Source organism: Curvibacter fontanus (genome assembly GCF_054780335.1).
This window is the reverse complement of the sequence record NZ_BAAGWN010000041.1, coordinates 1-48,240: the sequence shown is the minus strand read 5'-3', so window position 1 is coordinate 48,240 and position 48,240 is coordinate 1. Positions and strand designations below refer to the sequence as shown.

Annotated in this window: 44 protein-coding genes and 3 pseudogenes; 30 read left to right on the top strand and 17 right to left on the bottom strand. The window is 67.0% G+C overall.

Annotated features, from left to right (window positions below; all coding sequences use genetic code 11):
- Positions 1-448: 448 nt before the first annotated feature.
- The 9 genes from ACYVH8_RS14345 (at position 449) to ACYVH8_RS14305 (ending at position 10,392) form a co-directional block, all read left to right on the top strand.
- A complete protein-coding gene (locus tag ACYVH8_RS14345) occupies positions 449-973 on the top strand; it encodes a phage integrase N-terminal SAM-like domain-containing protein (RefSeq protein WP_460489490.1) in 525 nt (174 codons plus the stop codon).
- Between the two features lie 27 nt (positions 974-1,000).
- On the top strand, positions 1,001-3,898 hold the full coding sequence (locus tag ACYVH8_RS14340) for an adenosylcobalamin-dependent ribonucleoside-diphosphate reductase (RefSeq protein ID WP_460489489.1): 2,898 nt from the start codon (positions 1,001-1,003) through the stop codon (positions 3,896-3,898).
- A 71-nt stretch (positions 3,899-3,969) separates the two neighbouring features.
- A complete protein-coding gene (locus tag ACYVH8_RS14335; protein ID WP_460489488.1) occupies positions 3,970-4,659 on the top strand; it encodes a TetR/AcrR family transcriptional regulator in 690 nt (229 codons plus the stop codon).
- A gap of 91 nt (positions 4,660-4,750) precedes the next feature.
- Positions 4,751-5,299 carry a TRAP transporter small permease gene (locus tag ACYVH8_RS14330; protein WP_460489487.1) on the top strand — a complete coding sequence of 183 codons (549 nt, stop codon included), beginning with the start codon at positions 4,751-4,753 and terminating at the stop codon, positions 5,297-5,299.
- Positions 5,296-6,573: a TRAP transporter large permease gene (locus tag ACYVH8_RS14325; RefSeq protein ID WP_460489486.1), complete on the top strand. Its 1,278-nt coding sequence runs from the start codon at positions 5,296-5,298 to the stop codon at positions 6,571-6,573. Before ACYVH8_RS14330 ends, ACYVH8_RS14325 begins: the two co-directional genes overlap by 4 nt.
- An 85-nt stretch (positions 6,574-6,658) precedes the next feature.
- On the top strand, positions 6,659-7,657 hold the full coding sequence (locus ACYVH8_RS14320) for a TRAP transporter substrate-binding protein (RefSeq protein ID WP_460489485.1): 999 nt from the start codon (positions 6,659-6,661) through the stop codon (positions 7,655-7,657).
- A 45-nt stretch (positions 7,658-7,702) separates the two neighbouring features.
- A complete protein-coding gene (locus ACYVH8_RS14315; RefSeq protein WP_460489491.1) occupies positions 7,703-8,536 on the top strand; it encodes a shikimate dehydrogenase family protein in 834 nt (277 codons plus the stop codon).
- 33 nt (positions 8,537-8,569) lie between these two features.
- Positions 8,570-9,490, top strand: coding sequence for a VOC family protein (locus ACYVH8_RS14310; RefSeq protein ID WP_460489484.1), 921 nt, complete (start codon positions 8,570-8,572; stop codon positions 9,488-9,490).
- On the top strand, positions 9,487-10,392 hold the full coding sequence (locus tag ACYVH8_RS14305) for a sugar phosphate isomerase/epimerase family protein (protein ID WP_460489483.1): 906 nt from the start codon (positions 9,487-9,489) through the stop codon (positions 10,390-10,392). Before ACYVH8_RS14310 ends, ACYVH8_RS14305 begins: the two co-directional genes overlap by 4 nt.
- 21 nt (positions 10,393-10,413) lie before the next feature.
- Here the strand turns inward: ACYVH8_RS14305 and ACYVH8_RS14300 are convergent, their stop codons facing one another.
- The 3 genes from ACYVH8_RS14300 to ACYVH8_RS14290 all read right to left on the bottom strand — a co-directional run bounded on the left by ACYVH8_RS14300 (position 10,414) and on the right by ACYVH8_RS14290 (position 14,532).
- Positions 10,414-12,291 carry a potassium transporter Kup gene (locus ACYVH8_RS14300; protein ID WP_460489482.1) on the bottom strand — a complete coding sequence of 626 codons (1,878 nt, stop codon included), beginning with the start codon at positions 12,289-12,291 and terminating at the stop codon, positions 10,414-10,416.
- 67 nt (positions 12,292-12,358) lie between these two features.
- On the bottom strand, positions 12,359-13,045 hold the full coding sequence (locus tag ACYVH8_RS14295) for a response regulator (RefSeq protein ID WP_460489481.1): 687 nt from the start codon (positions 13,043-13,045) through the stop codon (positions 12,359-12,361).
- Positions 13,042-14,532 carry a DUF4118 domain-containing protein gene (locus tag ACYVH8_RS14290; RefSeq protein ID WP_460489480.1) on the bottom strand — a complete coding sequence of 497 codons (1,491 nt, stop codon included), beginning with the start codon at positions 14,530-14,532 and terminating at the stop codon, positions 13,042-13,044. Before ACYVH8_RS14290 ends, ACYVH8_RS14295 begins: the two co-directional genes overlap by 4 nt.
- 173 nt (positions 14,533-14,705) lie before the next feature.
- Here ACYVH8_RS14290 and ACYVH8_RS14285 point away from each other — a divergent pair, with 173 nt between their 5' ends.
- Positions 14,706-15,149, top strand: a complete 444-nt coding sequence (locus ACYVH8_RS14285) for a PAS domain-containing protein (protein WP_460489479.1) — start codon at positions 14,706-14,708, stop codon at positions 15,147-15,149.
- A gap of 4 nt (positions 15,150-15,153) precedes the next feature.
- Positions 15,154-15,693: a hemerythrin domain-containing protein gene (locus ACYVH8_RS14280; RefSeq protein ID WP_460489478.1), complete on the top strand. Its 540-nt coding sequence runs from the start codon at positions 15,154-15,156 to the stop codon at positions 15,691-15,693.
- Positions 15,694-15,809: 116 nt separating this feature from the next.
- On the opposite strand, the gene ACYVH8_RS14275 is transcribed toward ACYVH8_RS14280, so the two are convergent.
- The 3 genes from ACYVH8_RS14275 to ACYVH8_RS14265 are packed head-to-tail and all read right to left on the bottom strand — an operon-like array spanning position 15,810 to position 17,542.
- Complete coding sequence (locus tag ACYVH8_RS14275) at positions 15,810-16,247, bottom strand: universal stress protein (protein WP_460489477.1); 438 nt, start codon at positions 16,245-16,247, stop codon at positions 15,810-15,812.
- Between the two features lie 17 nt (positions 16,248-16,264).
- Positions 16,265-17,014, bottom strand: coding sequence for a 2OG-Fe dioxygenase family protein (locus ACYVH8_RS14270; protein ID WP_460489476.1), 750 nt, complete (start codon positions 17,012-17,014; stop codon positions 16,265-16,267).
- Positions 17,015-17,068: 54 nt separating this feature from the next.
- Positions 17,069-17,542, bottom strand: coding sequence for a prepilin-type N-terminal cleavage/methylation domain-containing protein (locus ACYVH8_RS14265; RefSeq protein WP_460489475.1), 474 nt, complete (start codon positions 17,540-17,542; stop codon positions 17,069-17,071).
- A 682-nt stretch (positions 17,543-18,224) separates the two neighbouring features.
- Here ACYVH8_RS14265 and ACYVH8_RS14260 point away from each other — a divergent pair.
- The 12 genes and pseudogenes from ACYVH8_RS14260 (at position 18,225) to ACYVH8_RS14205 (ending at position 28,432) form a co-directional block, all read left to right on the top strand.
- The gene (locus ACYVH8_RS14260) at positions 18,225-18,995 is read left to right on the top strand and encodes an EAL domain-containing protein (RefSeq protein WP_460489474.1); all 771 of its coding nucleotides are present in this window, start codon (positions 18,225-18,227) and stop codon (positions 18,993-18,995) included.
- A gap of 32 nt (positions 18,996-19,027) precedes the next feature.
- Positions 19,028-19,300, top strand: coding sequence for a hypothetical protein (locus tag ACYVH8_RS14255; protein ID WP_460489473.1), 273 nt, complete (start codon positions 19,028-19,030; stop codon positions 19,298-19,300).
- Positions 19,301-19,446: 146 nt separating this feature from the next.
- Positions 19,447-19,950: a (2Fe-2S)-binding protein gene (locus tag ACYVH8_RS14250; protein WP_460489472.1), complete on the top strand. Its 504-nt coding sequence runs from the start codon at positions 19,447-19,449 to the stop codon at positions 19,948-19,950.
- Entirely contained in the window at positions 19,947-22,136 is a 2,190-nt protein-coding gene (locus ACYVH8_RS14245; RefSeq protein WP_460489471.1) for a xanthine dehydrogenase family protein molybdopterin-binding subunit, read from the top strand. The genes ACYVH8_RS14250 and ACYVH8_RS14245 overlap by 4 nt, the downstream gene beginning before the upstream one ends.
- Positions 22,133-22,561 (top strand): sulfur oxidation c-type cytochrome SoxX, encoded by a 429-nt coding sequence (gene soxX / locus ACYVH8_RS14240; RefSeq protein ID WP_460489470.1) that lies wholly within the window; start codon positions 22,133-22,135, stop codon positions 22,559-22,561. The genes ACYVH8_RS14245 and soxX overlap by 4 nt, the downstream gene beginning before the upstream one ends.
- 3 nt (positions 22,562-22,564) lie before the next feature.
- Positions 22,565-23,050 carry a SoxY-related AACIE arm protein gene (locus tag ACYVH8_RS14235; RefSeq protein ID WP_460489469.1) on the top strand — a complete coding sequence of 162 codons (486 nt, stop codon included), beginning with the start codon at positions 22,565-22,567 and terminating at the stop codon, positions 23,048-23,050.
- Entirely contained in the window at positions 23,047-23,370 is a 324-nt protein-coding gene (locus tag ACYVH8_RS14230; RefSeq protein ID WP_460489468.1) for a thiosulfate oxidation carrier complex protein SoxZ, read from the top strand. The genes ACYVH8_RS14235 and ACYVH8_RS14230 overlap by 4 nt, the downstream gene beginning before the upstream one ends.
- Entirely contained in the window at positions 23,367-24,197 is an 831-nt protein-coding gene (soxA, locus tag ACYVH8_RS14225; protein WP_460489467.1) for a sulfur oxidation c-type cytochrome SoxA, read from the top strand. Before ACYVH8_RS14230 ends, soxA begins: the two co-directional genes overlap by 4 nt.
- A gap of 81 nt (positions 24,198-24,278) precedes the next feature.
- Positions 24,279-27,014 (top strand): bifunctional diguanylate cyclase/phosphodiesterase, encoded by a 2,736-nt coding sequence (locus ACYVH8_RS14220; protein ID WP_460489466.1) that lies wholly within the window; start codon positions 24,279-24,281, stop codon positions 27,012-27,014.
- Between the two features lie 183 nt (positions 27,015-27,197).
- Positions 27,198-27,550 (top strand): annotated as a pseudogene (locus ACYVH8_RS14215) (multicopper oxidase domain-containing protein); the annotation flags it as partial.
- 33 nt (positions 27,551-27,583) lie between these two features.
- Positions 27,584-28,057, top strand: a complete 474-nt coding sequence (locus tag ACYVH8_RS14210) for a DUF411 domain-containing protein (RefSeq protein WP_460489465.1) — start codon at positions 27,584-27,586, stop codon at positions 28,055-28,057.
- Between the two features lie 30 nt (positions 28,058-28,087).
- Positions 28,088-28,432, top strand: a complete 345-nt coding sequence (locus tag ACYVH8_RS14205; protein WP_460489464.1) for a copper-binding protein — start codon at positions 28,088-28,090, stop codon at positions 28,430-28,432.
- A gap of 46 nt (positions 28,433-28,478) precedes the next feature.
- On the opposite strand, the gene ACYVH8_RS14200 is transcribed toward ACYVH8_RS14205, so the two are convergent.
- Positions 28,479-29,567: a PA0069 family radical SAM protein gene (locus ACYVH8_RS14200; protein ID WP_460489463.1), complete on the bottom strand. Its 1,089-nt coding sequence runs from the start codon at positions 29,565-29,567 to the stop codon at positions 28,479-28,481.
- A 203-nt stretch (positions 29,568-29,770) separates the two neighbouring features.
- Between ACYVH8_RS14200 and ACYVH8_RS14195 the strand changes: the two genes are divergently transcribed.
- Entirely contained in the window at positions 29,771-30,199 is a 429-nt protein-coding gene (locus ACYVH8_RS14195) for a septal ring lytic transglycosylase RlpA family protein (protein WP_460489462.1), read from the top strand.
- Between the two features lie 39 nt (positions 30,200-30,238).
- Entirely contained in the window at positions 30,239-31,243 is a 1,005-nt protein-coding gene (locus tag ACYVH8_RS14190) for a P1 family peptidase (RefSeq protein ID WP_460489461.1), read from the top strand.
- A gap of 185 nt (positions 31,244-31,428) precedes the next feature.
- Here the strand turns inward: ACYVH8_RS14190 and ACYVH8_RS14185 are convergent, their stop codons facing one another.
- From ACYVH8_RS14185 to ACYVH8_RS14175, 3 genes are all read right to left on the bottom strand, one after another.
- Positions 31,429-33,543, bottom strand: a complete 2,115-nt coding sequence (locus tag ACYVH8_RS14185) for a DUF1631 family protein (protein ID WP_460489460.1) — start codon at positions 33,541-33,543, stop codon at positions 31,429-31,431.
- 49 nt (positions 33,544-33,592) lie between these two features.
- Entirely contained in the window at positions 33,593-35,254 is a 1,662-nt protein-coding gene (ettA, locus tag ACYVH8_RS14180; protein ID WP_460489459.1) for an energy-dependent translational throttle protein EttA, read from the bottom strand.
- 64 nt (positions 35,255-35,318) lie between these two features.
- Positions 35,319-37,598 carry a DUF1631 family protein gene (locus ACYVH8_RS14175; RefSeq protein WP_460489458.1) on the bottom strand — a complete coding sequence of 760 codons (2,280 nt, stop codon included), beginning with the start codon at positions 37,596-37,598 and terminating at the stop codon, positions 35,319-35,321.
- Between the two features lie 352 nt (positions 37,599-37,950).
- Between ACYVH8_RS14175 and ACYVH8_RS14170 the strand changes: the two genes are divergently transcribed.
- Positions 37,951-39,606, top strand: coding sequence for a DEAD/DEAH box helicase (locus ACYVH8_RS14170; RefSeq protein ID WP_460489457.1), 1,656 nt, complete (start codon positions 37,951-37,953; stop codon positions 39,604-39,606).
- A 64-nt stretch (positions 39,607-39,670) separates the two neighbouring features.
- On the opposite strand, the gene ACYVH8_RS14165 is transcribed toward ACYVH8_RS14170, so the two are convergent.
- On the bottom strand, positions 39,671-40,054 hold the full coding sequence (locus ACYVH8_RS14165; RefSeq protein WP_460489456.1) for a cupin domain-containing protein: 384 nt from the start codon (positions 40,052-40,054) through the stop codon (positions 39,671-39,673).
- A 113-nt stretch (positions 40,055-40,167) separates the two neighbouring features.
- Between ACYVH8_RS14165 and ACYVH8_RS14160 the strand changes: the two are divergent.
- The 3 genes and pseudogenes from ACYVH8_RS14160 to ACYVH8_RS14150 form a co-directional block, all read left to right on the top strand.
- Positions 40,168-40,322, top strand: a pseudogene (locus tag ACYVH8_RS14160) (aromatic compound catabolic protein); the annotation flags it as partial.
- Positions 40,319-40,705 (top strand): lactoylglutathione lyase, encoded by a 387-nt coding sequence (gene gloA, locus ACYVH8_RS14155; RefSeq protein WP_460489455.1) that lies wholly within the window; start codon positions 40,319-40,321, stop codon positions 40,703-40,705. The pseudogene ACYVH8_RS14160 and the gene gloA, both read left to right, overlap by 4 nt.
- 279 nt (positions 40,706-40,984) lie before the next feature.
- Positions 40,985-41,581, top strand: a complete 597-nt coding sequence (locus ACYVH8_RS14150) for a gamma-glutamylcyclotransferase (protein ID WP_460489454.1) — start codon at positions 40,985-40,987, stop codon at positions 41,579-41,581.
- Between the two features lie 16 nt (positions 41,582-41,597).
- Here the strand turns inward: ACYVH8_RS14150 and ACYVH8_RS14145 are convergent, their stop codons facing one another.
- The 4 genes from ACYVH8_RS14145 to ACYVH8_RS14130 are packed head-to-tail and all read right to left on the bottom strand — an operon-like array spanning position 41,598 to position 45,776.
- Positions 41,598-42,134 carry a nucleotidyltransferase family protein gene (locus ACYVH8_RS14145; protein ID WP_460489453.1) on the bottom strand — a complete coding sequence of 179 codons (537 nt, stop codon included), beginning with the start codon at positions 42,132-42,134 and terminating at the stop codon, positions 41,598-41,600.
- Positions 42,131-43,132, bottom strand: a complete 1,002-nt coding sequence (locus tag ACYVH8_RS14140; RefSeq protein ID WP_460489452.1) for an XdhC family protein — start codon at positions 43,130-43,132, stop codon at positions 42,131-42,133. Before ACYVH8_RS14140 ends, ACYVH8_RS14145 begins: the two co-directional genes overlap by 4 nt.
- A 26-nt stretch (positions 43,133-43,158) precedes the next feature.
- Positions 43,159-45,297, bottom strand: coding sequence for a xanthine dehydrogenase family protein molybdopterin-binding subunit (locus tag ACYVH8_RS14135; RefSeq protein WP_460489451.1), 2,139 nt, complete (start codon positions 45,295-45,297; stop codon positions 43,159-43,161).
- 11 nt (positions 45,298-45,308) lie between these two features.
- On the bottom strand, positions 45,309-45,776 hold the full coding sequence (locus tag ACYVH8_RS14130) for a (2Fe-2S)-binding protein (RefSeq protein ID WP_460489450.1): 468 nt from the start codon (positions 45,774-45,776) through the stop codon (positions 45,309-45,311).
- 232 nt (positions 45,777-46,008) lie between these two features.
- On the opposite strand from ACYVH8_RS14130, the gene pdxH reads away from it, so the two are divergent.
- A complete protein-coding gene (pdxH, locus tag ACYVH8_RS14125; protein ID WP_460489449.1) occupies positions 46,009-46,647 on the top strand; it encodes a pyridoxamine 5'-phosphate oxidase in 639 nt (212 codons plus the stop codon).
- A 3-nt stretch (positions 46,648-46,650) separates the two neighbouring features.
- Here pdxH and ACYVH8_RS14120 read toward each other — a convergent pair whose 3' ends face one another.
- Positions 46,651-47,589 (bottom strand): AEC family transporter, encoded by a 939-nt coding sequence (locus ACYVH8_RS14120; RefSeq protein ID WP_460489448.1) that lies wholly within the window; start codon positions 47,587-47,589, stop codon positions 46,651-46,653.
- A 534-nt stretch (positions 47,590-48,123) separates the two neighbouring features.
- Positions 48,124-48,240 (bottom strand): annotated as a pseudogene (locus ACYVH8_RS14115) (IS5-like element ISCARN85 family transposase); the annotation flags it as partial.

Sequence of the window (48,240 nt, the reverse complement as noted above, 5' to 3'; positions counted from 1 at the left end):
GCCGGGTCTTCTTCCTCTTGCCTGCGTATTCGGCATCGGCGAAACTGATCTGGTCCATCGGCACAACTCCTTTGCCACGATCAACGATTCAAGGGGCCGTTCGGTGGACTTGTTCAGACCTTCCCTAATTCACCAGCCATGCTGATACTCCTTTCCAGTGTGAGTCGATGTGCATCACATTTGAGGCGATGCCGTGGAGCTAAAGAGGCCCAACTTGATATAGGCCGCAAATCTGTCGGCATAACAAAGTTCATGGCACCTCCCGTTTTTGATTTAAGTACTTGAAATATATCGGGTTCTCAGCTTTTTGCCCGGCCGGAAAAACCATCAACAAAACCACGAAACCCGGCAAACCTGTCGTATGAACAGGGTCGACTGCAGACTAACAAGGCGTGGTTGATGCCCCGGAAGCCTTGATTTTATTGGCAATAATCATGATACTGTTTTTATGAACAGTATTAACACAGCCGCCAAACCCCGCACTTCGCTCGGCCGCCCGCCCCTGCAGTCCGGGCGCCTGCTGGACCAGGTGCGAGAGCGCATCCGCTATCTGCACTACAGCCTGAGCACGGAACAGACCTATCTGTACTGGACGCGCTGGTTCATCCGCTTTCACGGGCTGCGGCATCCGCGCGAGCTGGGCAAGCCCGAGGTCGAGGCCTTTCTGACCATGCTGGCGCACGAGCGCAAGGTGTCGGCGTCCACCCACCGCCAGGCCCTCAGCGCCCTGCTGTTTCTCTACAAGGAGGTGCCGGGGCAGCACCTGCCCTGGCTGGACGACATCGGCCGCCCCATCAGCCAACGCCGTATTCCGTCGGTGCTCAGCCCGCTGGGCGCGCTGGCCCGCGGGCTTGATCCGCGTCACGAAAGCGGGCTTGCATTTCCCCACACGGATGCCAAACTGCAATCCGCCGACCCGCTCCACGCGCAGGTGTTGCGGAAGATCAAGCCCACGCTGACGCCGGGTGCCTAGCATCCCCCCAGATCACAGGAGCCCTGCATGAGCAACGTCACCGAAACCCGCCCCGCCACAAGCGCCCTGGCCGCCCAGGAGATCAGCACCGAGGTGCTGCTGGAGAAATACGCCAAGGGCGATGAGCAGAGCATCCTGCAGGTGAACCAGCGCGTGGCGCGCGCGCTGGCACAGGCGGAGGACGCCGGGCAGCGCGCGCACTGGGAGGGCCGTTTCCTGCAGGCGCTGCAGCAGGGTTTCCTGCCGGCCGGGCGCATCCAGTCCGCGGCAGGCACCGAACTCACGGCCACGCTGATCAACTGCTTTGTGCAGCCCGTGGGCGACTCCATCGCGCACGACGATGAGGGCCACCCCGGCATCTACGTGGCGCTCAAGGAAGCGGCCGAGACCATGCGCCGCGGCGGCGGCGTGGGTTACGACTTCTCGCGCATCCGCCCGCGCGGCGCCTGGGTGGGCAGCACGCAGAGCAGCGCCTCGGGCCCGGTGAGTTACATGCGCGTGTTCGACCGTTCCTGCGAGACGGTGGAGTCCGCCGGCAGCCGGCGCGGCGCGCAGATGGGCGTGCTGCGCTGCGACCACCCGGACATCGAGGAGTTCATCCACGCCAAGGATAGCGGCGACCTGCGCAACTTCAACATCTCGGTGGGCGTGACCGATGCCTTCATGCAGGCCGTGGTGACCGATGGCGAAGTGGAGCTGGTGCACCACGCCGAGGCCGGCGCCGCGCAGAAGACCGAGGGCGCCTACCGCAGCAAGGACACAGGGCTGTGGGTCTACCGCAAGCTGCGCGCGCGCGATCTGTGGGAGCAGATCATGCGCTCCACCTACGACCACGCCGAGCCGGGCGTGCTTTTCATCGACACCATCAACCGCGACAACAACCTCTCGTATTGCGAGACCATCGCTGCGACCAATCCTTGCGCCGAGGAAGCGCTGCCTCCCTATGGCTGCTGCTGCCTGGGCTCCATCGACTTGACGCGCCTGGTGCGCGACCCCTTCGAGGAAAGCGCCCGTTTCGACTTCACCAGCTTCGCCGAACTAGCCCGCACTGCCGTGCGCATGCTCGACAACGTGCTGGACGTGACCGTCTGGCCGTTGCCGCAGCAGGCGCAGGAGATGCGCAGCAAGCGCCGCGTGGGCCTGGGCTACACGGGCCTGGGTGATGCGCTGGTGATGCTGGGCCTGCGCTACGACACGGCCGAAGCACGCGAGATGGCGCGGCGTATCAGCGAAGCGCTGCGCGACGCGGCCTACGAGGCCTCTTGCGAACTGGCGCGCGAGCGCGGCCCTTTCCCACTCTTCAACGCCGACATGTACCTGAGCAGCCCGCGTTTCGCCTCGCGCCTGCCGGCGGCGCTGAAGGACAGGATACGCCAGCATGGCGTGCGCAACTCGCACCTGCTGGCGATCGCGCCCACGGGCACCATCAGCCTGGCCTTTGCCGACAACGCGAGCAACGGCATCGAGCCGGCCTTCAGCTGGCACTACACCCGCAAGAAGCGCATGCCCGACGGCAGCTTCAAGGAATACGCGGTGGAAGACCACGCCTGGCGCCTGTACCGCCACCTCAAGGGCGAGGCCGCGCCGCTGCCACCGGCCTTCGTGACCGCGCTGGAGATGAGCGCGCAGGCCCATGCGGCCATGGTGGCGGCGGTGGCACCCTATATCGACACGGCGATTTCCAAGACCGTCAACGTGCCGGCCGACTACCCCTACGCCGATTTCCAGGACCTCTACCTGCAGGCCTGGCAAGCCGGCCTCAAGGGCCTGGCCACCTACCGGCCGAATTCGATCCTGGGGAGCGTGCTGAGCACAGGCGTGGCGCCCACGCCGGCCGCGCCGCTGCAGCTCGACGACGCCAACCGTCGCCTCGCTCTGGAGCGCCTGCCCGCGCCCGTGCTAGCCTCACTGCGTTGGCCGGGCCGCCCCGAGCTGCCCGGCGGCAACCTGGCCTGGAGCTTCATGGTGCACCATCCCTACGGCGAGTTCGCGCTCTTCGTGGGTGAACTGCCGGGCGAGGAAGGCGGGCCGGCCCAGCCCTTCGAGGTCTGGGTCAACGGCGCAGAACAACCGCGCGGCCTGGGCGCGCTGGCCAAGACCCTGTCCATGGATTTGCGCTCCAAGGACCCGGCCTGGCTCAAGCTCAAGCTCGACGCGCTGGCCACCGTGGCGGAAGAACGCGCTTTCGAGATGCCCTTCCCCCCGCACGGCGAACGCCGCCTCTTCCCCGGCGTGGTGGCGGCCACGGCGGCGGTGATCCGCTGGCGCTGCGAGCAGCTCGGTGTGTGGCGTGAGCGCGCGCAAGCTGCCGCCACCCCGGTGCTCGACGCCATGTTCGCCCGCGAGGAGCCGCTGACCGGCCCCTCGGGCACCCTGGCCTGGGCGGTGGACATCGACAACCCGGGCACGGGCGAGGCCTTCACGCTCACACTCAAGGAGATCAGCCTGCCCGGCCCCGACGGCACGCCGGTGAACCGGCCCTGCGCCATGGGCCTGTCGGGCAACTACCCGCGCGCGCTCGACGGCCTGGCGCGCCTGCTCTCGCTGGACATGCGTGTGGTGGACCCGGCCTGGATCGGCATGAAGCTGCGCAAGCTGCTCAACTACGCCGAACCCCTGGGCCACTTCATGGCCTTTGTGCCCGGCCTGCCGCACGGCGAACGCCGCCAGCAGACCTGGCCCTCCACCGTGGCCTACATGGCGCGCCTCATCATCCACCGCTACGCCATGCTGGGTGTGCTGGACGCGCAGGGTTACCCGCTGCGCGAGATGGGTGTGCTCGAAACGCCGGATGCACAGGCCGAGAGCGAGGAACCCGCCGCCATGGCCGGGCGCCCCTGCCCCGAGTGCGGCAACCCCACGGTCATCAAGAAAGACGGCTGCGACTTCTGCACCGCCTGCGGTTACGTGGGGCAGTGCGGCTGAGGCGCCACCGGAACCCGGGCCGGCAGGCGGCAGTGTTGCAGCGGCGCGCTTGACCGCCCTATACTTCACAAATGAACGAACCAGTACATCTGCGCCGTGCACGTGTGGCCAAATCTGCGGCCCCCGCCCGCAAGGCGCCCAGCCGCACCAACGACCCGGACCGCACCAAGGCCAACATCCTGCAGGTCGCCGAGGTCGAGTTCGGCGAGAAGGGCCTGGCGGGCGCGCGCATCGACGAGATCGCCGAGGCCACACGGACCAGCAAGCGCATGATCTATTACTACTTCGGCAGCAAGGAAGGCCTGTACCTGGCCGTGCTCGAAGAAGCCTACCGGCGTGTGCGCGACATCGAATCCGAACTCAAGCTGCAGGACCTGGAGCCCGAGGAAGGCTTGCGCCGCCTGGTGGCCTTCACCTTCGACCACCACCTGCACCACGAGAGCTATATCCGCCTGGTGATGTCCGAAAACATCCACCGCGGGCAGTACCTGGCGCAGAGCCAGCGCATCCAGGAACTCAACGTGCCGGCGATTGCCGCGATCCGCAAGCTCTACGAACGCGGTCTCAAGGCCGGCCTGTTCCGCAAGGGCCTGGACCCGGTCGATATCCATGCCTCGATCTCGGCCCTGAGCTTCTTCAATGTGTCCAACCGGCACACCTTCGGCATCATCTTCAAGCTCGACATGACCTCCCGCGCCTACATCGCCCAGCGGCGCGAGAACGTGGTGGAAATGATCGCGCGTTTCGTGCGCAAGACCTGAGCGCGGCACGCTTTGCGGCCAGCAATCTCAGGGTTTTCCCTTAATTAAAAACTAACCAGTTCGTACAAAATAAACGCATGGAGACCTTGCTGTGATTCAAAAACTGATCGACCGGATCTGTCAGGCCTTTAACCTCCTGATGGTTCTTTTCATGGCCCTCATGGTGTTCATGGTGTTCGGCAACGTGGTGCTGCGCTACGGTTTCAACTCCGGCATCACGGTGTCCGAAGAGCTGTCACGCTGGCTGTTCGTCTGGATGACCTTCCTCGGCGCGGTGGTGGCGCTCAACCGCCGCGCCCACCTGGGCACCGATGCCCTGATTGGGCGGCTGCCGCTGCTGGGCCGCAAGGTCTGCTTCGTGCTGGCCCAGCTGCTCATGCTGGCCATGTGCTGGCTGATGTTCAGGGGCACCTGGCAGCAGACCGTGATCAACCTGCAGACCACCAGCGCCGTCATGGAAGCCTCTATGGCCTGGCTCTACGCCAGCGGCATGGTGTTCGCAGCCCTCGCAGGCCTGATCATCTTCAACACCCTCCTGAAATTCTTCCGCGGGGATCTGCCGGCCTCCGAACTGATCGGTTTCTCCGAATCCGAAGAAATGCCGGCCGACAAGAACACACAGCAGGAGTCCCGTCCATGACCATCGCCGTTTTCCTCGCCGCCCTGCTGGGCGCCATGGCGCTGGGGGTGCCCATCGCCTTTTCGCTGCTCTTCACCGGCACCGCCCTGATGTGGCACCTGGGCATGTTCGACGCCCAGATCCTGGCCCAGAACGTCATCGAGGGCGCCAACAGCTTCCCCCTGCTGGCCGTGCCCTTCTTCATGCTGGCCGGCGAGGTCATGAACACCGGCGGCCTCTCGCGCCGCATCGTGAACCTGGCCATGACCCTGGTCGGGCATGTACGGGGCGGGCTGGGCTATGTGGCCATCCTGGCCGCCGCGCTGATGTCGGCCCTGTCGGGCTCGGCCGTGGCCGATGCGGCCGCGCTGGCCGCGCTGCTGCTGCCCATGATGATCAAGGCCGGTCACGACAAGTCCCGCTCCGCGGGCCTGCTGTCGGCCTCCGCCGTGATGGGCCCCATCATCCCGCCCTCGATCGGCTTCGTGGTCTTCGGGGTGGCCGCCAACGTGTCCATCTCCAAGCTCTTCATCGCGGGCATCGTGCCCGGCATCATGCTGGGCGCGGCCCTGTGGGTCACCTGGTGGTGGCTGGTGCGCAGGGAGCAGGTCGAGCCGCCGCCGCGCGCCACGCGCCAGCAGGTGCTGGTCGCGCTGAAGGACGCGACCTTTGCCATCGGCCTGCCCCTGATCGTGCTCGTGGGCCTGAAATTCGGCGTCTTCACGCCCACCGAAGCCGCCGTGGTGGCCGCGGTGTACGCCCTGTTCGTGTCCATGGTGATCTACCGCGAGCTGAAGTTCTCGCAGCTCTACGAGCTGTTCGCCTCTGCCGCGCAGACCACGGCCGTGGTCATGTTCCTGGTGGCCGCCGCCATGGTGTCCGCCTGGATGATCACCGTGGCCAACCTGCCGGCCGAACTGGTCGCCTTGCTCCAGCCCCTGCTGGACCGCCCCATCCTGCTGATGTTCGTGATGATGCTGATCACCATGCTCGTGGGCACGGCCATGGACATGACCCCGACCATCCTGATCCTCACGCCGGTCTTCATGCCCCTGGTCAAGGCCGCCGGCATCGACCCGGTGTACTTCGGCGTGCTCTTCATCATCAACAACTCGATCGGCCTGATCACCCCGCCGGTGGGCACCATCCTCAGCACCGTGGCCGGCGTGGGCAAGATGAGCATGGACGAGGTGACCAAGGGCGTCTGGCCCTTCATGATCGCCCAGTTCATCCTGATGTTCCTGCTGGTCTTCTTCCCCGCGCTGGTGATGGTGCCGGCGCGCTGGTTCTACTGATGTTTCTCTACGACTGCGGCCTCAGGGCACGCCACCGCAGTCGTTCTTTACAAGGGCGTCCCGAAAATATCCACGGAGACAAACCATGAAGCGACTCGTACTCAAAACCCTGGTGGCCGCACTGGCCGTCGCGGCCTTCGGCCTGGCCCAGGCCCAGACCAAGACCATCAAGTTCGTCAACCAGAACGCCAAGGGCCACCCCATCGTGCTGGGCATGGACAGGTTCGCCGAGATCGTCGAAGCCAGGTCCGGCGGCAAGCTCAAGGTCACCGTCTATCCCGGCGGCGCCCTGGGCAGCGACCAGGCCAATGTGTCGGCCCTGCAGGGCGGCACGCTAGAGATGGCCTCGATGAACTCCGGCATCTTCGCCAGCCTGGTGAAGGACTTCGCCATCTACGACTTCCCCTTCCTCTTTGCCAACCCGGCCGAGGCCGACGCCGTGGTCGACGGCCCCTTCGGCAAGAGCCTGCACGCCAAGCTGGAAGAGAAAGGCCTCGTGGGCCTGGGTTACTACGAGCTGGGCTTTCGCCACATCACCAACAGCAAGCGCCCCATCACCAAGGTGGAAGACATCGCCGGCCTCAAGCTGCGCGTGATCCCCAACCCGATCAACATCGACTGGGTCTCCGCCCTGGGCGCCAACCCCACGCCCCTGCCCTTCCCCGAGCTCTATGCAGCGCTGGAGCAGAAGGCCGTGGACGGCCAGGAAAACCCGGTGGCCACGATCAATGGCGCCAAGCTCTATGAAGTGCAGAAGCACCTGGCCCTGACCAGCCACCAGTACAACCCGCAGTCCATCGTGGTCAGCAAGAAGTTCTGGGACGGTCTGCCGGCCGACGAGAAGAAGATCGTTCAGGACGCCGTCAACGAGTCCATCAAGTACCAGCGCGAGCAGTCGCGCGCCCTGGCCAGCAGCCTGCTGGAGACCCTCAAGAAGAACGGCATGCAGGTCACCGAACTGCCGGCGGCCGAAGTGGCCAAGCTGCGCGAGAAGATGAAACCCGTGATCGCCAAGCATTCCGCCAGCGTGGGTGACGCCACGGTCAGCGCGATGATGGCCGAGCTCGCCCGCATCCGCAAGTAAAGAGAGCGCAGCACCTCGATGAACGCACGAGCTTTCCAGGGAGCCCTGATCAACGGCGATACGGAGATGATCGCCCATCTGGGTTTTCCCACGCACAGCTTCAAGGCCCCCCTGATCTACAACCCCTACTTCGAGTCGGTCGGGGTCAATGCGGTGGTGGTGCCCATGGGCTGCAGGCCCGATGCGTTCGCCGAGGTGTTGCGCAGCCTGTTCCGCCTGGAGAACATCCGGGGCGCGCTGATCACGATGCCGCACAAGGTGAGCACCGTGGGCCTGCTCGACGAAGTCACGCGCACCGCGCGCGTGGCCGGCGCCTGCAATGCCGTCAAGCGCACGGCCGACGACCGCCTGGTCGGTGACATGTTCGACGGCGAAGGTTTTGTGCGCGGGGTGCGCCGCAAGGGCATGGTGCTGACCGGCGCGCGGGCCCTGGTGGTGGGTTGCGGCGGCGTGGGCTCGGCCATTGCGGCCTCGCTGGCCGCTGCCGACCTGGCCGAACTCGCGCTCTTCGATGTGCAGGATGCTTCCGCGCAGGCCCTGGCCCAGCGCCTGCGCACCGAATACCCGCAACTCAAGGTCACGACCGGCAGCAGGGATCCCGCCGGCTTCGACCTGGTCGTCAACGGCACGCCGCTGGGCATGAACCCCGGCGATCCGCTGCCGGTCGATGTCGAGCGCCTGTCGCCCCAGACCTTTGTCGGCGAAGTCGTCATGCGCACCGAGATGACCGCCTTTCTGGCCGCCGCGCAGGCGCGCGGCTGCCGCATCCAGGTGGGTTCGGACATGCTGTTCGAGATGATCCCGGCCTATCTGGAGTTTTTCGGCTACCCGACCGCGACGGCCGACCAGCTGCGCGCCGTGGCCCGCTTGCACAACTGACATCAGCCGATACACCCCCTGCCGGAGAAGCCCATGAGCGACCTGTTGCTGCACCCCGAACATGCGCGCGAACCGCTGCAGGATTCCCTCAGCGATACGTCCAACCCGATCGGGCTGGACGGCATCGAATTCATCGAGTACGCCACGCTCAAACCCCAGGCCCTGGGCCAGGTGCTGGAGATGATGGGCTTTCGCCCGGTGGCGCGTCACCGCTCGCGCGAAGTCACGCTCTACCGCCAGGGCGCGCTGAACATCGTGGTCAACGCCCACCCGCCGGACGCGCTGGGCGCGAGCCACGGCGCCGACCACCCCAGCATCAGCGCCATCGCGCTGCGGGTGCGCAGTGCGCGCGCCGCGCGCGAGTACGTGCTGGAGCGCGGCGGCTGGGAAGTGCCCGGTCACCCCGATGCGATGGAACTCAACATCCCCGCCATCCACGGCGTGGGCGGCAGCCGCATCTACCTGATCGACCGTTACCAGGACTTCTCGATCTACGACGTCGACTTCATCACTATCCCCGGCGCAGCGGTGCAGCCGCCCGTGCTGGCCGGACTGAACTTCTTCGGCATCGTCCAGTACATCGGCATCGGTCGCAGTTATGACTGGATCGAGTTCTACCAGGCCTTGCTGGGCGCGACCCTGATCCCCGACGAGCAGCGCTTCGGCATCATGCCCTCGGGCAAGCTCATGCGCACGCCCGCGCTGCACGCCGGCCAGTCCTTCATGATCCAGCTGGTCGAACCGGCGGTGGACGCCCCCGATCCGCGCGAGCAGCTGCAGCGCATCGGCCTGGGTGTGCCGGACGTGCTGGCCGCGGTGCAGGCCCTGCGCGCCCAGGGCGTCGAGTTCATCGAAAGCCCCGCCACCCACAGCGGGCAGCGCGGCGCGATCAGCAAAACCTACCTGGGCAGCGTGGTGTTCGAGCTGGTGCATTCCGCAGCGGAGCCGGCATGAACGACCGCCGCAGCGTGGAAGAAGCCATCCGTGGCTTCGGCATGGACACCATCACCCTGGCCGGTCCGCTGCAGGCCAAGCTGCAGGCCATGAAGGACGCCGGTTTCAGCCAGGTCATGCTCAAGGCCAACGACCTGGTGGGCCACCCCGGCGGCTGGAAGGCCGCAGCGCGCGAGGTGCGTGAGAGCGGGCTGCGCGGCACAGGCTTCCAGGTGCTGCGCGACTTCGAGGGCCTGAGCGGCCACCTGCACGACTACAAGGTCGACATCGCCAAGACCATGCTGGAGATGTGCGCCGAACTCGGCTGCGACGTGCTGCTGGCCTGCTCCTCCACCTCGGCCCACGCCTCGCAGGACCTGGACCACATCGCGCGCGACCTGCGCAAGCTGGCCATGCTGGCGATTCCCCACGGCATCCGCATCGCCTACGAGGGCCTGTCCTGGGGCCGCACGGTCAACGAATACACCACGGCCTGGGACGTGGTCTGCCGCGCCGACGCGCCCAACCTGGGCGTCTGCATCGACTCGTACCACATCCTGGCCGCCAAGACCCCGCTGGACGCCATCCTGGATCTGGACCCGGCCAGGATCTTCCTGGTCCAGCTGTCCGACTTCATGTGGCGCGAAACGCCCACCTTCGAGGAGCGCATGGCCACGGCCCGCACCTACCGCGTTTTCCCCCGCGAAGGCGTGCACACCGAAGAACTCATAGCCCTCGTGCAGAAGCTCGACCGGCTCGGTTATGCCGGCGACTACAGCTTCGAGGTCTTCAACGACGACTTCGTGCAGATGCCCCTGCCCATGGTGGCCGAACGCGCGCGCAAATCGGCGCTCTGGCTGGCCGACGATATCCTGCGCCGCTCCCTGCCCCTGCCCAACCAGCTCAGGCTGCGCGCCCGCTGAGCGGGAGCGGCCCGGCCCGCTTCAGATCTGCACGCGCGTGCCCAGCTCGATCACGCAGTTGTTGGGCAGGCGGAAGAAGTCCGCCACATTGCCGGCGTTGCGCGACATCAGGGCAAACAGCGCCTCGCGCCAGCGCGCCATACCGGTACCGCGTGTGGGCACCACGATCTCGCGGCTCAGGAAGTAGGACGTCTCGAACAGGTTGATGGGCAGGCCCTGGGCCTGGCACAGCTCCAGCGCCTTCGGAATATCAGGCTGGTTCTGGAAACCGTAGTTGATCTGCACCCGCCAGAAACCGGGCGCCAGCGGGCTCACCTGCACGCGCTCGCCAAAGGGAATCCAGGGCACATCGTGGAAGACCACGGTGAGGATCACATTGCGCTCGTGCAGCACCTGGTTGTGCTTGAGGTTGTGCATCAGCGCCTGGGGCACGGTGTCCGGATTGGCCACGGCATACACGGCCGTGCGCGAGACTCGGTGCATGCGGTCGGCCGAGAGGGCGCCGATGAAGGGCAACAGCTCGGGATCGCCCTGGCGGATGTTGTCCAGCAGCAGCTCGCGCCCGCGCCGCCAGGTGGCCATGACGATGAAGATGAGACCGCCCGCGACCAGGGGGAACCAGCCACCGTCCACGAACTTCAGCATGCAGGAGGCCACCAGCATGGCGTCGAACAGCAGGAAGGCGCCCGTGGCGGCCAGCGCCAGGGGCAGGGGGTAGTTCCAGGCGTGGCGGATGACAAAGAAAGTGAGTGCCGTGGTGATGAGCATGGTGACCGTCACCGCGATACCGTAGGCGGAAGCCAAGGCGGAAGAGCTGCCGAAACCCACCACCGCCAGCAGCACCGCCGCCAGCAGCAGCCAGTTGACCTGGGGCATGTAGATCTGGCCAGCCTCGCGCGCCGAGGTGTAGTGCACCTGCAGGCGCGGCAGCAGGCCCAGCTGCACGGCCTGCTTGGTCATGGAATAGGCGCCCGAGATCACGGCCTGCGAGGCAATCACCGTGGCCAAGGTCGCCAGCAGCACGGCCGGGATCAGCCAGGCGGCGGGAAACAGGCGGTAGAAGGGGTTGTCCAGTGCCGTGGGATCGCGCATGAGCAGCGCGCCCTGCCCCATGTAGTTCAGGGCCAGCGCGGGCAGCACCAGACCGGTCCAGGCCAGCTGGATGGGCCGCTTGCCGAAATGCCCCATGTCGGCATACAGGGCCTCGGCGCCGGTGAAGGCCAGCACGATGGCGCCCAGCGCCACAAACATATGCCAACCCTGCGCGCGCAGGAAGGCCAGCGCCTCCAGCGGGTTGAGTGCGGCCAGGATGGCGGGCTCGCGCAGGATCTCCAGCACACCGGTCAGGGCCAGCACGCCGAACCACAGCAGGATGACGGGGCCGAAGAGCTTGCCGACCAGGCCGGTGCCGAAACGCTGGACAGCAAACAGGGCCACCAGCACGGCCACCGAGATCGGCAGCACATAGGGCTTGAGCAGGGGCGTGGCCACTTCCAGCCCCTCGACCGCGCTGAGCACCGAGATGGCGGGAGTGATCACGCTGTCACCATAGAACAGGGCGGCGCCCATGACACCGGTGAGCAACAGGGCCACACGCCGCCGCGCGGTCTTGCCCGCCGCCTGGGCGGCCAGGGCCGTGAGCGCCATGATGCCGCCCTCGCCGCGGTTGTCGGCGCGCAGGATCAGCAGCACGTATTTGAGCGTGACCACCAGCATCAGGCCCCAGAAGATGGTCGACACGGCCCCGACGAGATGGGCCGCATCGAGCGGGATGCCGGTGGCGGGGCCAAAAACCTCCTTCATGGTGTAGAGCGGGCTGGTGCCGATGTCGCCATAGACCACGCCCAGCGCGCCCAGGGTCAGGGCGGCCAGGCTTTCGCGTCCGGTATTCGAATTCATGGGTGCCTGTCGTCAGTGTAGAGGTCTCCACTGTCGCGCGGCGCGCATCAGGAACGCATAAGGACGCTCACTCGTCGGCCAGGCGGTAGCCCACGCCGGTTTCGGTCAGCAGATGGCGCGGCTCGGCCGGATCGCGCTCGATCTTGGCGCGCAGCTGGCCCATGTACAGGCGCAGGTAGTGCGTGTGCGCTGTGTATTCGGGGCCCCAGACCTCGGCCAGCAGCTGGCGGTGCGTCACCACGCGGCCGGCGCTGCGCACCAGGCGCGCCAGCAGTTCGTACTCGGTGGGCGTGAGGTGCACGGCCTGGCCCTCGCGTGTCACCGTGCGCGTGGCCAGGTCCACCTGCAGATCGTCCAGGGTATGCGTGGTCACGGCGGCGGCCAGCGCCGTGCCGCGGTGGCGCAGGGCCACACGCATGCGCGCCAGCAGCTCGGCCACGCTGAAGGGCTTGCTCAGGTAGTCGTCGGCCCCGGCGTCCAGCAGCGCGATCTTCTGCGCTTCCTGGTGACGCGCCGAAATCACGACGATGGGCAGGCTGGACTGGCGGCGCACCTGCTGCACCAGCTGCAGACCTTCGCCGTCGGGCAGGCCCAGGTCCAGCACGATGAGCTCGGGCGGGCTGTGCTGCAGCAAGGCGCCGGCCTCGCCCAGCGTCACGGCCGTCTGCACCTCGAAGCCCTCCAGCGCGAGTGCGGACTGCACCAGCGCGCGGATTTCGCGGTCGTCCTCGACCACCAGCACACGCAGGGTCATGGTGCAGGCTCCGGCGTCGCGGGTTGGGCCTCGACAGGCAGTTGCAGGCAGAAGTCGCTGCCGCCACCTGCACGCGGCCGCAGGATCAGCGGCGCGCCGTGCGCCTGGGCGATGGCGCGGCACACCGCCAGCCCCAGGCCGGTGCCGCGCCGGCCGGAACGGTCGCCCCGCACATAGGGCTGAAAGATGGTTTCGCGTTCGGCCTCGGGGATGCCCGGGCCCCGGTCCCTGACGCAGACCTCCAGCCTGGCCTCATGGGGCTCCACGCTCAGCTCGACCTCACCCTCGCTGTACTTCAGCGCGTTGTCCAGCAGATTGGCCAGCAGCTGCGAGAGCAGCACCGCATCGGCCCGCACCAGAGGCAGCCCTTCGGGCACACGCGAGCGGATGCGGCGCGCCGGATCATGCTTGCGCACGCGGCCCAGCACGGCGCCGACAATCTCTTCCAGCGATTCCCAGCCGAACTGCAAGGCCTGCCCGGGCTGGGCCAGGCGCAGCAGCTGCAGGGTGTTGTCGCTCATGCTGCTCAGGTAATTGGCCTCGTTGACGATGCCCTGCAGCAGGTGGGCCTGGGTGGGTGCATCGAGCCTCTCGCGCTGCGTCTGCAGGGAGGAGGCCGCCGCCACGATGGCCGCCAGCGGTGTACGCAGGTCGTGCGAGATGGCGGCGAGGAAGGTACTTTGCAACTGCTGGCGTTGCGCCTCGGTCTGCGCCGCCTGCATGGCCTGCCCCAGGCGCAGGCGTCCCAGGGCCTGGGCCAGCAGCGCACAAAGGGCCTGGGCATGCTCCCGCCCGCTTTCGTCGCTGGCCTGTGCAGGGCGCACGCAGGCCGCCCCGGACACCTGACCCTGCTCGCCCAGCGGCAGGTACCAGGCCAGCAAGCCCGGCCAGCGTCCGGTGCCCGGGCCCAGCACGGCCCCCTCCTTCATGCAGCTGCGCAGGCCGTCGCGCACCTGCGACTCCAGACCCTCGCCCGGTTCGGGCTCACCATGCGCGTGCGCCAGCACCAGCTGGTTGGGGCCGGCAAAAGCCTCGGCCAGGGCCGCCTGTCCCAGGCCCAGCACGTCCTGCGTCTGCGTGGCAGACGCCAAGCCGCTGGCCAGGGCCTGCAGCTGGCGCGCCCGCTGCTCGTTGCGTCGTGCAATTTCAGTTTCGCGCCGCAAGCCGCTGGCCAGCCGGCTGATGACCAGGGCGACCACCAGCATGACCGCCAGCGCAATCAGGTGCTCCTGGCTCTCGACCTCGAAAGTCCAGCGCGGGGGCACGAAAAAGAAATTCAGCGCGATGACGGCCCCCACGGCACAGCTCACCGACTCCAGCCAGGGCAGCCAGTAGGCCGCGATCACCACGGCCAGTACGTAGAGCATGGCCTGGCTGGTCAGAGACACATGGGGCTCCCATACCCAGCACAAGCCCGTGGCCAGGGCCAGCAGGCCGGTCACCGTGGCCCAGCGTCGCAGCGTTGCGGAGGCTGTCAGCGTTTTCATGAGCCACCAGCGTAACACCCGGGGCATCAGGAAAGCATCAGGATCGCCAACGCACCGGACTGGCGCGCCCGCTGCAATAGCCTTGACGCCGACCCTAGTTCTGTCGAACTATTGGATAGCGCACGGCTTTCGGCTACGCTAGCCCGGTCCGAGCAACTGATCGAAAGCTTTTCATGTCGGGACCCCACACCCTTGAATCCACGGCCGCCCACATCCTGCGCCATATGCCGGAGGCCATGATCTTCTGCGACCTCGAAGGCATCATCCGCCTCTGGAACGGCGGTGCCGAGAAGGTCTTCGGTTGGACCGCGGCCGAGGCCGTGGGCCAGAGCCTGGACCTCATCATCCCCGAGCGCATGCGCAAGGCGCACTGGGACGGTTTCAACCAGGCGCTCGAGCGCGGCGGCGTCAAGCCCGGCCGCACTTCCATGATCACGCGCTCGCTGCACAAGAGCGTCGAGTTCATCTACGTGGACATGAGTTTCGAGATGGTGCGCGACGAGGCCGGCAAGATGCTGGGCTCGATGGCCGTGGCGCGTGACGCCACCAAGCGCTTCAACGACGAGAAGGCACTGCGCAAGCAGCTGGCCGACCTGACGGCCAAGCCGGCGGGCTGAAGCCATGGGCACGGCTCTGCCCGGCTTCGATGCCCCGGCCGTGGGCTTCGAGCAGCCTTACGAGATGCTGGCCGCCTGCCACGAGCGTGTGCAGCGCAGCCTGGCCCTGCTGGGCCGTCTGGTGGATCACCTCGACGACAAGGGCCACGACGCGCAGACGCGCTCGGCTGCGGCCGACGTGCTGCGCTACTTCGATATCGCCGCGCCCCTGCACCACCAGGACGAGGAACTGCACGTCTTTCCCCTGCTGCTCAGGCGGGAGGATGCCCCGCTGCACACCGTCGTGTCGCGCCTGCAGGCCGAGCACCGGGAGATGGAGGTGCTGTGGGCATTGGTGCGTGTGGCCATGCTGCGCTGGCAGGAACCTGACTGCAAGGACAGCATGAACGCAGATCTGCGCGCCACGATCGAACGCTTTCGCGGGATCTATCAGGGTCACATCGAAGCCGAGGAAGGCCTGGTGTTCCCGGCGGCGCGCGCGGCCATGGGTGCGGCCACGCAGGAAAGCATGGGGTGCGAGATGCAGGCCCGGCGCCAGGCCTGAACCCGCGACGCATAGCGATTCCGTTCATTCAACAAGAACCGCTCGGGCTGTCGAAGCCCCTGCAGCCTCCGGCAGGCTCAGGGCGAACGGCGTGTGCCCTTGAACGCGAAGTCGTATCAGTCGCGCACGACAAACACCGGGAGTTGCGCGTGCGAGAGCACACGCTGGGCCACGCTGCCCAGCACCACCTTCTCCACCCCGCGCCGGCCGTGCGAGCCCATGACGATGAGGTCGGCGCCCAGTGTCTTGGCCGTCTCCAGGATGCCGCGCCAGATGGTGTGCGCCTCCACCACCTGCGTGCTGACCGTCACCCCCGCCTTCGACAACACAGCGCGCGCGGCCTCGGTGGCCTCTTTGGCTTCGGCGCTGGCCGCGCTCAGGTACTCGGCCTGGCCGTAGGCGAAGTCACTGCCCAGGCCGGTGAAGGGATAGGGGTCGATCACGTAGATGACGCTGACCGCGCTGCCGAAAGCCCGGGCCAGGCCGGCCGCCGTCTCCACCGCTTTCTGCGCGGTCTCTGAACTGTCCACGGGAACCAGGATGTGCTTGAACATGGCGACTCCTTGCTGTATCAGCTGACGGTGTCTTCGCCCTGGAAGGCGCCGGCGCGCAGCGTGACGACCAGCGTATCACGGTAGGCCGGCTGCGCCAGCGGCTGGATGGGCGTGGTCTCGTGGACCACACGCGCATCGTCCAGCAGCAGCAGGGACCAGGGTTCGGCGAGCGTGAAACGCTGGCCGTTGGGACCTGCGGCCTCGAACACGCGGGTCTCCCCGCCCTTGACACCACGCCGCTCCACCAGGAACACGGCCACCAGGTCCACGCCGTCGCGGTGCGCGCCCTCGGGCGTGGGCCGGCCGATGCCGTCGGTGGTGTCGATGCGGAAGGGATGGGCCTCGATGGACCAGGGCTGCGGCCCCTTGAGCGCCGAGGCCACGCGCCCCAGCCAGCGCAGCAGCTGGGCCCAGGCGGGGTTCGCCACCATGGCCGGCGCCATGGGCTCGAACAGGCGCTGCATGCCGCCGTGCAGGGCGTTGTATTCCAGCGGCTGCCAGTGGGCGCGGTGCGGCGCCTGAGTGAGTTGATCGCCCTCGAGCACAAAACAGGAATGACGACGGTGACGGTAGTGGCCACCGTCTTTCAGATGGGCGTCTGGCGGCAGATCGTTCCAGTGGGAACGCAGGGCCAGCAGATCATTGATCCGGCAGCCGCTCAGGGCGCAGACCGCCGCGGCGTCGAGCACGGCATGGCCCTGGCGCTGCAGGGTGGCGTCCAGTGCGCCGGGGGGGATGACGGGGGGCAAAAACAAGGGGCTGCTCATGGCAGGCATTGTGCCTGCCGTGAGCAGCCCCTTGGGGGAGCCGGGGGCTCGGGATCAGCAGCCGGTGGTATCGACGGTGATGGTGGGGGCCGCGCCAGCGGCCGCTGCGGTGTAGCTGATCACGCAGGTGCCGGGAGTCGTTGCGCCTGTGGCGGTGAACGTGATCGGGCCAGCACCGGCGACGGTGACACCATCGCTGGTCGCGATGATGCCAGCCGCAGCCTGAATCCCGGTAGCGGTGGCCGCCGGGTAGCGGTTCACCATGTCGATCGCAACACCATCCATATTGGCCGTTCCAGCTGTGGCAGTACAGGTACCCACCGGAATGGCGGCCAGATCAAGTTCGCAACGGGCCTTGGCCAAGGCGGAGGCAGAGCGGATGGAACCAAACAGGCCCTGCATCTTGGCCACCCGCGCATCACGCTGCAGAGCAATGTAACGCGGCAGCGCAATCGCCGCCAGGATGGCGATGATGGTGATGACGATGACCAGTTCGATCAGCGTGAAACCTTGGTTGAGCTTTTTCATGGGGGCTCCGTGTTTCTGTAGAGGATGGCCGGATTGTGCCCCAGCCCGGCGGATAAGTGCAAATTTGATAGCAAAAAAGCCCGGCCCGGCGTGATTTACTTAACACCGGGCTGCACCCAAACCACCGGCGCCCGTGGCCGCGAGGCAACGCCGCCCGGCCCGTGAAACAGCACCGGCCGGCCGGCCTGCCCCGGAACCAAGCCATCATGCGCAAGGCCCTCACCCTCCTGCTCTCCGCCCTGCTGTGTTCTTTCGGCGCCGCCGCCCAGACCCCTTCTCCGCCAGGCCCATCCGCACCGTCATCGGCTTTGCGGCTGGCGGCCCGCTGGGCCAGCCCGAGATCCGCAACCGCATGATCAGCCAGGGGGCCGATCCGGCCTTCCCGGGCGCCGACGATTTCGCGAATTTCCTGGCCACCAGTTGCCGCACCGGGCCACAGCGGTGCAGAAGTCCGGCGCCAAGGTGGATTAACATGATCGGCGCAGTTGTCACCGGTCATGTTGGCGCACGGCCTTGACAGACGGTCATCGATCACCCACAGCCGCGCCTGAAAATCCACAACTCAGCCACTGGGTTTCAGACCAGGTTCCCCTGATAAGCACAGTGTTCTTTTCAAGCAGCCAGACTACCCGACATGCAGATCCCCACCTCCAGAACCCATCGTTCGTTCTCCTCTGACTTCATGCCACTGGAAGGCACGCCACGTGACTGCGAAGACTGCGGCAAAGCCGAGCGCGTGGGATTCCAGTTCGACTATGCCTACCAACCCATCGTGGATGTGGATCGCCGGCAGGTATTTGCGCATGAAGCCCTGGTGCGCGGGCCGAACGGCGAAGACGCCGTGACGGTTCTGGCGCAAGTCAACGAACAGAACCGCTACCGTTTTGATCAGGCCTGCCGCGTCAAGGCCATCAAAGGCGCCAGCGAGTTGCATATCCAGGAGCACGTCTCCATCAATTTCCTGCCCAACGCCATCTACAAGCCCGAGGTGTGCATACGCACCACACTGGAGGCGGCCCGGACCCATGATTTCCCCCTGGACCGCATCATTTTCGAGGTGACCGAAGGGGAGCGGATCGAGGACGGTCCCTGGTTTGCCGAGATCCTGCGGGAGTACAAGCGTTGCGGCTTCAAGACCGCCATCGATGACTTTGGCGCCGGTTATGCCGGCATGAAGCTGCTTTCTGACTTCCAGCCCGACATCATCAAGATCGACATGGACCTGATCCGGAATGTGGACACCAACCGTGCGCGTCAGGCCATCGTGCACAGCCTGGTGCGCCTGTGCGAAGAGCTGGACATCCAGGTGATTGCCGAGGGCATCGAAACCACGGCAGAACGGGCGTTTCTCTACGACGCGGGCATCCACCTGATGCAGGGCTATCTCTTCGCCAAGCCGGCGTTCCGGTCCACCGCGGCCATCGATCCGGCGGTGTTTGCGCTTCCGCGCTGAGCCTTGACCAGCCGTCACGCGCAGACCAACCCATGCCCCACGTTCTTCTGGCCCCGCTGCAAGCCGAGTTCGACGCGCTGCGAGCGGGCCGCCGCCGGGCGACAGAATTCAGCCGGCAGGCACGCGCCCACACGGCGTTGCTGGCCGCCCTGCCGCCGCGTTACACCGAGGTGCTGCTGGGCCTGCTGGACCGGCTGGAGTCCAGCGCTTTGTTCGCCGAGGAAAGCTGCTCCTTTAGCCAACAGGACTTGCTGGACAGCCTGCAGCTCTGGCTGGACAAGGCCGCGCAGCAATTGCCGGCCTGAAACCCCGGGATCACCCGGGTAAACCCTCAACCTTGCGAGCAGCGCGGCACACGGGCGCCGCGTGCGCTCGCCCCGGAAATCCCGTATAAAAGCCCATGGACCGGCATCACCCGGCCCAGCACGCCACACCTTTGAGGAGACACACGATGGCGAAACTCAACGTCAACGGCAAGGACCGCGAATTCGAGGCCGCAGCCGACACGCCCCTGCTGTGGGTGCTGCGCGAGCAGCTGGACCTGACGGGCACCAAGTACGGCTGCGGCATCGCCCAGTGCGGCGCCTGCACCGTTCACATCGACGGCGCCGCGGTGCGCAGCTGCACGATGCCGGCACGCGCGCTCAAGGACAGCCAGAAGATCGTGACCATCGAGGGCCTGTCGCGCAACGGCACGCACCCGGTGCAGCGCGCCTGGCAGGCCCTGGACGTGCCGCAGTGCGGCTTCTGCCAGAGCGGCATGATCATGGCGGTCTCGGCCCTGCTCAAGACCAAGCCCAAACCGACGGACGCCGACATCGACGCGGCCGTCACCAACATCTGCCGCTGCGGCACCTACAACCGCGTGCGCGCCGCCATCCACACCGCGGCGCGTGGGGGCGGCGCCCGCAAGGCCGAGCTGTCCATCCAGCACGCTGACAGGAGCGCGACATGAATACATCGCCCCTGCTGAACCCCGAACTCTCGCGCCGCGGCTTCCTGGCCAGCGCGGGCGCCGCCGCCGGCGGCCTGATGGTGAGCTTCCACGTGCCGCTGGCGCTGGCCGCCAACGCCCCGCCCGAGATCAACGCCTGGGTGGTGATCAAGCCCGATGACACGGTGGTCATCCGCATCGCCCGCTCCGAGATGGGCCAGGGCACGCTGACCGGCCTGGCCCAGCTGGTGGCCGAGGAACTGGAATGCAACTGGGCGCGCGTGACCACCGAGTACCCCACGCCGGGCCAGAACCTGGCGCGCAAACGCGTCTGGGGCAACTTCGCCACCGGCGGCAGCCGCGGCATCCGCGAATCGCACGACTACGTGCGCAAGGGCGGCGCCACCGCGCGCCTCATGCTGCTGCAGGCCGCTGCCGACGCCTGGGGCGTGCCGGCGGCCGAATGCAGTGTGTCCGCGGGCGTGATCACGCACACGCCCACGGGCCGCAAGACTGTCTACGGCCGCGTGGCCGCCGCCGCCGGGCATCTCACGCCGCCCGATCCGGCCGGCATCGTGCTCAAGGACCCCTCGACCTGGAAGATCGCCGGCCAGCGCATGGCGCGGCTCGATACCTTCAAGAAGACCACGGGCGCGCAGGACTACGGCATCGACCTGACCCTGCCCGGCATGCTCAACGCCGCCATCAAGGACTGTCCGGTCTTCGGCGGCAAGGTCAAGAGCTTCAATGCCGCGCCTGTTCTGCGGCGCGCAGGCGTGAAGAAGGTGGTGAAGGTCGGTGACAGCGCGGTGGCCGTGGTGGCCACCACCTGGTGGGCCGCCAAGACCGCGCTGGACGCGCTGACCATCGAGTGGGACTACGGCCCCAACGCCGCCGTCTCGCAGGCCGACATCGCCGAGCTGCTCAAGGGCGGCCTGGATCTGTCGGTACCGGCCACCTCGGTGGGCAACAGCAACGGGGACGCGGCGGCCGCCATCAGCGGCGCACCGCGCCGGATCGAGGCCATCTACAGCTACCCCCACCAGAACCACGCCACCATGGAGCCCATGAACGCGACGGCGCGCTGGACACCCGAGCGCTGCGATGTCTGGGTGCCCACGCAGAACGGCGAAGCCGCGCTGGCCGCCGCCTCCGAAGCCGCCGGCCTGCCGCAAAGCCAGTGCGAGGTCTACAAGCTCTACCTGGGCGGCGGTTTCGGCCGGCGCGGACGCAGCGACTTCGTGACGCAGGCCGTGCTGCTCGCCAGGAGCATGCCGGGCACGCCCATCAAGCTGATCTGGACGCGTGAAGAGGACATGCAGCACGGCTCCTACCACCCGATCACAAGCGCCAAGCTGACCGCCGGCCTGGACGCTCAGGGCAATGTCACGGGCTTGCACATGCGCATCTCGGGCCAGTCCATCCTGGCCACGGTGGCACCGCAGTCCATGCGCGACGGCAAGGACATGGTGGTCTACCAGGGGCTGGCGCCCTCCGGCCCCGAGGCCTCGATCGGCTACAGCTTCCCCAACCTGCTGATCGACCACGCCATGCGCAACCCGCACGTGCCGGCCGGTTTCTGGCGCGGCGTGAACCTGAACCAGAACACGATCTACCTCGAGTCCTTCATCGACGAGATCGCGCATGCCACCGGCCAGGACCCGCTGGCCCTGCGCCGCAAGCTCATGGCCCAGCACCCCAAGCATCTGGCCGTGCTCAATGCCGTGGCCGAGCGCGTGGGCTGGGACAAACCCGCACCGGCCGGCGTGTTCCGCGGCCTGGCCCAGACCATGGGCTTCGGCAGCTATGTGGCGGCCTGCGCCGAGGTCTCGGTCGACGCAGAGGGCAAGCTCAAGATCCACCGCATTGTGGCGGGCACCGACCCGGGCCATGCCGTCAACCCGCAGCAGATCGAGGCCCAGGTGGAGGGCTCCTTCGTCTACGGCCTGTCGGCCGCGCTCTACGGCGAGATCACCGTCAAGGATGGCGCGGTGGAGCAGAAGAACTTCGACAGCTACCCCGTGATGCGCCTGGCCGACATGCCGCCGGTGGAAACCATCGTCATGCCCTCGGGCGGTTTCTGGGGCGGTGTGGGCGAACCCACCATCGCCGTGGCCGCGCCGGCGGTGCTCAACGCCATCTTCGCGGCCACCGGCAAGCGCATCCGTGCGCTGCCGATCAAGGACCAGGACCTGCGGCGGGCATGATGCTGCGCCGGCTCGCGGCTGCCACGGCCCTGGCCCTGCCCCTGGGGGCCGGCGCCGTGAACGTGGCGGGCGACGGCGTGCCCGCAGCGCTGGAAGGCGCCGCGGGCGATGCAACACGCGGGCGCGCCATCGTGGCCAGCCGGCAGAACGGCCTGTGCCTGCTCTGCCACAGCGGCCCCATCCCCGAAGAACGTTTTCAGGGCAATCTGGCGCCCGATCTGGCCGGCGCCGGCCGGCGCTGGAGCGCGGCCCAGCTGCGCCTGCGCCTGGTGGATCCGCGTCAACTCAACCCCGAGAGCATCATGCCGGCCTACTACCGCAGCGAAGGACTCACGCGCGTGGGCCGCGCGTGGAAAGGCAGGTCCATCCTGAATGCCCAGCAGATCGAGGACGTGGTGGCCTACCTGCAAACCCTGCGTGACTGAAACATGAACCCTACCTTCGACAAGCTCAGGGCGAACGGTAGCATTTGCTCCCGGCGTCAGCTGCTGCACACTGGCGCAGGCCTGGGCGGCTGGCTGCTGCTGCGCCCGGCCCACGCCGGTGACCAGCTGGACGATGCCATCCGTGCCTGGACCGGCGGTGCGACGGTGCAAGGCGGGCGCGTGAAACTGGACATCGCGCCGCTGGTGGACAACGGCAACACCGTGCCCCTCAGCGTGAACGTGGACAGCCCCATGACGGCGGGCGACCATGTGCTGGCCATCGCCGTCTTCAACCAGCGCAACCCGCAACCCGATGTGGTGCGTTTCACGCTGGGCCCGCGCGCCGGCCGCGCCAGCGTCGCCACGCGCATCCGCCTGGCCACCACGCAAAAACTGAGTGCCGTGGCGCGTTTGAGCGATGGCAGCTACTGGCAGCACACGATCGAGGTGATCGTCACGCTGGCGGCCTGCCTGGAGGACATCGAATGACCGTGCGCACACTGATCAAAGTCCCTCGCACGGCTCGCCGCGGCGAGGTCATCGAGATCAGCACCATCATCGGCCACCCGATGGAGAGCGGCTTTCGGCCCGGCGCCGGCGGCCAGCGCCTGCCGCGCAACATCATCGAGCGCTTCAGCTGCCACTACAACGAGGAACTGGTGTTCAGCGCCGAGCTGTCCGCCGCCATCGCGGCCAACCCGCTGATCGCCTTCCACACGGTGGCCACGGCCAGCGGCACGCTGCGTTTCAACTGGGAAGGCGAACAGGGTTTCCGTCACGGCGAGAGCATGACAATCAGCGTCGCATGAGCGTCGCCCGTCCGCCAGCAGGCGCTCGCACCGCAGCCCGCCAGGGCGAAGGCGCTCCAGGAAGGCGGTACGGCAGATTCCTGCTGGCCCTGCTGCTGGCGCCGACCTTGCACGCGCAGATTCCGGAGGCACAACGCCGCTCCGACTTCGAGTTCATGGGGGCGGACGTGCAGGCCATGCAGCGCGACGACACGCGCAACCCGGCCATGCTCTGGGTCCAGCAGGGGGCAGCCCTGTGGCAACAGGCTGCCGGCCCGGGCAACAAGTCCTGCGCCAGTTGTCATGGCAGCGTCACCAGCCTGCGCGGCGTGGCAGCACGCTACCCGGCCTTCGACACGCAGACGCAGGGCCCCATCAACCTGGCCCAGCGCCTCAACCGCTGCCGGCAGTCGCAGCAACTGGCCACCCCCTGGAAGCTGGAGAGCGAGGAGCTGCTGGCCCTGGAAAGCCTGGTGGCGCTGCAGTCACGCGGCCTGCCCATCACGCCGCCTTCGGACCCGCGCTTGCAAGCTCACCTCGAACGTGGCCGCCAGCTTTATGCGCAGCGCATGGGGCAGCTGGACCTCTCCTGCGCACAATGCCATGACCAGCGCTGGGGCCAGCGCCTGGGCGGCGGCACCATACCGCAGGGCCAGGCCACCAGCTACCCGCAGTACCGGCTCGAATGGCAGGGCGTGGGTTCTTTGCAGCGACGCCTGCGCAGCTGCCTGGCAGGCGTGCGAGCCCAGCCCTGGCCGCTGGGCGCGGTTGAGCTGGTGGAACTGGAACTTTTTCTGAGTGCCCGCGCCCGCGGCCTGCCCCTGGAAGCCCCCGGTGTCAGACCCTGAGGGTTTCGGCCCAGAATCGGGGTATATATACAGGCCATGCGTTTGCACCCACTCCGCCTGTCCAGTCTCACAACCAGGGTGGTGCTTGCCGTCGCCCTGCTCTTCGTCGGTTTTGCCAGCCTGCTGACCTGGGTCACCCTGCGTCATTTCGACCAGAATTTCCGCGAGAGCCTCTACCAGCAGCAGTTCGTCCTGGCCAGCACTCTGGCCAAATCCATTGACGACAAGCTGGCTTCAAGCGTGCAATTGCTGAGCGCGACAGCCCTGCAGTTGCCGCTCCAAACCCTGGCGAATGCACAGCAGGCGCAGGAATTCCTGGACAGGCAGTCCCCCTTGCAGACGATCTTCTCCAATGGCCTTCTCCTGATCTCCGAGCAGGGGCGGGTTGTTGCCGAATCCCCCTATCTGCCCGGAGGACGCGGACGCGATGTGACCGGGCTCGAAGTTTTCAAGACCGTCAGCGAAACACGCGAGCCCTACATCTCCAAGCCCTTCAGCTCGGTACGGGCACTGGGAGGGCCGGCGATCACCATCAGCATCCCGCTGTTCGACGCGCAAGACCGAATGGTGGGCCGCCTGCACGGCAGCATCGAGCTGGTGGGTCACAACCTCTTGTCCGACCTCAATGAACTCACGCTCGGCCAGGGTGCTTATGTCTCGCTCTTCACCAAAGACCGGCTCTTCATCTCGCACCGTCATCCGGAGCGCATCCTCAAGCCCATCGCCCCGCCAGGGTCCAACACCCTGGTGGACCGTGCCATCGAGGGTTTCGAGGGCAGCGGTACGACCACTACGTCGTATGGGGCCGAAGTGGTCAGCAGCCTGAAGCAACTGCGCATGGCGCCCTGGGTACTGAGGATCAACCTGCCCCTGTCTGTAGCCGAGAAACCCCTTGCAGAGGCTCGCCGCTACCTGCTGCTAGGCAACGCGGGCGGCACGCTGGTGGCGGTTGGGCTGATCTGGCTGGTGATGCGCCGGGCGCTGCAGCCCCTGGGCACGCTGACCCAGCACGTGCGCGACCTGCCGCACAAGCAGGGCGCGGCGCGGCGACTGGACCTGCCCAGCGATGACGAGATCGGCACCCTGGTCCGGGCCTTCAACAACATGGTCAAGGACCTGGACCAGCAACGCCAGACGCTGCAGGAAAGCGAGATACGCTTTCGCAGCCTGGCCGAGATGTCGACCGACTGGTTCTGGGAACAGGACGAGCAGTTCCGTTTCACCCAGGTCTCGCAGGGTTTCAAGAGCGCGGACATGGCGCCCAACCTGGGTAAGACCCGCTGGGAGCAGGACATCGTTGCACCGGGCCCGCAGGAATGGGAACGGCACCGGCAACTGCTCGAACGCCACGAGTCCTACAGCGACTTCGTCTACCAGATGCGCGACCGCCATGGCCTGGTGCGCACCATCAGCATCAGTGGCACCCCCATCTTCGATGCACAGAGTGTGTTCCGCGGCTACCGGGGTGTGGGCTCCGACATCAGCGACCGCAGGGAAGCCGAACAACGCATCGAGTACCTGGCCTACCACGATGCTCTGACCGGTCTGCCCAACCGGCTGCTGGTCCAGGACCGCTTCAACCAGGCTCTGGCGCAGGCCGAACGCGCTCACCACAAGGTAGGGCTGATCTATCTGGACCTGGACAATTTCAAGAACATCAACGACACCCTGGGCCATGCGGCCGGCGACGAGTTCCTCAAGGAGGTGGCGCGGCGCCTGCGTGGCTGTGTGCGTGACAGCGACACCATCAGCCGCCAGGGTGGCGACGAGTTCCTGCTGGTGCTGGGCGAGCTGCCCGACACCGATGTCGTCGCGACCATCGTCATCAAGATCATGGAACGGCTGCAGATGCCGATGCCGCTGGGAGGCCGCGAAGTCTCCGCATCGGCCTCGATCGGTGCGGCCATCGCACCGGACGACGGCCGCGATTTCGAGACCCTGTGCAAGAAAGCCGACCTGGCCATGTACCGCTCCAAGGAGTCGGGGCGCAATGCCTCGCACTTCTTCGACCCGACCATGGACGCGGAAGCTGGCGAGCAGCTGCTGATGCGCAACGGCCTGCGGCGTGCGCTGGAACGCGGCGAATTCCTGCTGCACTACCAGCCCCAGTACGAGTTGATCAGCGGCCGCATCATCGGCGTGGAAGCGCTGATCCGTTGGTCGCACCCGGAACTGGGCCTGGTGGCGCCCGGGCGTTTCATCGGCGTGGCCGAGGAAAGCGGTCTGATCGTGCCCATGGGCGACTGGGTGCTGCGTCAGGCCTGTCGGCAGGCTGTCCTGTGGCAGCAGGCCGGCCTGCCGGCCTTGACCATGGCGGTCAACCTCTCGGCCATCCAGTTCAAGCGCAGCAATGTGGAGCTGTCGGTGGAACGCGCGCTGGCCGAATCCGGCCTGGCGCCGGCGCTGCTGGAGCTGGAGCTGACCGAATCCATCCTGATCCAGAACGTCGAAAACGTGCTGGCCAGCGTGCGCCGGCTCAAGCAGCTGGGCGTGAAGCTGTCCATTGATGACTTCGGCACCGGTTACTCCAGCCTGTCCTATCTGAAGCGCCTGGACATCGACAAGCTCAAGATCGACCAGAGTTTCGTGCGTGACCTGGCGATCGACCCGGACGACGCGACCATCGTGCGCGCCATCATCCAGATGGCGCGCAACCTGAATCTGCAGACCATCGCCGAAGGCGTGGAGACCGAGGAGATGCGCGACCTGCTCCGCTCCTTTGGCTGCGATGCAGCCCAGGGTTATCTGTACTCACGGCCTGTTCCTGCCCAGGACATCGAGCGCCTGCTCAGGCAGGCCAGGGCCTGTCCACACTGATTCTTCAAGATGCGTTACGGATCAAAAAGACCATGCGGTAGGCGCGTGGACGCCGCCGGCCCTCCCCGGCCACAGTCCGCGCAACACCCTCCATGGCCTTTTGGGCCCGGGGTGCAAACGGCGCCACTCGCAGCTGCACTCCTCAACCAGACGGCCAGCCCGGGCCCGACCATCGAGGTGGTGGAAGGCGACCGTGTGCGCATCCGCGCGGGCAACCTGACCATGACCAACCACCCCATGCACCTGCACGGCCACGAGTTCGTGGTCACGGACAGCGACGGCGGGACCTGGCCGCTGGCGGCGCGCACACCGGGTGTAACCACCGACGTGGCCGTGGGCCAGATGCGCAAGTGGAGTTCGTCGCCGACGAGGAAGGCGACTGGGCCTTCCACTGCCACAAGAGCCACCACACCATGATCGGCGTGGGCCACCGTGGCCTGGTGCAGAAAATGCACAAGCTGGTGCCCGACTGCATGGTCATGAGCGAGATGGGAATACCCCTGCCCGAGAACCCCTTGCCCATGATGAAGGGTAGCATCACCGTCCGAACACACTGAAAGGAGCAAGTCATGAATCGACGCAAGCTATTGCACACCTCGGTCGCCCTGGCGGCCGCAACGCTAACCGGCCTGGGCCTGGCCGCACAGCCCTCGCGCCCCATGGTCGAAGTCTGGAAGACCCCTAACTGTGGCTGCTGCAAGGACTGGATCAAACACCTGCAGGCCAGCGGCTTCGAGGTCACGACGCATGACGTGAGCAACGACCGCAAGAACGCGGTCCGCCAGCGCCTGGGCCTGGCCGAGCAGTTCGGCTCCTGCCACACCGCCCTGGTGAACGGTTATGTGCTCGAAGGCCATGTGCCGGCACGCGAAATCCAGCGCCTTCTGAAGGACAAGCCAGTCGCCCTGGGCCTGGCCGTGCCCGGCATGCCCGTGGGTTCACCCGGCATGGACGGCCCCGAGTACGGCGGCCTGAAGGATCCATACGACGTGCTGCTGGTGCAGCGCGGCGGCGCGGCCCGTGTTTTCCAGTCCTACCGATGATCAATGCTTCACCTGATGATGGGACCCACCATGAACAAGTTCTCCACCCTGACCTTCTCCCTGCTGCTGTCTGTTGCCGGTCCCGCGCTGGCCCATGAAAGCGGTAGTGCACACGGCCATGAAGCCGCTGCCAGCAGCCAGGCTGCCAAACCCCTGGTCGAAGCCGTCGTGCGCACAGTGGACAAATCGGCGAAGAAGATCACCCTCAGGCACGGCGAGATTCCCAACCTCGACATGGGACCGATGACCATGGTGTTCCAGGTGCAGGACCTCGCCTTGCTGGACAAGGTCAAGGCCGGCGACAGCGTGCGCTTCACCGCCGACCAGATCAAGGGCACCTACGTGGTGCTCTCGATCGAGCGGATGCAGAAGTAAAAGCGCCAGGGCCTGTTCACACTCATTTCTCAAGTGCGAACCGGCCCTAGAACAGGCTGCCCTGGCCGCGCGCCAGGCCCGGGCGAAACTGCGAGAGGTCGAGTTCCGCGCGCTCGCGGTTCAGTCCGTGGCGGGCGCAGGCCTTGTGAAAACGCTGGCGTATGAGATCCGCCCACAGGCCGCTGCCCGTCATGCGTGTGGCGTAGCTGCTGTCGTAATCCCTGCCGCCGCGCATCTCCTGGATACGCGCCATCACGCGCGCGGCGCGCTGCGGGTAGTGCAAGGCCAGCCACTGCTGGAACACCTCGTTCAACTCCCAGGGCAGGCGCAGCACGGTGTAGAAGGCGCTTTTGGCGCCCGCCTGCGCCGCCGCTTCCAGCACCTGCTCCATGTCTTCATTGATGAAGGGGATCTGCGGCGCCACGCTCACGCCCACGGGCACCCCGGCCTCCGCCAGGGTGCGGAGGGTGCGCAGGCGGCGCTGCGGTGAGGCGGCGCGCGGCTCCAGCTGGCGTGCGAGCCCGCCGTCCAGCGTGGTGATGGTGAGGTAGACCGCAACCAGATGGTCCCGGGCCATGGGTGCGATCAGGTCCAGATCACGCTCCACGCCGCTGGACTTGCTGACCAGCGCAAAGGGATGGCGCGCATCACGCAGCACCTCGATCAGCGAGCGCGTGATCTTCAGCTCACGCTCGACGGGCTGGTAGCAGTCCGTCACCGTGCCGATGGCCAGGTGGCTGGGCCGATAGCCCGGTGCAGACATCTCCTCGCGCAAGCGTTGCGCCAGCCCGCGCTTGGCGATGATGATGCGCTCGAAGTCCAGACCCGGCGACAGGCCCAGGTAGCTGTGCGAGGGGCGCGCATAGCAATAGCTGCAGCCATGTTCGCAGCCGCGGTAGGGATTGATGGAAAGATCGAAGGCGATGTCCGGCGAGTCGTTGCGCACCAGGGCGCTGCGCGCATCCTCCCAGCGCACTTCCGTGGGCTGACGTGGCGCCTCCATGGCCAGGGCCTCGTCCCAGGTCGACCAGCCATCGTCGTAGGCCGATCGCAGGTCTTTCTCGAAGCGGTGTGCGTTGCGTGTGGCTGCGCCCCGACCTTTGAGGGTCTGCAGGGGTATCTTGAATTCGCTCATGGAAGCCGCCTGTTCTGATACAGCACCATTGCATCGATAACTGTGTATTTGTACAGTATGTGAAAATCCATCCCGCCTGTCACCTGCCGGCCGGCAACCACCCATCGGGGAGTACGACCTTTCATCGACAGACTGCGGCACGCTGGCAACAGCCTGATCCTGAGCGGATCGTCAAAGGCAGGCCAGTCGCTATAGTGAAACGCATGACCGTCGCCGCCCTGCGCCATGAACACCACGAACATCCGGCCCGCTGGCTGGCCGCTGGGCTGTGCACCCTGGCCCTGCTGATGCTGGCGGCCTGCAGCAGCACAGCCAAATCCGGTGGCGGCGTGGCCAGCGGCCACAGCGAGTCGGGCCAGGCGTCTTATTACGGCAACGAGTTCCATGGCCGCAAGACGGCCAGCGGCGAGCGCTTCGACCAGGCCAAGCTGACGGCCGCGCACCGCACCCTGCCCTTTGGCACCCGGCTCAAGGTCACCAACACGCAGAACGGCAGGAGCGTGGAGGTGCGCGTGAACGACCGCGGGCCTTTCGTGAAAGGCCGCATCATCGATCTCTCCAGCTCGGCCTTCAAGACCATCGCCAGCCTCAACGCCGGCGTGACACCGGTACGCATCCAGGTCGTCGACTGACTGGCGCAGGCTTCACCGCGCTGCGCATAATCGGTGCCCATGAGCACCCCCACCCTGCCCTACCCGGGCGCCATCACCGACGTGGCCGGCATCGAAGCCGGCCACGACTCCGATCCGCGCCGCCCCACCGGCTGCAGCGTGGTCATTGCGCGCGGCGGTGCCGTGGGGGGGGTGGACGTGCGCGGCGCCGCACCCGGCACGCGCGAGACCGATCTGCTGCAGCCCGCCAACCTGGTGCCCCATGTGCACGCCGTGCTGCTGGCCGGAGGCAGCGCCTGGGGCCTGGATGCGGCCGGCGGCGTGATGCGCTGGCTGGACGAGAACGGCATCGGCCTAGACACCGGCCACGGCCTGGTGCCCATCGTGCCGGCCGCCGTGGTCTTCGATCTGGGCGTGGGCGACGGCCGCATCCGCCCCGATGCCGCCGCCGGTTACCGTGCCTGCGCAGCCGCCAGCCGCAACATGCCTGCCCAAGGCAATGTGGGAGCAGGCAGCGGTGCGCTGGTGGGCAAGCTGCTGGGCCAGTCGCGCGCCATGAAGGGCGGCGTGGGCACGGCCTCGGTCAGCGCCGGCGGTTGCACCGTGGGTGCGCTGGTGGTCTGCAATGCCATGGGTGATGTGCTGGACCCGGCCACCGGGCAGCTCATCGCCGGCGCCCGCACGGCCGATGGCCGCGCCTTGCAGAACACGCGCGACGCGCTGCTGGCCGGCCACCTGCCCCGGCATGTGCTGGCCGGCAGCAACACCACCATCGGCGTGATCGCCACCGACGCCGTGCTGACCAAGCCCCAGGCCCAGCGCCTGGCCCAGGTGGCCCACGACGGGCTGGCCCGCAGCATCAACCCCGTGCACACCATGCTCGACGGCGACACGCTGTTCGCGCTGGGCACGGGGGCCAGCGGCAAGAGCGTCGACATGCTGTTGCTGGCGACGCTGGCGGCCGAGGCCACGGCGCGCGCCGTGGTCAATGCCGTGCATGCGGCCCGCAGCCTGACCCTGGCCGGCCAGACCTGGCCGGCCGCGTCCGAACTGACCCGCTCCTGATCGGCGCCGCCACGCCAGATCACCCCCTGGCCACCCGGCCGGAGCAAAGCGCCTGCACGGAGTTCGGCAAACACCACGCCCAGGAACTGGTCCGACACGGCATCCGGGTCCATCTGCGCAGCGGCCGAAGCCAACACCGCCCAACGCCGCGATCGCGGTCGAGCAGTCAATTTATTCGCAGGTTATCAGGCCGGCGGGTCGGCCTGGATATCCATGTAGACGCTGTTGCGCATGGCCAGCTCCGCCACGGCGTCGAAGGCGCGCTCGACCACAGGCCCCTGCGACACCAGACGCAACTGCTCCTGCGCGACCAGGCGGTCGAACATGCGCCGTGTCATGGAATGGTTGGAACCACTGGCGCTCGAGAACAGGCACAAGGTGGCCGGCTCGTTGACCCAGGCCAGCTGCAGGCGCAGCCAGTGCCCGTCCAACTGCAGCTCCATCCAGCTGCCGGCTTGCAGCTGCTCCAGTGTCAGGCCCGGGATCGGGGCCGCACTCTCCAGAGGCGTGTGGCCGGTGTCGGTGTCCCGGTCCACCAGGCCCATGGGTTCGGTGCTGGGGAAGTCGGCCGGCGCGGCTTCGGCGGGGGCGGGGCCGTCCGGGTCGTCCATGAAACCCGAGTCGCGGGCCTCCTCGGGCGCCAGCCAGGTCCTGGCCGCTGACTGGGGCGCGGGCCGCTGGCTGCGTGTTGCCGCCACACCGTCCATGCCGCCCTGGTGCAGGGCAAACAACTGGTCGAGAAACTGCTGCAGCTGATCCGGTGGGTAGTGGATGCGCTCCAGGCCCTGGCGCAGGCCCTGCACCAGTTGCGGGATCAGTTTGACGAGTTGTCCGGGCTGGTGTTTGGCCTGATCGGGGCGCACGCTCCAGAACAGGTCTTCGAGCAGGGCCACGTGGTCGGGTTCACCGGGCTGGTCGACCCTGCCCTCGATCCGGGCCTGCGCCATGACCTGGGCCCAGGGGCCACAGGCGAAGTCCACCACCAGGTCGGGCACCAGCACCGTGCCGGGCTGCTTGCGGATGTGTTGCGCAATCTGGTCGGCCAGCTGGCTGCGCTTTTCAGCCTGCTGCAGGGCCTGCACGGCCGCCTGCTGCTGCGCCTGGCGGCGTTGCTCGGCCTGGGACCAGATATGGCGCAGGCGCACCAGCACACGCTCGAAGGTCTCGGCCGCACCGGCCGCCGGGCTCAGGCGGGCCAGCACATCGCGCATGTCCGCCAGGAAATCGGCAAAGCCTTCGGCCGCCACGCTGTCGTAGGCAAAGCTGTGCTGCGCCAGCTCTTCGAGCAGAAGACGGGCCGGGTGCTGCTTGTCGCTGAAAAAATGCAGATCGCTGCGGGCCAGCTGCAGCAGGGCCGGCTTGAGGCCGCCGATGAGTTCACGCACGGGCGGCAGCAGGCGCTCATCGCCGGTGATGCTGGCAATGATGAGCCGGACAACCTCCTGCACCAGCCGGTCGGCGTCGGGCGTCGCCCCGGAAACCAGGCCATGCAGCTGCTGCACGGTCAGCTGGCCGGCATAGACCTGCTGCGCCAGCGCATGGTAGGGCGGGGCTGAGCCCTGGGGCGCAGCCTGCGCGGAGGCCGCCGGGGCCGGCGCCGATCCCGCACCCACGGCGCCGGGCGCCGCCGCCGTGCGCTGGATGACGTAAGGCACCGGCTGCACCTGCTGTGCCTTCAGGTAGACCAGCAGCTCCTGGTAGACCGGGCGCAGGCTCTTGCCCAGCAGGGGCACCATGATCTGGCGGCACTGTGTCTGCGCCGCGCTGTCCCCCTGCATCTCGCCGATCAGGCCTTGCAGGGCTTCGACATAGATCTCGGGGCGGAAGGGATTGCGCTCCGGGCGCACCTGATCGAAGCCCAGGATGGCGCTGACCAGGGTGTTGAGTTCGGTCAGCTCGTTCTCGGCATCCATCAGCGCCTGTTGCAGGCCGCTCACGGCGCTGATGCGCGTCTGCACCTCCTGCTCGTCCATGAGTTCAAGCTGGTCGAACTTGATGCTGGAAGGCCCGGCGTCCAGGGTCGTCGTCGCGGGGCTGTCGCCCAGTTCGCGTTCGAAAATGCGTTGCAGGGTCTCGGGGAAACGCGCGCGCATCTCCGGCGCGGACTGCACCAGGGCCGAGACCACGCGGGCGCGGGCGTCGCGCGCGATCAGGTCGCGCGTCTGGTCGATCTGGCGTTGCAGGGTCTCGCGCGTCTGGCGCAGCACACCATCCATGATGTCCAGCCCACGACGCGCGGCCTCGCGGATCAGCCCGTCCAATCGGGTGCTGCGGACGACCGGCTGGGGACGAGGGCTCATGTGCAGTTCCTGCTGGATGGACGATGGAGGTTGCAGCCTTCTTTGCACCTTATTTGAGCGCCTTGAAGCGCACGCGATGCGGCTTGGCCCCCTCTTCGCCCAGGCGCTTCTTCTTGTCGGCCTCGTACTCCTGGTAGTTGCCGTCGAAGAAGGTCCACTGGCTGTCGCCTTCGGCGGCCAGGATGTGGGTGCAGATGCGGTCCAGGAACCAGCGATCGTGGCTGATGACCATGACCGAGCCGGCGAACTCCAGCAGCGCGTCTTCCAGCGCGCGCAGGGTTTCCACGTCCAGGTCGTTCGAGGGCTCGTCCAGCAGCAGGGTGTTGCCGCCGGCGATCAGGGTCTTGGCCAGGTGCAGGCGGCCACGCTCGCCGCCCGACAGCGTGCCCACGCGCTTCTGCTGGTCACCGCCGTTGAAGTTGAAGCGGCCGCAGTAGGCACGGCTGGCCATCTGGAACTTGCCCACGGTCAGGATGTCCAGTCCGCCGGAGACGTCTTCCCAGACGGTCTTCTCGTTGGCCAGGTCGTCACGGGTCTGGTCGACGAAGGCCATCTTGACGGTCTGGCCGATCTTGACCTCGCCGCTGTCCGGCTTTTCCTTGCCGGCGATCATCTTGAAGAGCGTGGATTTACCGGCGCCGTTGGGGCCGATGATGCCGACAATGGCGCCCGCGGGCACCTTGAAGCTCAGGTCGTCGATCAGCAGGCGGTCACCGAAGGACTTGCTGACGTTCTTGAACTCGATGACTTCATTGCCCAGGCGGTCGGCCACAGGAATGAAGATTTCCTGTGTCTCGTTGCGCTTCTGGTATTCGAAGTCGGACAGCTCCTCGAAGCGGGCCAGACGGGCCTTGCTCTTGGCCTGGCGCGCCTTCGGATTCTGGCGCGACCACTCCAGCTCCTTCTTCAGCGCCTTGGCGCGGGATTCCTCGCCCTTCTGTTCCTGCACCAGGCGGTTTTCCTTCTGCTCCAGCCAGCTGGAGTAGTTGCCCTTCCAGGGAATGCCGGAGCCGCGGTCCATTTCCAGGATCCACTCGGCGGCGTTGTCCAGGAAGTAGCGGTCGTGGGTGATGGCCACCACGGTGCCGGAGTAACGCTGCAGGAACTGCTCCAGCCAGTCCACCGATTCGGCGTCCAGGTGGTTGGTCGGCTCGTCCAGCAGCAGCATGTCGGGCTTGCTCAGCAGCAGGCGGCACAGGGCCACGCGGCGCTTCTCGCCGCCGGAGAGCTTGCCGATCACGGCGTCCCAGGGCGGCAGGCGCAGGGCGTCGGCGGCGATTTCCAGCTGGTGCTCACCACCGTCACCGGCGGTGGCGATGATGGCCTCGAGCTTGGCCTGCTCGGCGGCCAGGGCGTCGAAGTCGGCGTTTTCGTCGGCATAGGCCGCGTACACCTCTTCCAGGCGTGCCTGCGCGGCCTTGGATTCGCCCATGCCGCCCTCGACGGCCTCGCGCACGGTCTCGTTCGGGTCGAGCTGCGGCTCCTGCGGCAGATAGCCGATCTTCAGGCCGGCCATGGGGATGGCCTCGCCTTCGAACTCCTTGTCGACCCCGGCCATGATCTTGAGCAGCGTGGATTTGCCCGAGCCGTTGAGGCCGAGCACGCCGATCTTGGCGCCAGGGAAGAAGGACAGGGAGATGTCCTTGAGGATGTAACGCTTCGGCGGAATGATCTTGCCGAGGCGGTTCATGGAAAAGACGTATTGGGCCATGGGCGGTAAATTCTGCGGGGGTAAAACCCGCATTATCCCCGCCAGCCGGGCCCCGCCGAACCGCTCAGGATTTGGGCGGGTTGCGGGCGTTGAGCAGCGCGGTCTGGGCCACGGCGTCCAGGGCGTTGTCCACCATGTGGCGCTCGGAGACGATGCGCATGAGGCCGCGCGTGCGCAACTGCTCCATGGTGCGGCGCGACATGGAATGCGCCAGGCCCTTGCCCGAGATGAACATGAAGAGCGTGCGGTGCGGGCTGGCCCAGGTCAGCTGGGCGCGCACCCACTCGCCCTTGAGCTGCAACTCGACCCAGCATCCGATGGCCAGATCCGCCGCATTCCAGGTGCCGGACACGGGCGCTCCGGCCGAGGCCGCATCCGGCATGACATCGCCTTCGGGCAGGTAACCCGCCTCATCGGCTTCGTGGCCGGCCATCCAGATGCTGTCGGCATCGGCCGCCTCGATCACGCCATAGCCCGTGCTTTCCCCGCCTGATTCCTGCGAGAAATCCTCGGGCAGCTCGTCCGGGAAACCGTCGAGCTCGGTCACCTCCAGGCCATCCATCGGGTCGCCCTCGTCTTCGGGCGCCCGGCTCGGCTTGGCGGTTTTCGCCGGCGCCGGCGCCTTGACCTTGGGGGCCTCGAAAGCCTTCTCGTGCAGGGCGATCAGCTGGTCCAGAAAACGCGGGATGCGCTCGGGCGGGTATTCGATGAGCTGCAGGCCATGGCGCAGCTTGACCAGCAGCGTCGGCACCAATTGCACCAGACGGGTCCGGTTGCGGCGCACCAGCTTGGACTGCACGCTCCAGATCAGGTCGTCGACCAGGGCCAGGTAACCGTCGGCATCGGTCGTGCCGTCGGCGCGCAACTGCGACTCGGCCACCACCTGGGACCAGGGGCCGCAGAGGAAAGCTGCGACAAAGTCGGGGATCTCCTTGTCCTGCAGGCGCTCCTGGAAATCCGCCGCGAGCCGCTGCGCCAGCATATTGCGCTGCTCGGCGTGCATCAGCGCGCGCGCCGCATCTTCCTGCCTGGCCCGCAGCGCCAGGTCCACGCGCGACCACTGGGCATCGAGCATGGTCAGCGCCCGGGCAAAGGACTCGGGTTCACCGTCGCTGCCCAAAAGCTCAAGCACGGCCGAAGACACCATCTTGATAAAACGCTGGAAGCGCTCATCGTTCTCGGTCTTGTAACCCAGGCTCTGGTGCGTGATGCGGTCCAGGAACTGGCGCGCCGGGTGCTTACGCTCGCTGAAGAAACGCGGGTCGGCCTGGGCCAGGCGCAACAGCAGCGGCTCCAGCTCCTTGACCTGGGCCCGCACCGGTGGCAACAGGCGCTGATCCTTGCCCAGGTTCTCCAGCATGAGACGCACCACCTCCTCGCCCAGTTGCTGGCCCAGCTCACGGTTCATGTTCTTGCCGTTGCCCTTGGCCGCGGCCTTGGCGTCCTTGGCGTCCTTGAGGGCGCGTTCACTCAGGCGCTTGATCATGGGCTCGACCATCTTGAGGTCCTCGAGCGCCACCATGGATGCCGGCACCGTGTGCAGGAAATCCTTGCCCCGGTTGCCGCCGCCGAGATCGATCTCTGCAGTCAACAGGCGGCGCAGCTTGTCCAGCGTCAGCATGGTGCGGGTGACCGGATGCTCGACCGGCGTGCCGCCCGGCGCCGGCGCGGCGGAGGTCAGCAGCGGCACCACCGGCTCGATGCCCTGCGAGCGCAACCAGTCGCCCAGTTCCTTGTAGAGCGTGCGCAGGCTGTTGCCCAGGATGCCGGCGGCCGGGGTGATCAGGGCCGTGCGCGCCTGCTCGCTGGGCACATGCTGCGACAGGGTCTCGCGCAGGGCCCGGGCGAAGGTCTCGGGACGCAGGGGATTGAGGTGGGCCTGCACCGACATCCAGCCCATCAGGCTGCTGATCAGCGCGTTGAGCGGCGGCATCACCTCGTCCACCGCCATCTGGATTTCCTGCTGGGCCATGGCGAACTCGATGTTGGCGTCGAGCTGGCCCTCGTCCAGCAGCTGGATGTCCTCGAAACGCACCAGAGCTTCCGGGTCGCTGGCATGGCTGCCGCTGCGGTAGATCGCCAGGCGCAGCTGCACGCCGAACGTGGCGCGCACCGCCTCGACCTGGCGGCGCAATTCCTCGACGAGGCGCTGGCTCAGTGCCCGCTCGTTGATCTTGGAAATCTTGCCCCCCACCTGCTGCACGGCAATGTCCAGTCCCTTGATCACGTCGTCGATCAAGGAGCCGGACTGTTCCAGCACCGCCTCGATGCAGTCGTGCAGGGACGGTTTCTCGGCGGTCGGGTCATCCGACACGCCCAGGCGCCGCATGCGAAACTTTTTCATGGATAACAGTCGATCATTGCCGGGACTCGGACCCGGTGCTTGTTACATTCTCCACCGAGTCCGGAACAGAAGCCGCACCCTGACAACATTTTGTTACGGGTATGACAATAATGGCGAGAAGGGACAATTTCTGTCAATCCGCGTCGCTTCACAGGCACCAGAAGCCGAAGCGTGCGACAATGGTGTCCGTTGCCGTTCAGTTGCGCGCAACATCAGCACACTGCTGGGGGCTTTGTCACCGCGTCCCGCGGACCGACGGTCCCACCCTTGAACCCTATCTGCCTTTGACTGGCCGGGCGCCCCAGGCGCCTGTACAGGCCGATATCCCAGCGCCCGGATGGGCGCCATCACCATGAACTTTGAAGAACTGAAACTGGCTCCGGCCATCCTGAAGGCTGTGCGCGAGCAGGGCTACGAGACCCCCACGGCCATCCAGGCCCAGGCCATCCCGCTGGTGCTCGAGGGCCACGACCTGCTGGGCGGCGCCCAGACCGGCACCGGCAAGACCGCCGCCTTCACCCTGCCCCTGCTGCACCGCCTCACCATGAGCCGCAGTGCGCAGAACAAATGGGGCGGCACCGGCATCCGCGCCCTGGTGCTCACCCCCACGCGCGAGCTGGCCGCCCAGGTCGAGGAATCGGTCCAGACCTACGGCAAGTACCTGCAACTGAGCTCCACCGTCGTCTTCGGCGGTGTCGGCATGAACCCGCAGATCAGCCGCCTGAAAAAAGGCGTGGACATCCTGGTGGCGACACCGGGCCGCCTGCTGGACCTGCAGCAGCAGGGCTTCCTGGACCTGTCCACCGTGCAGACCCTGGTGCTCGACGAAGCCGATCGCATGCTGGACATGGGCTTCATCCACGACGTGAAGAAGGTGCTGGCCCTGGTGCCCAAGGACAAGCAGAGCCTGCTGTTCTCGGCCACCTTCAGCGACGAGATCCGCGACCTGGCCAACGGCCTGCTCAAGAACCCGCAGAGCGTGCAGGTCACGCCGCGCAACACCACCGTGCAGCGCATCACCCAGGTCATCCACCCGGTGGGCCGCGGCAAGAAGAAGGCCCTGCTGGCCCACATCATCCAGCAGCACAACTGGAGCCAGGTGCTGGTGTTCGTGCGCACCAAGTTCGGCGCCAACAACGTGGCCGAGTACCTGGAGAAGAACGGCATCACCGCCATGGCCCTGCACGGCAACAAGAGCCAGGGCGCCCGCACCCAGGCCCTGGCCGGCTTCAAGAGCGGCGACGTCCGCGCCCTGGTGGCCACCGACATCGCCGCGCGCGGCATCGACATCGACGAGCTGCCGCACGTGGTGAACTACGAGATCCCCAACGTCAGCGAAGACTATGTGCACCGTATCGGCCGCACCGGCCGTGCCGGCTCGGATGGCGCCGCCATCAACCTGGTCTGCCTGGACGAGGAAGGCTTCATGGCCGACATCGAGCGCTTCACCAAGCAGAAGATTGAAGTGAAGGTGGTCGAGGGCTTTGCGCCCGAGCCGGGTGAACGCGCCGAACCCATCGCCATGGGCCGCCAGACCATCTGGGGTGGCGCCGGCAAGCCGCCGAGCCGCGAAGTCATGGCGGCAGCCGCCAAGAACGCGCGCAGCGAGATGATGCAGCGCATGCGTGACAACAAGGCTGGCCAGGGCGAACGCGCCAAAACCGGCCAGGGTCAGGGCCAGCGCAACGGCGGTGGACAGAGCCAGCCGCGCGGAGGCCAGGCCAAACCCCAGGGTCAGCGCGCGCAAGGCCAGGGCCAGGGTCGCAACAACGAGCAGCGCCGCAGCAACAACACCAGCGGCGCGCGCGCCGGCGAGCCGCGTCAACCCGATCCCCTGCGCACGGGCACCGACAGCCTGAGCGAGCGCGGCGGGCGCAACCGCGGCCGCGGTCGTCCTGGCGGTGGCCAGGGCGGCGGTCAGGGCCGCAGCAGGGACAGCGGCAAGAGCGGTGGCGGTGGCGGCGTGGATCCGCTGCGCACCAGCTACGGCCGCATCAGCCACAACTGAAGCGCCCTGAGCCTCCCGCTCCCGAAAACGGCCTGCCCTGTGCAGGCCGTTTTGCTTTCCGTGGTCAGCCGCGCACGAACAGCGTGACCAGCGGGTCGGGACCGACCTGGCGGCTCCAGTGGCCGTGGATGGCGGGGTCGAAGGTCTGCCCCTCGGGCAGCAGATCGGCCGAGTGGAAATGCTGGCCCGGGCCGAAGACACGCGACACCCCGCCCTGCAAGCCAATTTCCATTTGCCCCTGCAGGATGAAACACCACTGGGGCGCCCCGGTGCAGTGAAAGCTGCTGCGAAAACCCGCCGGGCTGTGACGCAGCTGGTAGCCCCCCGAGGCGAACACCTCCGACAGCATGGACTGCGGCGTGCCCTGGACCAGCGGCACGCTTTCCTCGCGAAAACGCGCGCGGCCGTCGGTATCGGTGTACAGGATGACTTTGGTGAACTGGCTCATGGACGGCCCCGTAAATGAGCGCCCATTATTCCCCAGACCGGCGTGTCGCCGGTGCGCCGGACGTTCTGCCACAGGGCAGGCGCGAAGCCTCCGATCCACCCTGCTCGACTTCCGACTCCGCCCCGGAGTGTGCCGTCCACACCATGATGCCGATGGGCCACGGATGCACCACGGCCGAGGCCAGGCTCTTTGGCCCCCAGGCACGCTCTGTGCCCACGCCACCACCACCTGCCTCGTATTCGAACTTCCGGCACAATCGGAGACATGAGATTCCTGCACACCATGCTGCGCGTCGGCGACATGCAGCGCTCCGTCGACTTCTACACCCGCGTCATGGGCATGCAACTGCTGCGCACCACCGACCGGCCCGAGCAGAAGTACTCCCTGGCCTTCGTGGGTTATGGCAGCAACCCCGAGCAGGCCGAACTCGAACTGACCTACAACTACGGCGTCGAGCGGTACGACATGGGCGGGGCCTACGGCCACGTGGCCCTGGGCGTGGACGACATCTACGCCTTCTGTGTACAGATCCGTGCCAGGGGCGGCAACATCACACGTGAACCGGGCCCGGTCAAGGGCGGCAACACACTGATCGCCTTCATCACCGACCCCGACGGCTACAAGATCGAGCTGATCCAGCGCGACGACTGAGCCCTTCCGGGCAGCTCGCGTTAGGATGCGGTCATGCGGTCATGCGGCCCTGCCGGTCCGCACGACCAAAGTCCATCCCGAGCACGAGGTTCTGCGCCTTGAGAGCGTTTGCGAAGCTGCGAGGCCTGCTGTCCTCCGCGTCTGCGGAGCCTGGAGGCGTGAAAACCCGCGCCCAGACCGGCTTCCTGGCCGCCCACGGCTGCGATACGCTGCAGGGTTCCCTCTGTGCGCGTCCCTTGCCGCTGCAGGACTGGCTGTCCGCCGCGCGCACCTGAAAACATGCACCCGCCACCGCTCGTCCTGCCCCGTCCCCTGCGCGATCCCGCCCCCCTGCTGGCCACCACGCTGCGCGAATGGGGCGGCCATGACGACCTGTGGATCTTCGGCTACGCCTCGCTGATCTGGCGACCGGACTTCGACTTCGAGGAACGCCGCACGGCCCACGTACGGGGCTGGCACCGGGCACTCAAGATGTGGAGCCGCGTCAACCGCGGCACCCCCGAAGTGCCGGGCCTGGTCTTCGCCCTGCTCACGGGCGGCAGCTGCCACGGCATGGCCTTTCGTGTGCAGCGCCAGCGCGCACCCGCCATCCTGGAAACCCTCTGGGAGCGCGAAATGCCCACCGGCGTCTACGACCCGCGCTGGCTGCGTTGCGAAACGCCGCACGGCCCGGTCTCGGCCCTGGCCTTCACCCTGTCACGCCGCAGCCCCAACTACACCGGCACGCTGAGCCCGGCGCAATACCGCCAGATCTTCGCCCAGGCCCGTGGCCGTTACGGCAGCACGCACGACTACGCGCAGCAGACCTATGTGAGCCTCAAGACCCACGGCATTCACGACCGGGCGCTGGAACAGTTGTTGAGACACGCTCCCTGACAGAAGCAGGCGCAACTCAGGCCACGCCGCGTGCCAGCAGAAGCTGCAGTGTCTGCTCCAGATCCTCCGGGGTGTCGATGTCGGTGATGCAGCCCAGGTCATCCACCTCCACCGTCCACAGGCGGTGCCGGCGCACCACCGCGGCCGCGCCCTGATCGCCGTGCAGCGCCAGCAACGCGGCACCGCACGCGCGGGAAAAACGCACGGGATGCCCCTGCTGGCCCAGGCAGACCGGCCGCACCACGGTCTGCTCGTCCGGCGCGTCGGCAATACGGCGCAGGGTCTCGGGCAGGACCAGAGGGAGATCGGCCGGCAGGATGAGCCAGCCCTCGGCGTCGGCCGTGGCCCGCACGGCCGCGGCGATCGAGTCGCCCATGCCGGGGTGCGGCGCCTCCTCCACATGAAAGGGCAGGCCGCTGGCACGCACGGCGTCCAGCGTGTGCTGCTGCACGGTCTTGTCGCCCAGCCTAGCCTGCAGCTTGTGCGTGCCGCCGCCGGAGACAAGAAAGCGTTCACCCCGGCCCGAGGCGAGCACCAGCACCACGGGCTTCATGCCGCGATGCAGCCCGGTGTATTGGCCATGCGCAGCGTGGCGGCGTTCTTGACCTGCACGATCTCGGCCAGGATGGACACCGCGATCTCGGCCGGCGTGCGCGCGCCTATGTCCAGGCCCACCGGCCCGTGCAGACGGGCCAGCTCTTCGGCGCTGAGGTCGAAGTGCTCGGCCAGGCGCTGCTTGCGCGTGGCCTGGTTGCGGCGCGAGCCGAGCGCGCCGACGTAGAAGGCGGCCGACTTCAAGGCTTCCAGCAGCGCCATGTCGTCGAGCTTGGGATCGTGCGTGAGCGCCACGATGGCGGTGTGCGCATCGGGCAGCATCTCGCGCACCACGTCGTCGGGCATGCCCGGCACGCGCTGCACGCCGGCCGTGTCCAAGGTGGCCGCGTATTCCTCACGCGGATCGCAGACCAGCATCTCGAAATCCAGCAGGCTGGCCATGCTGGCCACGGCCTGCGAAAGCTGGCCGGCACCGATCAGCAGCAGGCGCCACTTGGGGCCGAACACCGTGCTCAGGGTCAACTCGTCGAAGACCATGGACTGGCCGCGCACGGCATCGGCCAGCGTCACCCGGCCCGTGGCCAGGTCCAGCGTGCGCGCGACCAGCCGATGCTCGGCGGTCTGCGCCAGCAACTGTTCGACCCAGTTCACGTCCGTCAACGGCTCCTGCACCAGGCGCAGCGTGCCGCCGCAGGGCAGGCCGAAACGCGCGGCCTCGTCCCTGTTGACGCCGTAGACGATGAGCGAGGGCAGGACCGCGGCCGGGTCCTGCCGGCCTTCGGCCAGGGCCGCCTTGGCGCGCGCGATCAGGTCGTCCTCGACACAGCCGCCCGAGACCGAGCCGCTGACCACACCGTCCTCGCGCACGGCCAGCAGCGCCCCGGGCGGGCGCGGCGCGCTGCCCCAGGTCTGCACCACCGTGACCAGCGACACGGCATGGCCGGCGCGTTTCCAGGCCAGCGCGTCGGCCAGCACGCGCAGATCGAGACTTTCCATTCTCCCGCTCCTCTTCTGTAAGGCCTTCACGCAGCGCGGATCGCCTCCGGTGTCAGCGGCAGCTTGCGCACGCGCTTGCCGGTGGCCGCCGCCACGGCATTCGCGATGGCAGGCACCACCAGCGCGGTGGCCGGCTCGCCGATGCCGCCGGGTTTTTCCTTGCTCGGGACCAGCACGATATCAATCTTCGGCGACTCGTGCATGCGCACCACCGGGTAGTTGTTGTAGTTGGTCTGCTGCACCCGCCCCTTGTCCAGGGTGATTTCCTGCATCAGGCCGGCCGACATGCCGAACACGATGCTGGACTGGATCTGGGCTTCCACCGTGTCCGGGTTGACCATGCGGCCCAGATCGGCCACCACGGTCACGCGGTGCACCTTGACCTCGCCGTCCTTGACCGACACCTCGGCCACCTGCGCCATATAGGTGTCGTAACCCTCCATCAGCGCAATGCCGCGCGCGCGGCCCTTGGGCAGGGGCTTGCCCCAGCCGGCCTTGTCGGCCGCGAGCTTGAGCACGCGGGCAAAACGCGGCTGGCTCTTGAGCAGGGCCATGCGGTACTGGTAGGGGTCCTTGCCCGCAGCGAGCGCCAGCTCGTCCATGAAGCTCTCGTTGGCGAAGGCATTCATGTTGTGGCTCACCGCGCGCCAGTAACCCACACGCATGCCGCTGTCGTGGATGACCAGGTCATGCTGGGTGTTGGCGATGGCATAGGGGCCCACCGCCGCCTCGGCCATGAAGGGGTCCAGCGTGTCCTTGGGCAGGCCGAAGGCGCGCTGCGTGATCGACTGCGAGGTGACCTTGTGGTGCAGCGCCACCGGCATGCCCTTGGCGTCCAGGCCGGCCTGCACCTGGTTCAGGCCCAGGGGACGGTAGTAGTCGTGTGTCATGTCGTCTTCGCGCGTCCACAGCAGCTTGACGGGTTTGCCCACCGCCTTGGAGATCTGCGCGGCCTGGACCACGAAATCCAGCTCCAGACGGCGGCCGAAGCCCCCGCCGAGAAAGGTTGTCTTGAGCGTGACGTCCTCGGGTTTCAGCCCCAGGGCACCCGCCACGGCGCCATGCGCGCCCTGCTGGAACTGGGTCGGGCCGATCAGCAGGATTTTCCCGTTCTCGAAATGGGCCGTGAAGTTCATGGGCTCCAGCGGCGCATGCGCCTGCATGGGCGTGATGTACTCGGCCTTGATCACCCTGGCCGCGCCCTTCATGGCATCGGCCACATTGCCGGCGGGCTTGACTATGGGCAGCACCTTGCCGCTGTCGGCCGCCGCGCGTGTGCTGGCCAGCACACTGTTGTGGTCCAGCGCGGTCCCGGCCCCCTCGTCCCACTGAACGCTCAGGGCCTGGCGCGCCTTGACCGCATGCCAGTAGCTGTCGGCCACCACGGCCACGCCATCGTTGATCTGCACCACGTCGAGCACACCCGGCATGCCCTTGGCCTTCGCGGCGTCGAAGCTCTTGACCTTGCCGCCGATCACCGGGCACTGCTCCAGGCTGGCGTAGACCATGCCCGGCAGTTTCACGTCGATGCCGAACTCGGCCGTGCCGTTGACCTTGGCCGGCGTGTCCAGGCGCCTGAGGCGCTTGCCCACGATCTTGAAGTCCTTCGGGTCCTTGAGGGCCACCTTCTCCGGCACCGGCAGCTTGGCAGCCGCCGCGGCCAGCGAGCCGTAACTGGCCTTCATGCCCTTGGGGCCCAGCACCATGCCGCGCTCGGCCTTGAGCTTGCTGCGGTCCACCTTCCATTCGTCGGCCGCGGCGGAGATCAGCATCTCGCGCACCTGGGCGCCGCCCACGCGCAGCTTCTCCCAGCCGTCACGCACCGAGGTCGAGCCGCCGGTGATCTGCGCGCCCAGCAGCGCATTGACGTAGACGGCGGCCGGCGGCGCGATGCTGACCTTGATCTGGTCGATGCCGACGTTGAGCTCCTCGGCGATCAGCATGGGCATGGAGGTGTAGACCCCCTGGCCCATTTCGGAACGCGCCGAAATCAGCGTGATGGTGTTGTCGTCGGCGATGTGCACCCAGGCATTGGGCGTGTAGACGGTGCCGGCGGCCTGGGCTTCGACCTTGGCGCCCGGCAGGGCAAATCCCATCAGCAGGCCGCCGGCGGCCAGCGATGAGGTCTTCAGGAAATCACGACGGGAGGTTTGGTTCGTGCTCATGGTGTGTCTCCTCAGGCGGTCTTGCGCAGGGTGGCGGCTGCATCCTTGATGGCGGCCTTGATGCGGGGATAGGTGCCGCAGCGGCAGATGTTGCCGCTCATGGCGGCGTCGATGTCCGCATCGCTGGGGTTCTTGTTCTTGGACAGCAGGGCGGCCGCACTCATGAGCTGGCCGGACTGACAGTAGCCGCATTGCGGCACATCGTGCTTGATCCAGGCCTTCTGCAGCGGATGGCTGTTGTTCTTCGAAAGGCTTTCCACCGTGGCCACCCGCTTGCCGGCCACCGAAGCCACCGGGGTCTGGCAGGAGCGCACCGGCTGGCCGTTGACATGCACCGTACAGGCGCCGCACAGGGCCGCGCCGCAACCGAACTTGGTGCCGCTCAGGCCCAGTTCATCGCGGATCACCCACAGCAGGGGGGTATCGGGCTCGGACTGGGCGGTGACCGCCTTGCCGTTGACGTTCATCTGGGTACTCATGTCAGGGACTCCTCTGGATATGAGCCGAACTGGGAAGGCCGGCCGTGTTGGGCTAGGGACCCTCTGCATAACTCGTGTCGCGCATGACGGGAGTTATGCAGAGGGTCCCTAGGCTTTCCAGCGTAGTCACTCGAACCCCTGCCAGCATGCGGGTAAGCCCTAGGCCGGCGCAGGATAGTTGCAATTTGCGACAGCGCCAGGCCGCCGCGGCGCTCCTGCCTATACTCCGGCCATGTCCTCGATTGCCGACCTCCGCAAAAGCTACGAACGCGCCGAACTCAGCGAGGACGCCTCGCACGCCGATCCGCTGCAGCAGTTCGACCAGTGGCTGCAGCAAGCCATCCGCTCGGAGGTTCCCGAACCCAATGCCATGACCCTGGCCACCGCGGGCAGCGACCTGCGGCCGTCCACGCGTGTGGTGCTGATCAAGGGCTATGACGCGCGCGGCATCGTCTGGTACACCAACTACGAGAGCCGCAAGGGCCGCGAACTGGCCGGCAATCCCTATGCCGCCCTGCAGTTCCACTGGGTCGAGCTCGAACGTGTGGTGCGCATCGAAGGCCGGGTGGAACAGGTCAGCGCCGAGGACAGCGATGCCTACTACGCCAGCCGCCCGCTCGATTCGCGCATCGGCGCCTGGGCCAGCCCGCAAAGCCAGGTCATCAGCGGCCGCGGTGTGCTGGTGGCCAATGCCGCGAAGTACGGCGCGAAATTCCTGCTGCAGCCGCCGCGCCCGCCCCACTGGGGCGGCTACCGCCTGGCGCCCGAGCGCTGGGAATTCTGGCAGGGCCGGCCCAGCCGGCTGCACGACCGGCTGCGCTACACCCTTGCCGGACAGGACAGCTGGACACGCGAGCGTCTGGCGCCCTGAGCCTTACAAAAGCCCCGCCGCGTACATCACCAGCGGCAGGGTCAGCAGGGCCACGGCGTTGGAGACGATGACGCTCGCCGTCACCAGCTCCTCCGCCACCGCATAACGCTGCGAAAACAGGAAGACGTTGGCCCCCATGGGCAGGGCCGCCGTCACCACCATGACCACCAGGGGCAGGCCCGAGAGGCCCATGAGCAGGCCCAGCGCCGCCACCAGGGCCGGCATCAGCAGGTTCTTCACCAGGGTCAGGCCCAGCGCCCCGCGCAGATGCGGACCCACGGTGGTGCCGGCCAGCGTCACGCCCACCAGCAAGAGGGCCAGGGGACCGAAGGCATTGCCCAGCCACTGCAGGGGCCGGTCCACCACCTCGGGGATGGCCCAGCCGGTCTGGGCATACAGCAGGCCGGCGATGATGGGCAGGGGCACCGGGTGGATGACGGCGTTGCGCACCGCACTCAGCACGGTGCGCCACATGGCACTCGGCCGGGCCACGGCGGCCTCGCGCGCCACCGCCAGTTCCAGGATCACGGTGCCGGCGGTCAGCAGCACCAAGGCATGCAGGGACAGGAGCGCCAGCAGAACCACCAGCCCCGCCTCGCCATAGGCCAGGCCGATGAAGGCAATGCCGATCATCACCGTGTTGCTGAAGGTGGAAGCCAGGGCCAGCACGGCGGCACGGCGGTTGAGGCCCTGCCACAGCAGGTTCACGCCGAAGAGTATGAACACCGCCACAAAGTAGGTCGCCAGCGGCAACAGCTCCAGCTGTTTCACGTCCACCTTGCCCATGGTGCGGAACATCAGGGCCGGCGTGAGCACAAGGAAAACCAGATTGGAAAGGTCCTTGACCGAATCGGCGCGCATCCAGCGCAGGCGACCGGCCACATAACCCAGGGCCACGAGCAGCACGACGGGGACCAGGGCGGAGAAAACGGGGTGGTTCATGGGGCCTATGCTAGTTCATGAGCTTTGGGTGTCAGGGGCGCACCCCGCACGCGTGGCAAGCCGGGTCTCGCCCCGGCGGGCGAGGTACTTTTCTTTGCTTCGCCAAAGCAAAGTACCCAAAAGAAAGGCGAGCCGGGTGCGTCGTCCCTCCGCTGCGCTACGGGCACACTGCGTTGCTCGGAACGGGCGGGGTGCGCGCAAACTCGCTACGCTCAAACATGCGCGCCCCTTCTTCCGCCCGCTCCTGCGCTACTCGCCTCCGCACACGGCAGTGGGGGCCGAATACCGAAGCCCGCCAAGGCCCCTGCTCTTCCAACTCCATGCATTGATTGGCTACGGTGAGGATTTCAGATATAAATCAATCACCTACAGACACCAAGGGAGGCATACATGCTGAATCAGCCAAGTTATGCCGCATTTTTCCGACCGCATCACGCTAACCCTCACAGGGGAGTTCAATGGGTTTCCTAAATCGCATGTTTGGGTATCGTTGGAGCCTGTACGTTGTGAGGGATGAACGGGAACTAGGGCCTGTTAACACAAACCACGAAGGCCATCTGCCACGAGCACGAAGCTGAGAAAGCCAAGAAACATTGCATCGAGTTTCTCGAACCGAGAGAAGATGCGTCGGTAGCCCTTGAGCCGCCTGAA

Coding starts and splice junctions, on each gene's coding strand:
- ACYVH8_RS14345 (WP_460489490.1), top strand. CDS start 449: ATGAACAGTATTAACACAGCCGCCAAACCCCGCACTTCGCTCGGCCGC.
- ACYVH8_RS14340 (WP_460489489.1), top strand. CDS start 1,001: ATGAGCAACGTCACCGAAACCCGCCCCGCCACAAGCGCCCTGGCCGCC.
- ACYVH8_RS14335 (WP_460489488.1), top strand. CDS start 3,970: ATGAACGAACCAGTACATCTGCGCCGTGCACGTGTGGCCAAATCTGCG.
- ACYVH8_RS14325 (WP_460489486.1), top strand. CDS start 5,296: ATGACCATCGCCGTTTTCCTCGCCGCCCTGCTGGGCGCCATGGCGCTG.
- ACYVH8_RS14320 (WP_460489485.1), top strand. CDS start 6,659: ATGAAGCGACTCGTACTCAAAACCCTGGTGGCCGCACTGGCCGTCGCG.
- ACYVH8_RS14310 (WP_460489484.1), top strand. CDS start 8,570: ATGAGCGACCTGTTGCTGCACCCCGAACATGCGCGCGAACCGCTGCAG.
- ACYVH8_RS14305 (WP_460489483.1), top strand. CDS start 9,487: ATGAACGACCGCCGCAGCGTGGAAGAAGCCATCCGTGGCTTCGGCATG.
- ACYVH8_RS14300 (WP_460489482.1), bottom strand. CDS start 12,291: ATGAATTCGAATACCGGACGCGAAAGCCTGGCCGCCCTGACCCTGGGC.
- ACYVH8_RS14295 (WP_460489481.1), bottom strand. CDS start 13,045: ATGACCCTGCGTGTGCTGGTGGTCGAGGACGACCGCGAAATCCGCGCG.
- ACYVH8_RS14290 (WP_460489480.1), bottom strand. CDS start 14,532: ATGAAAACGCTGACAGCCTCCGCAACGCTGCGACGCTGGGCCACGGTG.
- ACYVH8_RS14285 (WP_460489479.1), top strand. CDS start 14,706: ATGTCGGGACCCCACACCCTTGAATCCACGGCCGCCCACATCCTGCGC.
- ACYVH8_RS14280 (WP_460489478.1), top strand. CDS start 15,154: ATGGGCACGGCTCTGCCCGGCTTCGATGCCCCGGCCGTGGGCTTCGAG.
- ACYVH8_RS14275 (WP_460489477.1), bottom strand. CDS start 16,247: ATGTTCAAGCACATCCTGGTTCCCGTGGACAGTTCAGAGACCGCGCAG.
- ACYVH8_RS14270 (WP_460489476.1), bottom strand. CDS start 17,014: ATGAGCAGCCCCTTGTTTTTGCCCCCCGTCATCCCCCCCGGCGCACTG.
- ACYVH8_RS14265 (WP_460489475.1), bottom strand. CDS start 17,542: ATGAAAAAGCTCAACCAAGGTTTCACGCTGATCGAACTGGTCATCGTC.
- ACYVH8_RS14260 (WP_460489474.1), top strand. CDS start 18,225: ATGCCACTGGAAGGCACGCCACGTGACTGCGAAGACTGCGGCAAAGCC.
- ACYVH8_RS14255 (WP_460489473.1), top strand. CDS start 19,028: ATGCCCCACGTTCTTCTGGCCCCGCTGCAAGCCGAGTTCGACGCGCTG.
- ACYVH8_RS14250 (WP_460489472.1), top strand. CDS start 19,447: ATGGCGAAACTCAACGTCAACGGCAAGGACCGCGAATTCGAGGCCGCA.
- ACYVH8_RS14245 (WP_460489471.1), top strand. CDS start 19,947: ATGAATACATCGCCCCTGCTGAACCCCGAACTCTCGCGCCGCGGCTTC.
- soxX (WP_460489470.1), top strand. CDS start 22,133: ATGATGCTGCGCCGGCTCGCGGCTGCCACGGCCCTGGCCCTGCCCCTG.
- ACYVH8_RS14235 (WP_460489469.1), top strand. CDS start 22,565: ATGAACCCTACCTTCGACAAGCTCAGGGCGAACGGTAGCATTTGCTCC.
- ACYVH8_RS14230 (WP_460489468.1), top strand. CDS start 23,047: ATGACCGTGCGCACACTGATCAAAGTCCCTCGCACGGCTCGCCGCGGC.
- soxA (WP_460489467.1), top strand. CDS start 23,367: ATGAGCGTCGCCCGTCCGCCAGCAGGCGCTCGCACCGCAGCCCGCCAG.
- ACYVH8_RS14210 (WP_460489465.1), top strand. CDS start 27,584: ATGAATCGACGCAAGCTATTGCACACCTCGGTCGCCCTGGCGGCCGCA.
- ACYVH8_RS14205 (WP_460489464.1), top strand. CDS start 28,088: ATGAACAAGTTCTCCACCCTGACCTTCTCCCTGCTGCTGTCTGTTGCC.
- ACYVH8_RS14200 (WP_460489463.1), bottom strand. CDS start 29,567: ATGAGCGAATTCAAGATACCCCTGCAGACCCTCAAAGGTCGGGGCGCA.
- ACYVH8_RS14195 (WP_460489462.1), top strand. CDS start 29,771: ATGACCGTCGCCGCCCTGCGCCATGAACACCACGAACATCCGGCCCGC.
- ACYVH8_RS14190 (WP_460489461.1), top strand. CDS start 30,239: ATGAGCACCCCCACCCTGCCCTACCCGGGCGCCATCACCGACGTGGCC.
- ACYVH8_RS14185 (WP_460489460.1), bottom strand. CDS start 33,543: ATGAGCCCTCGTCCCCAGCCGGTCGTCCGCAGCACCCGATTGGACGGG.
- ettA (WP_460489459.1), bottom strand. CDS start 35,254: ATGGCCCAATACGTCTTTTCCATGAACCGCCTCGGCAAGATCATTCCG.
- ACYVH8_RS14175 (WP_460489458.1), bottom strand. CDS start 37,598: ATGAAAAAGTTTCGCATGCGGCGCCTGGGCGTGTCGGATGACCCGACC.
- ACYVH8_RS14170 (WP_460489457.1), top strand. CDS start 37,951: ATGAACTTTGAAGAACTGAAACTGGCTCCGGCCATCCTGAAGGCTGTG.
- ACYVH8_RS14165 (WP_460489456.1), bottom strand. CDS start 40,054: ATGAGCCAGTTCACCAAAGTCATCCTGTACACCGATACCGACGGCCGC.
- gloA (WP_460489455.1), top strand. CDS start 40,319: ATGAGATTCCTGCACACCATGCTGCGCGTCGGCGACATGCAGCGCTCC.
- ACYVH8_RS14150 (WP_460489454.1), top strand. CDS start 40,985: ATGCACCCGCCACCGCTCGTCCTGCCCCGTCCCCTGCGCGATCCCGCC.
- ACYVH8_RS14145 (WP_460489453.1), bottom strand. CDS start 42,134: ATGAAGCCCGTGGTGCTGGTGCTCGCCTCGGGCCGGGGTGAACGCTTT.
- ACYVH8_RS14140 (WP_460489452.1), bottom strand. CDS start 43,132: ATGGAAAGTCTCGATCTGCGCGTGCTGGCCGACGCGCTGGCCTGGAAA.
- ACYVH8_RS14135 (WP_460489451.1), bottom strand. CDS start 45,297: ATGAGCACGAACCAAACCTCCCGTCGTGATTTCCTGAAGACCTCATCG.
- ACYVH8_RS14130 (WP_460489450.1), bottom strand. CDS start 45,776: ATGAGTACCCAGATGAACGTCAACGGCAAGGCGGTCACCGCCCAGTCC.
- pdxH (WP_460489449.1), top strand. CDS start 46,009: ATGTCCTCGATTGCCGACCTCCGCAAAAGCTACGAACGCGCCGAACTC.
- ACYVH8_RS14120 (WP_460489448.1), bottom strand. CDS start 47,589: ATGAACCACCCCGTTTTCTCCGCCCTGGTCCCCGTCGTGCTGCTCGTG.